This window comes from Chitinivibrionales bacterium, assembly GCA_014728215.1.
Lineage (GTDB): Bacteria > Fibrobacterota > Chitinivibrionia > Chitinivibrionales > WJKA01 > WJKA01.
The window spans coordinates 57,672-115,342 of record WJLZ01000215.1 but is presented as its reverse complement, the minus strand read 5'-3'; the positions used below and the strand labels follow the sequence as shown (position 1 = coordinate 115,342).

The 57,671-nt window shown below is 47.4% G+C and carries 50 protein-coding genes and 1 riboswitch (2 of these 51 cut by a window edge); of the genes, 29 read left to right on the top strand and 21 right to left on the bottom strand.

Features of this window, described 5'->3' with window-relative positions:
* On the top strand, positions 1-399 hold the end of the coding sequence (gene ptsP, locus GF401_20090; protein ID MBD3347364.1) for a phosphoenolpyruvate--protein phosphotransferase. 1,353 nt of this gene lie to the left of the window's left edge; only the last 399 of its 1,752 coding nucleotides appear in the window; the start codon falls outside the window, past its left edge; it ends in the stop codon at positions 397-399.
* A 142-nt stretch (positions 400-541) separates the two neighbouring features.
* Here ptsP and GF401_20085 read toward each other — a convergent pair whose 3' ends face one another.
* Both GF401_20085 and folE read right to left on the bottom strand, forming a co-directional pair.
* On the bottom strand, positions 542-1,360 hold the full coding sequence (locus GF401_20085) for an esterase family protein (protein ID MBD3347363.1): 819 nt from the start codon (positions 1,358-1,360) through the stop codon (positions 542-544).
* Positions 1,361-1,912 (bottom strand): GTP cyclohydrolase I FolE, encoded by a 552-nt coding sequence (gene folE / locus GF401_20080; GenBank protein MBD3347362.1) that lies wholly within the window; start codon positions 1,910-1,912, stop codon positions 1,361-1,363. It abuts the gene before it with no gap.
* 297 nt (positions 1,913-2,209) lie between these two features.
* On the opposite strand from folE, the gene GF401_20075 reads away from it, so the two are divergent.
* Together GF401_20075 and GF401_20070 are read left to right on the top strand one after the other, a co-directional pair.
* Entirely contained in the window at positions 2,210-3,202 is a 993-nt protein-coding gene (locus tag GF401_20075; GenBank protein ID MBD3347361.1) for a hypothetical protein, read from the top strand.
* A gap of 137 nt (positions 3,203-3,339) precedes the next feature.
* Positions 3,340-6,465 carry a PAS domain S-box protein gene (locus GF401_20070; GenBank protein MBD3347360.1) on the top strand — a complete coding sequence of 1,042 codons (3,126 nt, stop codon included), beginning with the start codon at positions 3,340-3,342 and terminating at the stop codon, positions 6,463-6,465.
* A 62-nt stretch (positions 6,466-6,527) separates the two neighbouring features.
* On the opposite strand, the gene GF401_20065 is transcribed toward GF401_20070, so the two are convergent.
* The gene (locus tag GF401_20065; GenBank protein MBD3347359.1) at positions 6,528-7,895 is read right to left on the bottom strand and encodes a TrpB-like pyridoxal phosphate-dependent enzyme; all 1,368 of its coding nucleotides are present in this window, start codon (positions 7,893-7,895) and stop codon (positions 6,528-6,530) included.
* 278 nt (positions 7,896-8,173) lie between these two features.
* Here GF401_20065 and GF401_20060 point away from each other — a divergent pair, with 278 nt between their 5' ends.
* The gene (locus GF401_20060) at positions 8,174-10,465 is read left to right on the top strand and encodes a hypothetical protein (protein MBD3347358.1); all 2,292 of its coding nucleotides are present in this window, start codon (positions 8,174-8,176) and stop codon (positions 10,463-10,465) included.
* Between the two features lie 113 nt (positions 10,466-10,578).
* Positions 10,579-12,399, top strand: a complete 1,821-nt coding sequence (locus GF401_20055) for an SUMF1/EgtB/PvdO family nonheme iron enzyme (GenBank protein ID MBD3347357.1) — start codon at positions 10,579-10,581, stop codon at positions 12,397-12,399.
* Positions 12,400-12,492: 93 nt separating this feature from the next.
* On the opposite strand, the gene GF401_20050 is transcribed toward GF401_20055, so the two are convergent.
* From GF401_20050 to rsxC, 9 genes are all read right to left on the bottom strand, one after another.
* Positions 12,493-14,733, bottom strand: coding sequence for a PAS domain S-box protein (locus tag GF401_20050; GenBank protein ID MBD3347356.1), 2,241 nt, complete (start codon positions 14,731-14,733; stop codon positions 12,493-12,495).
* 202 nt (positions 14,734-14,935) lie between these two features.
* A complete protein-coding gene (gene aroC / locus GF401_20045; GenBank protein MBD3347355.1) occupies positions 14,936-16,015 on the bottom strand; it encodes a chorismate synthase in 1,080 nt (359 codons plus the stop codon).
* A gap of 41 nt (positions 16,016-16,056) precedes the next feature.
* On the bottom strand, positions 16,057-16,662 hold the full coding sequence (locus GF401_20040; protein ID MBD3347354.1) for a hypothetical protein: 606 nt from the start codon (positions 16,660-16,662) through the stop codon (positions 16,057-16,059).
* A gap of 172 nt (positions 16,663-16,834) precedes the next feature.
* Positions 16,835-17,794, bottom strand: coding sequence for an RnfABCDGE type electron transport complex subunit B (locus GF401_20035; protein MBD3347353.1), 960 nt, complete (start codon positions 17,792-17,794; stop codon positions 16,835-16,837).
* A gap of 51 nt (positions 17,795-17,845) precedes the next feature.
* A complete protein-coding gene (gene rsxA, locus GF401_20030; protein MBD3347352.1) occupies positions 17,846-18,460 on the bottom strand; it encodes an electron transport complex subunit RsxA in 615 nt (204 codons plus the stop codon).
* Positions 18,457-19,056, bottom strand: a complete 600-nt coding sequence (locus GF401_20025; protein ID MBD3347351.1) for an RnfABCDGE type electron transport complex subunit E — start codon at positions 19,054-19,056, stop codon at positions 18,457-18,459. The genes rsxA and GF401_20025 overlap by 4 nt, the downstream gene beginning before the upstream one ends.
* The gene (locus GF401_20020; GenBank protein ID MBD3347350.1) at positions 19,053-19,715 is read right to left on the bottom strand and encodes an RnfABCDGE type electron transport complex subunit G; all 663 of its coding nucleotides are present in this window, start codon (positions 19,713-19,715) and stop codon (positions 19,053-19,055) included. Before GF401_20020 ends, GF401_20025 begins: the two co-directional genes overlap by 4 nt.
* Positions 19,708-20,790, bottom strand: coding sequence for an RnfABCDGE type electron transport complex subunit D (locus tag GF401_20015; protein MBD3347349.1), 1,083 nt, complete (start codon positions 20,788-20,790; stop codon positions 19,708-19,710). The genes GF401_20020 and GF401_20015 overlap by 8 nt, the downstream gene beginning before the upstream one ends.
* Positions 20,791-20,815: 25 nt before the next feature.
* Complete coding sequence (gene rsxC, locus GF401_20010; protein MBD3347348.1) at positions 20,816-22,153, bottom strand: electron transport complex subunit RsxC; 1,338 nt, start codon at positions 22,151-22,153, stop codon at positions 20,816-20,818.
* A 219-nt stretch (positions 22,154-22,372) separates the two neighbouring features.
* Here rsxC and GF401_20005 point away from each other — a divergent pair, with 219 nt between their 5' ends.
* The 8 genes from GF401_20005 (at position 22,373) to GF401_19970 (ending at position 29,330) form a co-directional block, all read left to right on the top strand.
* A complete protein-coding gene (locus GF401_20005; protein ID MBD3347347.1) occupies positions 22,373-22,957 on the top strand; it encodes a DUF4416 family protein in 585 nt (194 codons plus the stop codon).
* Positions 22,957-23,331 carry a hypothetical protein gene (locus tag GF401_20000; GenBank protein ID MBD3347346.1) on the top strand — a complete coding sequence of 125 codons (375 nt, stop codon included), beginning with the start codon at positions 22,957-22,959 and terminating at the stop codon, positions 23,329-23,331. Before GF401_20005 ends, GF401_20000 begins: the two co-directional genes overlap by 1 nt.
* An 85-nt stretch (positions 23,332-23,416) precedes the next feature.
* Positions 23,417-24,547, top strand: coding sequence for a PAS domain S-box protein (locus GF401_19995; protein ID MBD3347345.1), 1,131 nt, complete (start codon positions 23,417-23,419; stop codon positions 24,545-24,547).
* Positions 24,548-24,682: 135 nt separating this feature from the next.
* Complete coding sequence (locus GF401_19990) at positions 24,683-24,916, top strand: PspC domain-containing protein (GenBank protein ID MBD3347344.1); 234 nt, start codon at positions 24,683-24,685, stop codon at positions 24,914-24,916.
* A gap of 285 nt (positions 24,917-25,201) precedes the next feature.
* Positions 25,202-26,503, top strand: coding sequence for a PAS domain S-box protein (locus tag GF401_19985; GenBank protein ID MBD3347343.1), 1,302 nt, complete (start codon positions 25,202-25,204; stop codon positions 26,501-26,503).
* Positions 26,504-26,741: 238 nt separating this feature from the next.
* The gene (locus GF401_19980; protein MBD3347342.1) at positions 26,742-27,674 is read left to right on the top strand and encodes a peptidoglycan DD-metalloendopeptidase family protein; all 933 of its coding nucleotides are present in this window, start codon (positions 26,742-26,744) and stop codon (positions 27,672-27,674) included.
* 140 nt (positions 27,675-27,814) lie between these two features.
* Positions 27,815-28,219: a YjbQ family protein gene (locus tag GF401_19975; protein MBD3347341.1), complete on the top strand. Its 405-nt coding sequence runs from the start codon at positions 27,815-27,817 to the stop codon at positions 28,217-28,219.
* A 10-nt stretch (positions 28,220-28,229) separates the two neighbouring features.
* Positions 28,230-29,330, top strand: coding sequence for a hypothetical protein (locus tag GF401_19970; GenBank protein ID MBD3347340.1), 1,101 nt, complete (start codon positions 28,230-28,232; stop codon positions 29,328-29,330).
* Here GF401_19970 and GF401_19965 read toward each other — a convergent pair.
* The gene (locus tag GF401_19965) at positions 29,327-29,587 is read right to left on the bottom strand and encodes a hypothetical protein (protein ID MBD3347339.1); all 261 of its coding nucleotides are present in this window, start codon (positions 29,585-29,587) and stop codon (positions 29,327-29,329) included. The two genes, GF401_19970 and GF401_19965, sit on opposite strands and share 4 nt — an antisense overlap.
* Before the next feature lie 46 nt (positions 29,588-29,633).
* On the bottom strand, positions 29,634-30,395 hold the full coding sequence (locus tag GF401_19960) for a hypothetical protein (protein ID MBD3347338.1): 762 nt from the start codon (positions 30,393-30,395) through the stop codon (positions 29,634-29,636).
* Positions 30,396-30,604: 209 nt separating this feature from the next.
* On the opposite strand from GF401_19960, the gene rfaD reads away from it, so the two are divergent.
* The 8 genes from rfaD (at position 30,605) to GF401_19920 (ending at position 41,162) form a co-directional block, all read left to right on the top strand.
* On the top strand, positions 30,605-31,588 hold the full coding sequence (gene rfaD, locus GF401_19955; protein ID MBD3347337.1) for an ADP-glyceromanno-heptose 6-epimerase: 984 nt from the start codon (positions 30,605-30,607) through the stop codon (positions 31,586-31,588).
* Positions 31,589-31,600: 12 nt separating this feature from the next.
* Positions 31,601-32,965 carry a DUF342 domain-containing protein gene (locus GF401_19950; protein ID MBD3347336.1) on the top strand — a complete coding sequence of 455 codons (1,365 nt, stop codon included), beginning with the start codon at positions 31,601-31,603 and terminating at the stop codon, positions 32,963-32,965.
* 41 nt (positions 32,966-33,006) lie between these two features.
* Positions 33,007-35,007, top strand: a complete 2,001-nt coding sequence (locus GF401_19945; GenBank protein ID MBD3347335.1) for a tetratricopeptide repeat protein — start codon at positions 33,007-33,009, stop codon at positions 35,005-35,007.
* The gene (locus tag GF401_19940) at positions 34,953-35,396 is read left to right on the top strand and encodes a hypothetical protein (protein ID MBD3347334.1); all 444 of its coding nucleotides are present in this window, start codon (positions 34,953-34,955) and stop codon (positions 35,394-35,396) included. Before GF401_19945 ends, GF401_19940 begins: the two co-directional genes overlap by 55 nt.
* Entirely contained in the window at positions 35,396-36,667 is a 1,272-nt protein-coding gene (locus GF401_19935; protein MBD3347333.1) for a PAS domain S-box protein, read from the top strand. Before GF401_19940 ends, GF401_19935 begins: the two co-directional genes overlap by 1 nt.
* Positions 36,668-36,683: 16 nt before the next feature.
* On the top strand, positions 36,684-38,036 hold the full coding sequence (locus GF401_19930; GenBank protein MBD3347332.1) for a response regulator: 1,353 nt from the start codon (positions 36,684-36,686) through the stop codon (positions 38,034-38,036).
* 151 nt (positions 38,037-38,187) lie between these two features.
* Positions 38,188-39,570: a HAMP domain-containing protein gene (locus tag GF401_19925; protein ID MBD3347331.1), complete on the top strand. Its 1,383-nt coding sequence runs from the start codon at positions 38,188-38,190 to the stop codon at positions 39,568-39,570.
* 5 nt (positions 39,571-39,575) lie between these two features.
* Positions 39,576-41,162 (top strand): TonB family protein, encoded by a 1,587-nt coding sequence (locus GF401_19920; protein MBD3347330.1) that lies wholly within the window; start codon positions 39,576-39,578, stop codon positions 41,160-41,162.
* A gap of 54 nt (positions 41,163-41,216) precedes the next feature.
* Here GF401_19920 and GF401_19915 read toward each other — a convergent pair whose 3' ends face one another.
* Genes GF401_19915 through GF401_19900 form a run of 4 tightly spaced genes read right to left on the bottom strand, consistent with a single transcriptional unit; the run spans position 41,217 to position 44,498 of the window.
* Positions 41,217-42,215, bottom strand: a complete 999-nt coding sequence (locus tag GF401_19915; GenBank protein MBD3347329.1) for a hypothetical protein — start codon at positions 42,213-42,215, stop codon at positions 41,217-41,219.
* Positions 42,212-43,147, bottom strand: a complete 936-nt coding sequence (locus tag GF401_19910; protein ID MBD3347328.1) for a hypothetical protein — start codon at positions 43,145-43,147, stop codon at positions 42,212-42,214. Before GF401_19910 ends, GF401_19915 begins: the two co-directional genes overlap by 4 nt.
* A gap of 24 nt (positions 43,148-43,171) precedes the next feature.
* Positions 43,172-43,519 (bottom strand): hypothetical protein, encoded by a 348-nt coding sequence (locus tag GF401_19905; protein ID MBD3347327.1) that lies wholly within the window; start codon positions 43,517-43,519, stop codon positions 43,172-43,174.
* 31 nt (positions 43,520-43,550) lie between these two features.
* Positions 43,551-44,498, bottom strand: coding sequence for an ADP-ribosylglycohydrolase family protein (locus GF401_19900; GenBank protein MBD3347326.1), 948 nt, complete (start codon positions 44,496-44,498; stop codon positions 43,551-43,553).
* A 261-nt stretch (positions 44,499-44,759) separates the two neighbouring features.
* On the opposite strand from GF401_19900, the gene GF401_19895 reads away from it, so the two are divergent.
* The 4 genes from GF401_19895 to gnd all read left to right on the top strand — a co-directional run bounded on the left by GF401_19895 (position 44,760) and on the right by gnd (position 49,850).
* Positions 44,760-45,890 (top strand): DUF3410 domain-containing protein, encoded by a 1,131-nt coding sequence (locus GF401_19895; protein ID MBD3347325.1) that lies wholly within the window; start codon positions 44,760-44,762, stop codon positions 45,888-45,890.
* Positions 45,891-46,148: 258 nt separating this feature from the next.
* On the top strand, positions 46,149-47,033 hold the full coding sequence (locus tag GF401_19890; protein MBD3347324.1) for an HAD hydrolase-like protein: 885 nt from the start codon (positions 46,149-46,151) through the stop codon (positions 47,031-47,033).
* Positions 47,034-47,057: 24 nt separating this feature from the next.
* Positions 47,058-48,329 carry a DUF2088 domain-containing protein gene (locus GF401_19885; protein MBD3347323.1) on the top strand — a complete coding sequence of 424 codons (1,272 nt, stop codon included), beginning with the start codon at positions 47,058-47,060 and terminating at the stop codon, positions 48,327-48,329.
* Between the two features lie 63 nt (positions 48,330-48,392).
* Positions 48,393-49,850: a decarboxylating NADP(+)-dependent phosphogluconate dehydrogenase gene (gnd, locus tag GF401_19880; protein MBD3347322.1), complete on the top strand. Its 1,458-nt coding sequence runs from the start codon at positions 48,393-48,395 to the stop codon at positions 49,848-49,850.
* A gap of 84 nt (positions 49,851-49,934) precedes the next feature.
* On the opposite strand, the gene GF401_19875 is transcribed toward gnd, so the two are convergent.
* Entirely contained in the window at positions 49,935-51,587 is a 1,653-nt protein-coding gene (locus GF401_19875) for a glycosyltransferase (protein ID MBD3347321.1), read from the bottom strand.
* 238 nt (positions 51,588-51,825) lie between these two features.
* Between GF401_19875 and GF401_19870 the strand changes: the two genes are divergently transcribed.
* Positions 51,826-52,563 carry a hypothetical protein gene (locus tag GF401_19870; protein MBD3347320.1) on the top strand — a complete coding sequence of 246 codons (738 nt, stop codon included), beginning with the start codon at positions 51,826-51,828 and terminating at the stop codon, positions 52,561-52,563.
* A 98-nt stretch (positions 52,564-52,661) separates the two neighbouring features.
* Here GF401_19870 and GF401_19865 read toward each other — a convergent pair whose 3' ends face one another.
* Positions 52,662-53,612, bottom strand: coding sequence for an ABC transporter substrate-binding protein (locus GF401_19865; protein MBD3347319.1), 951 nt, complete (start codon positions 53,610-53,612; stop codon positions 52,662-52,664).
* Between the two features lie 264 nt (positions 53,613-53,876).
* Positions 53,877-54,100: riboswitch (cobalamin riboswitch) on the top strand.
* A gap of 11 nt (positions 54,101-54,111) precedes the next feature.
* On the opposite strand from GF401_19865, the gene GF401_19860 reads away from it, so the two are divergent.
* The 3 genes from GF401_19860 to GF401_19850 all read left to right on the top strand — a co-directional run bounded on the left by GF401_19860 (position 54,112) and on the right by GF401_19850 (position 57,558).
* Positions 54,112-56,145, top strand: a complete 2,034-nt coding sequence (locus GF401_19860) for a TonB-dependent receptor (GenBank protein ID MBD3347318.1) — start codon at positions 54,112-54,114, stop codon at positions 56,143-56,145.
* 32 nt (positions 56,146-56,177) lie between these two features.
* Positions 56,178-57,326: a hypothetical protein gene (locus GF401_19855; GenBank protein ID MBD3347317.1), complete on the top strand. Its 1,149-nt coding sequence runs from the start codon at positions 56,178-56,180 to the stop codon at positions 57,324-57,326.
* Between the two features lie 82 nt (positions 57,327-57,408).
* Positions 57,409-57,558 (top strand): hypothetical protein, encoded by a 150-nt coding sequence (locus GF401_19850; GenBank protein MBD3347316.1) that lies wholly within the window; start codon positions 57,409-57,411, stop codon positions 57,556-57,558.
* Positions 57,559-57,602: 44 nt separating this feature from the next.
* Here the strand turns inward: GF401_19850 and GF401_19845 are convergent, their stop codons facing one another.
* On the bottom strand, positions 57,603-57,671 hold the 3' portion of the coding sequence (locus GF401_19845; protein MBD3347315.1) for a hypothetical protein. 2,703 nt of this gene lie beyond the right edge of the window; only the last 69 of its 2,772 coding nucleotides appear in the window; its start codon lies beyond the right edge, outside the window; it ends in the stop codon at positions 57,603-57,605.

The following is a 57,671-nucleotide window of genomic DNA, read 5'->3' as shown; positions in this document are numbered from 1 at the left end:
GACCTTATTCAGTACCTCAGTGCAGCGGATCGAAATAATGCAAAGGTTAACTACCTGTACGATCCGATCGAGCCCGCATTTTTAAAGATAATCGAGACTGCGATTCAAACCGCCAACCGTCACGGTAAACCGCTCTCGATATGCGGAGAAATGGCGGGTAATCCTTTTCATACGATTCTGCTGCTCGGGCTTGGATTACGCCGGTTCAGTGTCATTCCCCGAAATATCCCTATTTTGAAAGAACTCATTTCGAGGGTAAGTTATGCCGAAGCCTCGGAGAGTGTTTCCCACGCCGACTCAATTACCTCGACTGCCGAAATGGCTCAATGGCTCAAAAGCCTTAATATGCGGATGCTCGGACCGGTTCTCCAGAATCTGCCGCTTACTGCGGATGTGTAGAATAAGAAAAGGTTACGTTTGAGGCTGAGGTTAGAGTTGCTGGAGCGACTTGTACTGGGCTTTCACCGCCTGAGCTAATTGAAATTTCCTAAATAATTATGATATGGCTTTATTCCCTCGTGCGCTCGTTCCCACTTTGCTCCTACCTCGGCTCCAGAAGCCTTCTGCTGAAATATAACAGATGGTACTCAAAGACTTTTTTTACATACTTCTGTGTGTGGTTACCCGGCCGTTCATAATAATCATGCTCGATTTCGAGCGAAAGCATTTTTTCATGAGCCTTGCGGTTGCCGGCCAGCACGGGATCATCGGTGCCGCATTCGATAACAAGGGCACGCTCTTTTTTTACCAACGAATCGATCATTCCGATAAAACTGAAGGAATCCCAGTTTTCTTTGCTGGTCTGCCAGGGGCCAAGAACGCGGTCGATCTCCCATTCATTCGGAAAATCGTTCAGATCTACTATACCACTAATGCTTCCCGCGCCGATAAAAAGATCGGGATTTTGTGCGGTTATGGTGAGTGCCCCATGCCCTCCCATGCTCGATCCGATAACTGCCCGTCCTTTGTCGGTGGCATGGGTTCGCCAGGTACTGTCGATAAAGTGTACTACTTCCCGGGTGATGTATGTGGCAAAAAGGAAGTTCTTTTTCACCGGGCTGTCGACATACCATGAATTGCGATTGCCGCTTGGGCAAACAAAGATCACCTGGTATTTATTCGAAAGTTTATCGAGCGGAACGAGTGTACCCCAGCTTTTGTGATCACGGCCGTAGCCATGCAGAAGATAGATAACGGAGTATGATTTCAGGGAAGAATCGTAGGAATCGGGTACAACAACACTGGCCTTGAATTTTCGGCTCATCAATTTACTCGGAATCGTAACGATCTGTTCCGATGCCTTGCAAATACAGAGCAATGCCGAAAACAGAATGCATGTAATCACCGAAGGGGAGCGCATTTACCGTCGCTCCATGGAAATCAGACGAAGGAATTCATTCCGGGTCAGGGAGTCGTCTCTGAAACTTCCGAGCATGGCCGAAGTGATCATATGTGAATTTTGCTTACTCACCCCTCGCATCATCATGCACAGATGCTGGGCCTCAATAACAACGCCAACACCTTCGGCATCGATCGGGTCCATAAGATGTGACGCGATCTGATGTGTAAGCCGTTCCTGTACCTGAAGACGGCGAGCGAAACAGTCGACCAGACGGGCGAGTTTACTGACTCCGAAAACCTTGTCTTTTGAGATATAACCGATATGGCATTTGCCGAAAAAGGGAAGCATATGATGTTCGCACATGCTGTATACTTCAATATCCCTTACAATAATCATATTATCGCATGGCTCATGAAATATGGCATTACCGATAATTTTATCCGGATCCTGTGAATAACCTTTCATCAGGTGCGCATAGGCGTTTTTAACCCGCTCAGGAGTCTTCAAAAGACCCTCGCGATTGGGATCTTCACCAATTTCTTCCAATATTTTTTTTACAGCCTCTTTCATCGCACACCTTTCATTTTTCTATTCAGGAATGCTCTCCTGAAAATCTGGGATAGAGCATGAACAGGGTAATCCCTGGAACGCCATTTTAATACATTACTCCCATACTCAACGAATATTGATCCCCCGGCGGCAGGATCTATATTATTAGGATAATAAGAATCAAAATAACTTTTGGGGCGAAAAACCGGTCACTTTTCCTTTCTTAGTGCATATACGGTCGGTTAATTTGCATTCGGCATTCCGTCAAATATAGTTTTATAGCACATAATTGCCGAAAGGCGGCAGGTAGCCTTATATATGAGAACACAAAAAGAACCTAAGCGAGCCCGCACCTTAATTAAAGCGGTCCCTCTTATTATTGTTCTTGTTGTCGTTGCAATAATTACCAACAGAATATCAAAAGAGGGGCTCCCAAGCCACTTTGCTTCCCTGCTGGAATCTCCCATGGAAGACTACACGGTGGTGGATAATTTTACTGAACAGGAGAAGGATTCGGCCAGAAAAATGTTTGCCGGATTCTGGGAGAAACGACAGGAGTATCCCGGTGGTGCCTTTGTCGAAAAGGACCGTCTGGAGTTGAAAGATAACGGTATTATCTGGCAGGTAAAAGAATACACCCTTCAGCTTCCTTCGAATAGAGAATTTGTGGTCTCCCATGTTATTCACGGAGCCCTGGTACCCTATGGCTATTCTAAAAATGATACCGGTGCGGTTGTCTGTGATGTGCTCATAATCCGTCAAAACGTTGTTGCTGAAAATGATACCTGTTATGGTGAAAGTAATGCCGCCGATTTGTGGAAAATGAAAAAAACCGAAAAATCACTCAGGATCAATGATGCCGACTATCTGCCCTACGGCACGGCATCGCTGGACACTTTTTTTCAGCAAGGCATACTCAATACGATCGATGATTTTACTGTTGAAGCCTGTCTCCACGGTGTGAATAAGTACGCTCTTTTACTGGATACCCTCATAGCCGACATGGCACAAATGAAAGTAAAGGATTTTTCCCGACAGAAGGCAAAAGAAATGATCGGGCGCTATTATGCTCATGTATTAGGCGGGATTATCTCCAGTTATGGGATGCCCGAATCGAGTGTGCCCGATTCAATTGAAATTGGATTATCAATTACAGCATCAGGAAAGGTCATCAATCCCAGAATAATCCGCGCCGATATCAAACGGGAACTTTTTGAAAAGTCACTTGTTGAAGATATTCGCGCCTGGCGGTTTCCGCGCAGGGAAGAACGCGCAGACACCATTGATGTTTCCTTCATGTTTGTTCCATAAACGCACCTTAAGGCGGTTTTGGTAATATTCTTCACAATTATAATTTTAAAAGTTATAATTTATTAGTACCATTCTCAGTGTCCAGGAAATTTTCTACTGAAACGCTTAGATAACTTCTCTCCGAAGAAATGGATTAAATGATGTCCGGTTCGGAAACGGAAAATTATAAAAAACATGTAGCCGATAAGCTCACTATTATTACCGAGTCATTGGCAAGAATTTCGGTAGGCGATTTTTCCCGGCAAATCGACGTTTTCAACCTTCCCGAAGATGAATTCACCAATGTGTTCTGCGGACTCGATCTCCTTATGGATGATCTGATTGAAGCCCGGAAGGAACTCGAAGAACAGACCAGGATTAATAACCTGCGGGCTGAGATGTGGAAACTGGCCGCAGCAAAGCCGCATTCGGAAAAGGATTTTATCAATCAGCTTCTGAAAATGGCCGGAGAAGCCTTTGGTATTGCCAGGGCAAGCTATTATAAATTCAATGAAAATTTCGATGCCCTGTGTGTTCAGCAGTGGTCGAAGGACGGCATAGATAACACTATCGGCTTGACAATCCCCAAAAAAATCTGTTCCAGTTTTGTGGGGAAAGAAAATGAGTGCATAAGCATCAGTCAAGAAACTCTCGATGGTGCCATAAAAGATGATGTGCTTGAACTCTTAGATGCAACCGGTATCGGTTCTTTTATTGCGATTTTTTATCCCGACAATCACAACCCCAACGGATTTGTCTCATTCAGCGATACTCAAAAGAAACGCAACTGGGATGAAATTGAAGTCGATTTTTTAAATGAAATAGTGAAATTACTTACAACGAAAATCGATCAGATTCGAGCCGAACAGGCCCTGGTAAAGGCAAATGAGATGCTGGAGCAGCAGGTAAAAGTTCGGACCGAAGAGCTCCGGGATGCAAATGAGGAACTACGGCAGGATATGGCTAAGCGGGAAGCTATCGAACGCCGGTGCAAAAGCTCGGAGCGAGAAAAACAACGAATTCTTGATTCCCTTTCGGAACTTGTCCTCTACCAGGACCGTTCTATGCGCATTAACTGGGCGAACCGTTATGCATGCGCTGATGCCGGGATGAGTCTCAATGAGATGATCGGCAAATATTGCTATACTATATGGCATAATCGCGATAAGCCCTGCGAAGGGTGTCCGGTCAAGGAAGCCATGGATAAGGGGCGGGCCTGTACCAATGAAATAATCAGTCCTGACGGCAGAATATGGCTGATCAAGGGGTATCCGGTTCGCGACCTCGACGGTACTGTGATCGGCGCAACTGAAATCACTGCCGAAATATCGGAAGCCAAGCGACTGCAAGAGATGCAGCGGGAGAGCGATGAAAAATTCAAGGCTGTTGCCCAGACCGCCCATGAAGCGATCTTTTCAGTTGATGAAAAGGGTGGAATCGTATTCTGGAACAATGGTGCCGAACTGATGTTCGGGTATAATCCCGATGAAATCTTGGGCAAGTGTTTCGAAATTCTGATGCCCGAAAAACATAAAGAACGCATCGATGAATTTATACAGCTGCAAATTGAGCAGGATAATTCGGCAGCAAAAAATATCGTGCGGGAAGGGACTGCAGTCCGGAAAAACGGGGAGTATTTTCCTGTGGAGCTGTCGACTTCATCGTGGGAGAGTCGTGGGGGACAGTATTTTACCGTGGTTATCCGTGATATTTCGGTGCGAAAAGCGGCCGAAAATGAGCTTGCAGAAGAAAAAGAACTTCTGGAAGTAACACTTCGTTCGATCAGTGACGGCGTTATTTCTACCGATACGAACGGGACAATAATGCTGGCCAACACGGTTGCCGCAACCCTTTTAGGTTGGAACAGAGATAAATTGATCGATAAATCATTTGATGATGTTTTTCATCTGTTGAATGAAAAGACCGACGAATCCTGTGAAAGTCCTGTTCGGGAAGCCATAACGACATCCCAGGTTGTTGACTGCTCCTTCGGACCTGTTCTCCAGGCAAAGGATGGGACCCGGCGCAATATCGCCTATGCAAGTTCACCTATGTGGAACAGGGAAGGCGAAATAATCGGGGTAGTTCTTGTTTTCCGTGATGTTACCGAGCAGCAGAAAATGGAAAATGAGCTATTCAAAGCACGCAAACTCGAATCGGTGGGACTACTCGCAGGAGGAATCGCCCACGATTTCAATAACATCCTTACCGGTATCGTTACCAATCTTTTTATGGCCAAAATGAACATTTGTCAGGATGATGAGGCCAAGCAGTTGATAATGGATGCCGAGAAGGCTGCATTCAGGGCCAGCAGACTGACTAAACAGCTCCTGACTTTCTCGAAGGGGGGGACACCGGTCAAAGAAAATGCCTCGATTAAGGAAATTATCGAAGATTCTGTCGGGTTTTGCCTGAGCGGATCAAATGTGGACTACTCACTTGATCTTCCTGAAGATCTCTGGTCTGTTGAGGTCGACCGGGGGCAGGTCGATCAGGTGCTGAATAACCTCGTTATCAATGCAAATCAGGCCATGCCCGAGGGCGGAACGATAACCGTAAAAGCCGCAAATTATACCATCGACGATACAATCAGGTCGGGAACCGCCGTCGCACTTCCCATGAAACCGGGAAAGTATGTCCGGATATCGGTCATTGATGAGGGCGTTGGGATATCGCCGAGAGATCTCGAAAGAATTTTTGATCCCTATTTCAGTACCAAGAAGGACGGCAACGGTCTTGGCCTCACCACCGCATTTTCGATTGTCAAAAAACACGGCGGGCACATGACCGCCCGGTCGGTTCCCGGTAAAGGATCGCAGTTTATCTTTTATCTTCCCGCACTGGCATCTTCTACAGAAGATGAGGCATCGAATGAAGAAAGCCTTATTCCAGGATCAAATCGCATCCTGGTTATGGATGATGATGAGGTTGTCAGAATGGTTGTCCGCCGTCTTCTCACCAACAGCGGCTATGATGTTGTTTGTACTTCCAATGGTTCGGAGGCGGTTGATGCCTATCGCAACTTTTTAGAAAAAGGAACGCCATTCGATGCTGTTATCATGGACCTTACCGTTCCTGGTGGTATGGGCGGCAAAGAAGCTGTCCGGAAAATCCTTGAAATCGATGACGATGCAAGCGTTATTGTTTTCAGCGGTTATTCTAACGATCCGGTTCTTGCCAATTACCGGGATTATGGTTTCAGCGGGGTAATCGCCAAACCTTTCAGCATCGAGGAATTTTCCAAAGTCCTTAATAAGATCATGAAGAGAGAAAAAGACGAGTAACCCAAAAAAAGGAGACAAACGCGGGGTTTGCCTCCTGATAACGTGTTATTTTCTTTTTTGCTCTACTGGCTTATCTGCGGCAAGTGATCGAGCGCCTCTTTCACTTTTCCTTCAGGATATTCATAGTTTTCGAGTTTGTTACCTAAATAGGCATCATATGCCGAGAGGTCGAAATGACCATGACCGCTGTGAGCAATCAGAATAGTTTTTGCTTCGCCGGTCTCCTTGCATTTCAGGGCCTCATCGATACCGACTCGTATGGCATGGGTTGTTTCCGGTGCGGAAAGTATGCCTTCAGTGCGGGCAAACAGAACCCCAGCTTCAAAGGTAGGAAGCTGAGGAACCGCAGTAGCTTCAACTAATCCGAGCTTGAGCAGATGGGAAATAATCGGTGCCATACCATGGTAACGGAGTCCTCCAGCATGGGTGGGCGGAGGGATAAAATTATGACCCAGGGTATTCATGAAAGTGATCGGCGCCATACCGGCCACATCACCAAAATCCCAGGTAAGGGGACCTTTGGTAAGGGTCGGACAGCTTGTGGGCTCGGCGCAGATAATCCGGAGATCGGGTTTGCTCCCGTCGATTTTGTCTTTAACGAAGGGGAGGAACATTCCTCCGGCATTGGAGCCACCGCCTACGCAGGCGACAATAATATCGGGATAAAGACCCACCTGTTCGGTCATAAGCTTCTTTGTTTCCAGACCGTTAACCGTATTATGGAGCAGAACATGATTGAGTACGCTTCCCAATGAATACCGGGTATCGTCGTGAGCAAAAGCATCTTCACACGCTTCACTGATAGCGATCCCCAGACTTCCGGGACAATCCGGATCTTCGGCAAGGATCTTTTTCCCGATTTCGGTATCCGGACTCGGGCTGGGTACACAGTTGGCGCCCCAGGTCTGCATAAGGATACGGCGATAGGGCTTCTGGTCGTAGCTGATCCTCACCATATATACTTTTACTTCAATTTTAAAAAAATTCGCGCCCAGTGAAAGTGCGCTTCCCCACTGACCGGCCCCGGTTTCGGTGGAAAGCCGTTTGATTCCGGCTTTTTTGTTGTAATAGGCCTGGGCAACCGCCGTATTGGGTTTATGACTTCCCGCCTGACTTGTGCCTTCGTACTTGAAGAAAATCTTTGCTGGTGTATCCAGTGCTTTTTCAAGACGTTTGGCCCGGTACAGAGTCGTAGGCCGCCAGGTCCTATAGACATCCATGATCTCTTCAGGGATTTCTATCCACCGGTCGGTGGTGTTGTGTTCCTGGTTATCGATCTCTTCGATAAAAAGAGGTGGTGGAAGACGAGTCGGTTCTTGGGTTGCCGGGTGACGGTAGGGCGGCAATGGTTCCGGAAGGTCGGGTTGAATATTATACCATGCCGTCGGCATATCCTTTTCTTCTAAGACAAACTTGATCTGATCTGCCATCAGGAAGCTCCCTTCTATACGGCTATTCAATGAGAGAAATGATAAAATCGTACTTTTTCATTAATTTCGGCAGTCTATACTGCGTATTAATATAATTATCTCGGGAATCGAAGCGTAAATGTTTATGCTAAAATGCCCTTTCTATATTTAAGTTTCGTACACCTGGAGAGTTTTTGAGATATGGTTCGTTGGTGAATGCACCGGTGTAATGTTATTTTACCACGAGCCGGGTGGAATTATATTTACCTTCATTTACAGTTTAAATACTTAAAATCATTATGCAAAAAATATCTGTTTTCTATCTGATAATCAGCTTTATTGTATCGGTTTGTATCGCGGCGGTGAGTGATAATGATCAGTTGATGATTATTGCCGGAGCCGAAACCCATGGAATGCTTTTCCCCTGCGATTGTCCCCATACTCCCGGCGGCGGTCTGGCGAAACGTGCGGCATTCCTATCCAGTCTCTATGCTCCCCAAAGCCGTCTTCTTCTCGATGCAGGAGGATTTGCCGGCGGTGGTATCTACGACTCCTATTCCGAAGGACGAGCCATGGATTCACTTCGTACCCTGGCAGCACTCAAAGCCATGGGACATATGGGCTATGATGCCGTTGCTGTGGGTGATGAAGAGCTACAGTATGGCGGTAAATGGATCGTCGATCAGGCCCGCCGGTTTTCGGTGCCCTTAATATCAGCCAACTGCTTTCAGGGCAATAACCGTCTTGCAAAACCCTTTGTGGTTGTTGAACGGGGAGGAAAAAAATACGGTATTACGGCACTCACTACCCGGGAGAAATTATTTGAAATCGACAGCAGCGTCACAATACACGATCCGATTGAATCACTCCGGAATATCCTGGAGGAGTTTGAGAATGCAACGGATTATCAGATTATCCTTTCCCACCTTGGAGAAGAAACAATCCCTTCCCTTACAAAAGCATTTCCTCAGGTCGATCTGATCGTTAACGGTCATCGGAAAAAAACCACTTCGGCGGCAACCGTTGTGAACAACATTCCGGTTATGCAGTTTGGCTTTCAGGGTAAAGCACTCTCATATGCGGCGATTGTGCCCAAAGTCGATTCGATAAGCATAATCGATAAGGGATGGCATGATATTCTGGAGGATATGCCCGATGACAGCACGGTTCTGGAACTGCTCGATATCCCATCACAGTTACACGTCTCACACCGGGAAGACCGTTATGATCTCTATATCATGAGTCAGTGCCCCTATGGTCTGAGTGCTTTGAAAGAATTTTTATCTTTTGAGGGGAAATTTTCGGGAGTTAATCGTCATATCTGGTTTATCGGCGCAGTGACCGGCGATACGGTATTTTCTTCGCTCCATGGTGAAGAGGAAATCGAGGATGAAAAGGCCTGGCTTGCCGTGAAGGCATTGTATCCCGAACGATGGACCGAATTTTTGCATCGCCGATCAAGCTCGAATCGGAACAATAAAGCGCTTTTTGTTGAAATGGGTTTAGATACCGCACAGATTGATCGATGGATTGCAGCGAAGGGTAACCGAGAACTGGCACTCCATTACAACCGGTCGACGCGCTTGAATATTTCGGCATCGCCCACCCTGTTTGTCAATAATGTTCCTTTCGATTACAACCTTCATGCGATGCGGCTGGCAAAACACCGGTGCGACCATCTGGAGGTTTCATCGTCTTTCTGTGATTCGGTTCCCGAATGTATCGATGATCGCGATTGCCGGAAACCGGGCAAAATAGGCGCATGTATCCAGGATGACGGTGAAGGCAGATGTGAATTCAGGGATGCGCAAAAATTTACGTTGACGGTCGTGCGGGAGCCTTCGAGCTATCAACATCCCGAAGGTGAAATTATCGCTACAACCTTGGAGCTTTTCCCCGGAGTACAAATCGATACTGTTGATTACCTTTCGGAACGGGGCAAAGAAATTCTGGACCGTTTTTCCGTAACGAGCCTTCCTTTCTACTTTTTCGGTGCCAACCTGAAAAAAACCGCGAATTTCGATAAGGTAGCGGAGCGTCTGGTAGAAAAAGACAAAGGTTTTGTGTTTGCCGACAATACGGTGCCTCAGAATTATTTCCCCAATCGCCCCCTCGAAAAAGGCAAAGTCGCCGTCCTTGTCGATCCGGTGTTTCCCGATGTGGAGGGAGTACTGGCTGTGGCAACCGCGGCTGTTCGCGATAATGAAAATTTTGTTATCGCTCCCTTGCTTTATGCCGATCCTGCAAATCCGCCTTCAGAAGGGCCACAGGCACGGATACGGAACGAGGAGGCTGATCGATGGCTGCTCATTGCCCGGGCCTATCCCGAAGAGTTTGCTGCCTATCTGGATGAATACGCAAAAAGCCCCGGTTCGACCTACTGGTTTCGTTTCCTCGACAAAGCAGGGATTCCTTCAAAAAAAATGATCGACAAGCTCACCCGTCCCGCAGACCGTCTCCACAAGCACTGGGAGAGTATCTCTCCGCTCAATATCCGGGAACCGGTCATTATCCTGAAAGATAACCGGGAATTAATCGGTGTCGGTAATGTTCAGGAGCTGAAACGCCTCTGCAGTGATCTGAGCCGGTAATCGGAATAAATCTCATTCCCCGCTCTTGCTAAAGGGCCGCCAAAAAGGTACAATACATAAGAAAACATTGTGGTCTTTTATAATCAACGTTGGAAGCGCCGGGAATTGCACACATGAAACTCTATCCTACTATTCTGATTTCAATCTTCCTTTTAGCTAATTTCTCCTTTGCATCAAAGAAAATCGTCGAACAGCATGCATTTGTTAACGACTTTACGGGCAATGCCCAAATGAAACCGGCCGGTTCCAATTCATTGGAAAATGTTTCAAAGGGTGTTCGTCTGAAAATGGGAACCGAATTGACAACGGCGGCCGGTGCGATGATTGAAATCAATTTTGAATCGGGTGTAACGGCTGTTGTGGGGGAGAAGAGCAATGTTATTCTTTCGAAACTGCTCGAGAACCAGGAACTCAAAGCCATGCGTACCCGGCTGAATCTGAAAAAAGGTCATCTGTGGATAGAAATGCCTTCCTATAAAGAGAGCAAGGGATGGTTCGATGTGGAGACCGATAACGCGCTGGTGTTTGTCCGGAAATGTGTGGTCAAAATTTTTATCGATGATGATGAGACTTGTGCCGATGTTTATCGGGGTGCAGCAAAGATCCGTGAAAAGGAAGGCGGCGCCGAACAGGTTGTCATTCCGGGAAAACGGGGAATTGCCCAGGCGGGAAAAGGAGGAGTGGAGCTTGTGCAGCAGAAAAAAAGTCTGGCGCAGATACCCTCGGGACTCTCGGAATTTTCCACCCAATACAAGTCTTCGATACAGCCCGATGAAATACCTATTTCCATTGCCATGCTCAGCATGCATTCAAACGTTGCATCGAAGCAGGACCTGGTATCGGTCTCCAACTATATTGCGACTGAGATTGATAAGGTGTCTGATATCGAGGTGGTGTTTCTCGATGATGTCAAGGCGATTCTTCGTGCTGAAGGACTTGCGGATATTGTTGAATGTCAAACCGATTCCTGCCTGTCGAAAATCGGGTCCATTCTCGGCGTGGATCTGGTCGTGGTCGGTGATATCGGTGGCCTGGGGAGCCGTTTTGTGTTTAATCTGACACTCATCGATGTTCTGCGGGATCAGGTAAAGAACAGAATAAGTGAAGTGGTTGTCGATGATGTCGGCTTGATTCTTGACAAAATACCCGGTGCGATTGAAGCTCTGGTACCCAAAGAACTGAGAAAAGATTTTAAAGCACCGGTAACCGACGCCGGTACGGACAATGGTGTCACACCGCCGGAAGGAACGACGATCCCTCAGGGCATGGCCTATATACCCGGCGGTTCCTTTGAAATGGGGTGCATGAGTGGCGCTGGTGATGTTGATGAGTATCCTGTGCATACCGTGAAAGTGAACAACTTTTTTATCGATAGATACGAAGTAACCAAGGCGGGATTCGAGCGGGTCATGGGCTACAGTACATCGACAGTCCGTGGATGCTCTATGTGTCCTGCCGATAATGTGTCGTGGCATGAAGCAAATGAATATTGCCGGAAATTAGACAAGCGACTTCCCACCGAAGCTGAATGGGAATATGCCTGCCGGGCCCGAACAAAGTCGGCTTTTAATTTTGCCAATACCATTACCAGCGAGATGGCCAACTTTGACGGCCGCAAACCCTTTGGTGGCGCAAAAGTCGGCGCATTCCGTAATAAGCTGCTTCCCACCGGAACATTCAAACCCAATGCCTGGGGCCTTTATGACATGCATGGCAATGTCTGGGAATGGTGCAGCGACTGGTACGACCGGAATTACTATAAAAAATCCCCCAAAGAAAATCCCACCGGCCCCAAAGAGGGTGAATTGAAAGTGATGCGCGGCGGTGGATGGATCAGTGACGGCGCCTCGTGCAGATCGGCCAATCGAATCGGCTATGATCCTTCAATACGGATGAATATCTTCGGGATACGATGTGTGAAGGATGCGGAGTAATTGAAAGAAAACGACCCAACGAGGGCGATGGATGAACTCCCGGATTCCCCAAATGGTAACATTATAAATAGCCTACGAAAAAAAAGGAATCTATTATACACGTTCATCATAAAGGTCATCCCGGAAATGGACAATCCACCGCAGGCCCTTATCCGTTTCGACTCGGAGTGAACCACGCAGCTGGCTTTTGACAATTTGTTGAACCACAGAGATACCAAGGGTTGAAGTATTCATAATGTCGAATCCGGGGGGTACTCCAACGCCATTGTCGGCAATGGTCAGTTCCAGCAAATGAGGCCCAAGCCTTCGCAGCGCGATATTAATTCGTCCCCGACGTCCCTCTGGAAATGCATACTTGAAACAGTTTGAGACCAGCTCGTTGAGAATTAAACCACAGGGCATAGCGATATCGATTAAACTATCAATCTCTTGAACATTGAATTCAATATTGATACGGGATTCAGAAATATCGAAACTTGCTGCAAGGAGGTGAACGACATCGGTAATGTAGGACTTCATATCAACTCGAGTAAGACTTTTACTCTTGTAGAGCTTTTCGTGCGCAAGAGCCATAGTGCGAATGCGATTTCCACTCTCCCGTATTATTCGTAATACTTCGGGATTATCCGATGATATGCCCTGGAGTTCCAGAAAAGCGGATATTACCTGCATGTTATTTTTTGTTCTGTGATATAATTCCTGGAGGAGTGTTTCCTTCTCTCTTAGTGATGCCTTCAGACGTTCAGTCGCTTCTTTACGTGCTGTGATATCAAGCACTGTAAAAGTGACACCGGCTGGAAGGTTATTTGGGTCTAATGGCGTGGAAGAGAGAAGTATTTCAATAATTTTGCCATCTTTTCGCCTGAATCGGGTCTCAACAGCACCAGTACCCTGTTGAGAGATTTTTCTATACTTAACTCTGCCGACTTCCTCATAGTCATCAATCGTAGGATAAAGCATTCTGCTGTTCTTTCCAATAAGTTCATCCCGGGAATAGCCGACCATATCACAAAATTTGTCATTTACCCTGGTGAACACGCGGTTGGAGACAACACCGATACCTATCGGTGCAGCTCGAAAGATGCTGTTTATCCTGGCTTCACTTTCACGCAGGGCCTTTTCGGCCCGTTTTCGTTCGGTGATCTCGAGGAACACAACAATGCCGGAAATAACTCGTCCACATTTATCCCTGACCGGAGCGGCATTGACCGACACCCAATGGTCTCGTCCATTATCATCACGGATTATGATTTCTTCATTATGAGTAGCCTTACCCTTGAGAACAGCGCGCGAGAGGGGCAATTTTTTTGATGGATAGGGGGTGCCGTCGGGGTGATACAATTGCCAGCTTGCCGAGTGTCTGGTGACATCGATTCCCTTAAGGGGCAATGTGGTTTTGCCACGAATAGCCATAGCTGCCTCATTGGCCCATCGAATAGTGACATCAGGAATATCGGCGATCAGTATGCCTGAGGGCGACTGAGCAAGCGAAGCCTCAAGTATCGCCAATGTCTGCTCTCTTTCATCCTCCGCCTGTTTCCGTTGGGTTATATCTCTTACAATGGCCTGTACAAGCGTTTTGCCTTGTATTTCTATTTTTGTCAGGCTGACTTCAGCCGGAAAAGATGTACCGTCATGTCTGGTATGAGTCCATTGGAAAAATTGCCGCCAGCCTTCAAGGGCTGCCACAATATGCTCAAGCGCAAGCTTGCGGGAATCCCGGCCGTCGGCCTGCAGGGGGGGAGAAAATTCATAGGGACTGTGTCCAATAATCTGGTCTCGAAACCGACAACCAAAGATTTTCAATGCATGTCCGTTGCAGTCAATGAAAGTATTGCTATCCATAAGAAAAATCCCGTCACCGGCATTTTCAAAAAGAGTACGGTATTTCGTTTCACTCTCTAGTAGTGCTTCTTCAGCCTTTTTCTGGGGCGTTTTGTCGTAGATGGTACCCTGGAGGAAAACTATTTTGTTGTCTTCATCACGGATGGCATGCGCAATGTCCTGCAGCCATCGTATTTCACCCGTTTGTGTATAGATTCTATATTCGCCGTTCGATACATGGCCTGGGATGGTCATCAGACGTTTTGCCTCACTGTCAAATCTTTCTCGGTCATCGGGATGAACAAGATCGATCCAGTGGATTCTCCCCTCAATAAAATCGGCAACCGCATAACCGGTGATTTCCTCGACAGTGCCGTGAAAAAATATCGGTTGTGGTATCTTTGGTTTGAGCTGATAGGCTATTCCAATGAAGTTTTCGATGAAAAAACGGGCATGCTCCTTGTTCCAGGTTTGTGCAATCTGGGCGGTGTTATTCTTTATGGCAGACATATTAAATTTTCCTGCCGTTTTATGGTTCTGGTGCCTTCTCCGACACTCGGCCTGAAATGGAGTGATCCCATTTTGTTGTGCAATTAATTTAATGAGCAATACTCATACCAAAACTGAATTCTTGAGTTAAACGAGAAGGGAGGAGGGCATTGACTTGTGGCGGGTGAGGACGGACTTTTATTGATTTTCTGGCGTTAGTGAGTTATCGCCTGCTCTGTTGTCGTAGCGCACAATCTGCGAGTACCAGTGCGGCCATGCTTTCTATGATTGGAACCGCGCGGTTGACAACACAGGGGTCATGCCGTCCCCGGGCTTCCAGGACTGTCGATTTACCGCTGAAATCGGCGGTTTTTTGGGCTTTTCCAATCGTAGCAGTCGGCTTGAATCCAACTCGAAACACGACCGGTTCACCATTTGAGATCCCGCCCAGAACGCCGCCGCTGTAGTTGGTTGCTGTACCAAGGCTGTCACCCTTTTTAACAAACATATCGTTATGGCTGGAGCCTTTCATTGTTGTGCCCTTGAATCCGGAGCCGATCTCAAAGGCCTTTGTTGCGGGCAATGACAGCATCGCATGGGCCAGCAGCGCTTCCAGCTTATCAAACACCGGCTCTCCCAGTCCCGGCGGAACATTGCGGCACACACACATGACACAGCCACCAATCGAATCCTTTTCTTCTTTGGTCCGGGCAATCAACTGTTCCATCCGGGTGGCGGTATCGGTGTCGGGACAGCGGGTCACCGTTGTGTCGACGATCTCGCGGGACAGGGTATCGATCTCGGGCATCGGGGCCTGGATGTCCCCCACCGAACTGACCCAGGCGACAATTTCTGTGCCGTACGTTTCGGAAAGGAACTTTTCGGCCACTGCGCCCGCGCATACCCGACCGATTGTTTCGCGGGCGGATGCACGCCCACCGCCGCTTGAAGCGCGAATGCCGAATTTCATCTGATAGGTATAATCGGCATGGGAGGGGCGCGGAACAGAGAGCATCTGCGAATAATCTCCCGGCCGCTGATCTTCATTGTGTACGACGAGCATAATCGGAGTCCCCAGCGTTTTGTCGCCTTCAACCCCGGAGTAGAGTATGACGCGGTCTTTTTCCGCACGTTCGGTCGAGATCGCACTCTGGCCCGGACGGCGCCGGTTGAGCTGCTTCCGGATATCGGAGGCATGTAAGGTCATTCCGGCTGGGCACCCGTCGATAATACAGCCGACTCCCTTACAATGTGATTCACCAAAGGTAGTAACACGATATGAATTTCCGAAACTGTTTCCCATGTGATTGCATTCTCCGGTTAGAGGGTATTATGGTTAGTCTGCTACAGCAGCATATTGTGTTTTAAGGCAGCGATGACCGCCTCGGCGGTTTCGCTGATCGACAGTAAGGAGTTCTCAATCGTACATTGTGCCAGCTGTTGGTAGACTCCGTGACGTTCCTGCCAGATCGTTTGTAGATGGTTGATGTCCGCCTGGCCATTAAGGAACAGAGGCAATCCCTTGCTTTGCATCCGTTCGAGTAATACATCGGGCTCGGTTTTCAGGTACACGATGGTTCCGAGGCGTGCCAGGACCGCACGGTTCTCTTCGTTCATCGGCGCACCGCCGCCCGGCGCAATTACGCAATCCCTGCATCGCAAGAATTCATCGAGCACCGTCTTTTCAAGATGCAAAAAACATTCGACCCCTTCCTGAAGGATAATCTGGCGATAGTGCAACTCTTTATTGTGCGACAAATAGTAGCGTACTTCAATTTCTTTGTCCAGATCGACAAATTTCAATCCTAACCTTTTGGCAATTTCATACGCTGTTGCGCTTTTTCCGCATGATGCGAATCCGATAAAAATTAGATTATTCACTCTCAAAAAATAATTGCTTCCCACCAAGGGCGAAAGATCAAAGGTGGCTCTATGAATTGGATGATACAGATAGGGCTAATTGTAAAGCGGGGTCGGACCTCAATTAAACTGTTTACTGATAACGGGTTAAATTAGAGTGAACACCCAATCCGAACCGCATAAACAAACGTACCTTCGACACTTCAGCACCACTTCAACCAGGCTCAGGGTACCAGTTCAGTACATCACTTTTGACTATTTTTTACTTCGATTTACTATACCCAAGTCCTCCCCAGAGCGATATCGCATGGACATGGCAATGGTGGAGGCAGATACCGCAGCCGATGCATTTTTCTTTGTTAACCACATGTCGCTGCCCCTTTTCGCCGGTGATGGCGTCTTTGACCGGGCAGACGGTAATGCATTCGCCGCAGCCGTCGCATTGAGGACTGATATTAACCTTGGGCCGCGCTTTTACCAGATCAATAAAGCATTTTTGTGGGCACTTGTAGGCGGCCGGAACAAAGTTTTCGTTCTGTTCATAGTCGAGTTTGGGCAGGTTATTTTCCATCTGGATCGCCCCTGAGGGAGTTGCTTTGACGCAGAGCGTACATGCGGTACAGCCGACTGAACAGTATTTTTTAACTTTTGCACCCCGGTCGTGGTTGTTGCATCCGAGGAATATTTTGTGAATTCGGGGAATGAGTTCGATAATATTCCGGGGGCATGCTTTCACGCATTTACCGCAACCGGTACATTTGTTGGGCTTGATGACAGCAACGCCGTTATCATTGATATAAATAGCGTCGAAAGGACAGGCAGCAACACAACTCCCCAGGCCCAGGCAACCGTCGGGACAGACTTTTGCACCATTGCCGGCCAGAACCGCTGCGTGACAATCCTGAATGCCGTCGTAGATCGCCCGCTCGGCGGCTTCTTTTTTTCCGCCTTTGCAGTGAACTACCGCCATCATCGGTTCGGTCTCGGAAGCCGACACGCCCATTATTTCGGCGATCTGATTGGCAATTTTGGAACCGCCGGGAATACAGCCGGTAGGATCGGCTTTGCCTTCTGCAACCGCTTTGGCAAAAGCCGAACAGCCGGGATATCCGCAGGCGCCGCAGTTAGCATTAGGAAGGACATCCTGAATCCGTGAAATTCGGGGATCGACCCGTACACCGAGCTTTTTGGAAGCTATGCCGAGGCCTATGCCGAAAAACATGCCTACGCCGCCAACAAGCAAAATAGATTCAATCACGCGATAGCTCCTTGTTTACTTGAAAAAATTGAGCCCGGAGAATCCCAGAAAAGCAATCGCCATCAATCCGGCTGTTACAAAGGCGATGGGAAGCCCTTGCAGTGGCTTTGGGATATTTGCCAGTTCGAGCTTTTCTCTGATACCGGCCATCAGAACCAATGCCAGGGTAAAACCAATACCCGATGTAATTCCGCTTACCAGGCTCTCAATAAATGTATACGGTTGACCGGTAAAATCATTTATACCTGCATTAAGAACAGCTACCCCCATGATGGCACAATTGGTCGTGATAAGGGGCAGGTAGATACCCAAAGATTCGTACAGTACCGGAGAAAACTTTTGAAGGGCCATTTCGACCAGCTGTACCAATGATGCTATGACCAGTATGAAAACTATCGTTCGCAGATAGCCGACATCGAGTGGAACAAGAAGATAATTGAAAATAATCCAGGTGATCATCGATGCCACGGTCATAACAAAGACCACCGCCATGCCCATGCCGATTGCACTCGACAGCTTTTTTGAAACCCCGAAAAAGGGGCAGAGGCCCAGAAAACGGGAGAGCACGAAATTGTTGATGAAAACAGCGGCTATGGCAATCTGGACAAGACTGATAATATTAACACTCATTTTTCAGCATCTTCCTTTTTCTGACGGAAATAATTCGTAAGTGCCATGACCAGGGCGATTGTGAAAAATCCACCGGGAGCCAGGATAAAAATAGTCGCGGGTTTGAATCCGGGAATGACTTTCAGACCCCAGAGCTTGTTGCTTCCAAGAATCTCCCGTATAATGGCTAAAATACAGAGAGCCACCGTAAAACCCAGCCCCATAACAAGGCCGTCGACAACTGATTTAATTAAATTATTCTTGGATGCAAAGGCTTCGGCACGGCCCAGTATTACGCAGTTGACCACGATTAGGGGAACAAATATTCCTAACTGAGCATTGAGCTCGGGAAGGTAGGCTTTCATGGTTAGTTCGACAATGGTCACGAAGGTGGCGATAATCACGATATATGAAGGGATCCTGACCTTTTCGGGGATCCATTTCTTGATCAGCGATACGATAATATTTGAACAGATCAGCACAAAGGTTGCCGCCGCGCCCATGCCGAGGCCGTTTTGCAGGGATGTGCTCACTGCAAGGGCCGGACAGAGACCCAGGGCGAGGATAAGAATCGGATTTTCGGTGATTATGCCTCGTTTGAGTTCTTCTTTGATCATTGCGCTTTCCCGTTTGATTTGAGATGGTTCAGGTATGACGGAATTTCCCGGGTAACGCCGGTTACTACTGCTCGGGTCGAGATTGTCGCACCGGTTATTGCCGTTACGTTGTTCGCTTCTTCCAGAGCTTCCTTCTTCTTTTCCGGCAAAGTATGATACTCGGCGGACTTACTGATCCCGATCTCTTTATACACATTCAGACTTTCGAACTGTTCGGTGAACCAGGGGTTGCTTTTTTCCGATTGCCCCGAAAATGCGGTCCAGAGATATTTTTTTGACGGCGTTTCTTTGACTCGGTCGCCCAGGCCGGGGGTCTCTTTATGAGAGAGGACTTTAAGTCCCAGGATTGTTCCCTGAAGATCGACGCCTACCATGATCTGAATATCGCCTGCATAACCTTTGCTGCTCTCTTTGAATGCATACCCGACAATCGAATCGTTAGCTTTTGCTACCCAGTATTGTTCGGGAAGAGGCTTGGAACCTTCTTTTTCTTCAATATTAATCCCCTCGGGGAATACCGCCTGAAGGGCTTCCAGCTGATTGCGCTGCTGTTGCGCCTGGATTTCTTCTTTGGTATTGGAATAGGTGAGCGCGACAACCAGGCCCGAGCCGACAGCCACCAGGGTTAAAACAACTGATAATTTGATTATGTCAAGCATTCGTATGTACCTTTCCGTAGATTTTCGGCCGGTTATACCGATCGAGCATGGGTACGGCAAGATTCATCAGGAGAATCGAATAGGACACTCCTTCGGGATAGCCCCCGAACTTACGGATAGTGAAAGCCAACAGACCGCATCCTATACCGAAGATCGCTTTGCCCATAGGGGTAATCGGTGAGGTGACCATGTCGGTAGCCATATACAGGGCGCCGAGCATCAGACCGCCAGCGAATATCTGGTATACGGGAATCAAGAGCGCTTCGGAAGTGAAAAACGAGCCGGTGCCGTTGAATATCCATGAGAGCAGGAACACTGTTCCGATGAAAAGAACCGGAACCCTGAGCCCGATGATATGTTTATACCAGAGGAATATTGCGCCCAGGATGAGAGCTGCGGCCGATGTTTCTCCGATACAGCCGCCCACGTTGCCGAAAAAAAGATGAGAAATTGTTTCCTGAAAATCGATTATGTGAAACTGCAGCTCGGATGCCTGTGTGCTTTCATTCCGCAGCAGTTCCATGATTTTATTGAAAGCCGGGAGCGGAGTCGCCCCTGAAATGCCATCGACTTTATTGGTTAACGACGCAAGGGTTGATTCCGAGAGGCCGCTCATTGTCCCGGTTCTCGGGGGACCGAAGATCGTCATTGGCGCGGCATAGGAAGCCATCAAAAAGGCTCGTCCGGCCAACGCGGGATTGATAAAGTTATGTCCCAGACCGCCGAATGCCCACTTGACCACCCCGATGGCAAAAATCGAACCTATCACCGCCATCCAGGGTGGAAGGTCGGGTGGTAGATTGAATGCAAGAAGCATGGCGGTGACCAGCGCACTGAAATCACCCAGTGTTGACGGCCGTTTGAGAAGCACCCGCACGATCACCCATTCCGTGGCCAGGCATGTGACAACGCAGACAACGGTCAAAACCAGCGCTCGTAGCCCGAAAAAGTAGATCGATGCCGCAAAAGCAGGAATGAGTGCCAGGCAGACACTCAGCATTATCGATGGAACGGTTTCCTGATATTTTGTGTGCGGTGATGTTGAAATATGAAGAAGCTTTTGCTCTGACGACATTATTTTTTTCTTTCCAGCTAAAACGTTACTTCTTCTCTTTTTCTTTTTTAATACCCATTGCGTGAAACTTGCCCACTTTCATATAGTGGACCAGATTTATCTTTGACGGACATGCATAGGCGCATGAACCGCATTCCATACAGTCGAGTATGTTCCAGGTCATGGCATCTTCGTACAGACCCTTTTGTACATATTTTGCCAGATACGAGGGTACCAGATGAATAGGACATGCTTTGACGCAATTGCCGCAACTGATACAATCGTACTCTCTTACGCCTGTAGTTAATGTTTTGTAGCCCAGAATTCCTGAGGTGGATTTGATGACCGGTGCAGTAAAGTCCGATTGCGCCAGGCCCATCATAGGACCGCCCATAATCACCTTTTGCGTTGAATCGTAATCGATATCACAGTGTTCCAGGAGCGTTTTGATCGGTGTGCCGATACGGACCAGAAGATTTGCCGGTTTTCTGATCGTGGAACCGGTGACCGTTACCACCCGTTGATAGAGTGGTTTGCCGTTGCAGACAGCATCCCAGATCGTATAGGCCGTCCCGATATTCTGAACAACGCAGCCGCAGTCCATCGGAAGGCCACCTGATGGTACTTGCCGTTTGGTTACAGCATTGATAAGCTGTTTTTCTCCACCCTGGGGATATTTTGCTTTCAGCTTTGCCAGGGAAATTTCCTTGAATTTATCCTGAGCAATCTTTTCGGATATTACCGCTATTGCATCGGGTTTGTTCTCTTCGATTCCGATCCATATTTTCGATGCGCCCAGAATCTTTTTAATGATCATGGCTCCACACAGCATTTCTTCGGTTTTTTCGAGCATAAGCCGGTGGTCTGCGGTCAGATAGGGCTCGCACTCGGCACCGTTGATAATAACCGTATCGATTGGCTTGTTGCTGGGCGGTGAAAGTTTTACATGAGTGGGAAAGGAAGCTCCTCCCATACCCACGATTCCGGCTGCTGAAATTTTCTGCACGATTTCCTGAGGTGCCGCCTCACGCCAGGGAGTGGGCAGAGGTGTGAATTCAACGGTATCATCATTACCGTCGTTTTCGATTTCCACCGCTGTCACCTGTTTGCCCAATGGATGAGCAAAGGGCCCCACAGATACGACTTTTCCGGAGACCGATGCATGCACCGGAGCGGACACAAAACCGCCGGCTTCCCCAAGCACCTGACCGATTTTAACCATATCATCGCGCTTAACCGCTATCTTTGCCGGTGCGCCGATATGCTGCGATAAAGGAATAATGACTTTTTCCGGGGCAGGAAGGGTTTCTATGTTGAGAGAGGCTGTTTGATCCTTGCAGTGTGAAGGGTGAACTCCGCCTTTAAAGCTAAATTTTCCGAACAATATGCATACCTCTTCTAATCAATCTATAAAAATAAAATTTGGGTACTTTGTGAGTGTATAAATGTGGTTAATTATGTTGAAAAATGACATAAAAAGTAGTTCTATCCCGGGGTCCAAGTCAAGATTGACCCCATTGAAAATAGGTGATTTAACAACTACCGTCAAACCACAAATAAAAATTTTCTCTTTTGGATTACGATTATAATTTAATATATTTAAATGAGTTATATATTGATATCCACCTTTGTCATGGAGCGGTATATGGGAGCTGCAGTCCGTCCTCAGCCGGTTAAACTTTTTCTGGCAATTACCTGTTCAAAAGACGCTGAGATTGATCGCTTATGGAAATACCTTAAAAAGAAATGGGGAGAAACCGATTTCAGTTATGGTCCGGTTTCCTTTGATAATTTTACCGATTATTACCGGAAAGAGATGGGAAGTAATCTTCAGAAACTCTATGTTACTTTTCCCGGAGTTATCGAAAGGGATTGTCTGGCAACAATAAAAACCTATACCAATTCACTTGAAAGCAAATTTCTTCGCTCCGATAAAAGATGCATCAATCTCGATCCTGGATTTCTGGCAAGAGACAAACTCGTTTTGGCATCGACCAAAGATTTTTTTCACAGGATATATCTGGCAAAGGGAATATATGCCGAAGTGACGCTCCATTTTCGGAAGGGAAAGTATCGATATTTTTCATGGACCTATCCGGACTATCGGGAACCGGAATTTCAGTCCTTTCTCGCCAAAGCCCGGGCCCGGCTTGTTAAAGAACTCAGAGAACCGCCGGCGGAGCAGTAATGAGCGGTCCTGTTTACAGCGTGTTTCTCCTTTGCTGTTCTGTTGCCGCGGCTGCCGCGGAAATTATCGGGCTTCTTATGCCCGACAGGATCCTTTCCCTGGTCGATCAGGATCCCGAAAAGGTTCAGGAGAGCAAATTCCCCCTTGCCATGGGAATCCTCTCATTATTCTATATAGCCGATATCCTTCTTCTTATTCTGGCAGATGATAAAGTCTTCAAAATGTATGGGTTTATTCTTATTGCTCTTTCATTAACCGTCTGGCTGTTCCGGAGCAGGCTGAAAAACCTGCGTTTCCTGATGATCGTCGAATCGACCCTCTGTCTGATCATACTCATCGATGTTATTCGGACTGTGGTCCGTAATTTTTTATAAAAAAGTAGACACGGCGGCTTAAACAGTATACAATCATACTGCCAAATATTGCCCGCCCAGGAAGTATACTTGATAATGAAGGTGTATGGTTATGTCAAAAGGAAAGACGGCTAAGACCCGGCAGAATGACTCACTCGATGAATTAAAACAGAAAGTCAAGCACCTTGAACAGGACAAATCCAAGCTTCAAAACGAGCTTCTGGGTACGGCCTCATTTTTAAGCAACATCCTCGAGACATCTTCAACAATTACTATCGTCGCAACAGATCTCGATCGGAATATCGTTTACTGGAACTCGGGGGCGGAAAATCTTCTCGGCTATACTGCCGAGGAAATGGTGGGTAAAAAGAAAGTGGATATTTTATACGAGAGCGACGATGTCCTGACCAGGCGAGCTATTGATGAAACCCGCAAGCATATTATGACTCATGGAGAAGCATGTTCCTGTGATGTTGTCGAACGCACAAAAGACGGTCGTCCGATATGGATCAAGCTGACCATGACCCCGCGATTCAACGGCAACGGTAAGGTTATCGGAATTCTGGGAATAGGCCAGGATATTACCGGACATAAACAGACCGAAAAGAAACTCAATTACAGTCTTCGAAAGCTCCGTCGTGCAGTAGGAGGGACTATCCATGCGATGGCCTTAACAGTCGAAAAACGTGACCCCTACACGGCCGGACATCAGCAGCGAACGACCGATCTGGCGCGGGCTATTGCTGCTGAAATGAACCTGCCCAAGGATACTATCGATGCGATCCGCATGGCAGGGGTGATTCACGATCTCGGGAAAGTTTATGTTCCTGCCGAAATACTCAATAAACCCGGCGCCCTGTCACACCATGAGTTTTCACTTATCAGATGCCATCCGGAGGCAGGGTATGATGTAATCAAATACATCGATTTCCCCTGGCCGATCGGACAGATCGTGCTCCAGCATCACGAACGTCTCGATGGCTCCGGGTATCCCCACGGATTAAAGGGCGATGAAATCTGTATGGAGGCGAAAATCATTTCGGTTGCGGATGTTGTCGAAAGCATGTCATCTCACCGTCCGTACCGTCCGGCTTGCGGTCTGGAAAAAGCTGTTACTGAAATTGAGAAAAATCGGGGTATCCTCTATGATCCCACGGTAGTTGATGCCTGTATAAAACTCATCTCCAAAAACGAATTCCAGTTCAAGGTCAACGAAGCGGCGGCTCGTACCTGGTAGTTAGGCTCTTTTCCTGGAGATTCCTGCGCTTTTCCTTACTAATATTGTATATTATTAACTCTTAAGTCATCCGATAAGTCATCCGAGTCTCTCAAAAACAACAGGCGTAATTTAAATAGTCTTTAAGGAGGAAGCATGAAAAGGATCTATCGCCTTGAAAGTGATAAAATGATTGCGGGTATCTGCGCAGGATTAGGGGATTATTTTTCGATTGATCCCACGATTATCCGTCTTGTTGCTGTATTTGTCTGTATTGCAACCGGTATCTGGCCTCTGGTTATTGCTTATATTGTTGGATGGATCATTATACCCGATAAATCGGAATTACCTGCCGGCGAAGAAACCAAAGAAGAGAATAAGACAGCCTGAGCGTTAAGATATTCCGGCTTCCGGCCATCCTCCCGACTTCCATGAGTCATTGTTCTACTTCATTGTGGCGCCTTTTTAATATGCCTTACCCAGGGCGATAAGTCTGCTTTATCTCGTACCTTGATTCACCCTCTGTGCTCATTCTGTGGGCATTCATATGCACAGAGCCGTGAACAGCCGCTTCCAATTATTACTGATCACAGTGGGAAAAATTGACATTCCTTTCCGGTATGTGTACAATATAATAATGGCGCCTATTGCATTAAAGGGAGATTTACAGCTCTGATGGATGTTGAATATGTAAATAAGGACATGCAGGATCTGATTGCCGATTATCGCAGTCTGAAAAGTGAGCGGGACCGGTTGAAATGTGATATGGACCGGATAATGAACATAACGTCCGGGATAATCTATATAATCGATCCGGACGGTTTCTTTACTTTTGTTAATAGAGGGGTAGAGGAGATCCTCCATTATTCACCCGATGAGCTTATCGGCAGGCATTTTTCCATGATCATGCCTCCCCGTGAGTATAAACGGGTGGGGCGGGGGAATGTCCTTCCTCTGCTGAAGGGTGTTGCTACCGGCAGTGAAGGAGCACCCGGTCTTTTCGATGAGCGCCGCACAAAAGAAAGGCGGACCAGGAACCTCGAAATACAGCTTTTAACAAAAGAAAAACGCAAAATTGAAGTTCTTGTGGGCGATGTTACCGGAATCATGTCGGCCGAGGGGGCATATGATATCGAGTGTGTGCATGGTAAAAGTTTCAAGGAAAAGTCATTTGCAGGAAGCCAGGGGATAATTTACGATATTACCCATTATAAACAGATCGAGAAAGAGAAGCGGGAACTTCAAAACCATTTGTTCGATGTTCAGAAGATGGATGCAATCGGGCGCTTTGCCGGAGGAATGGCACACGATTTAAATAACAAGCTGGGAGTCATTGTCGGATTTGCCGATATGCTCCAGAAGCGCAGGGGTGACGAGGATCCCGCTTTGCGGCGATATCTCGATACGATTATTGCTTCATCACAGAGTGCCGCCGAGTTGACCTCCCAGTTGCTTGCTTTTGCCGAAGAAGGAACGCAATTGATAACAAAAGTCGATTTTAACGATATGGTACAGGCCATGTCCCGATTGTTAAAGCCGACGGTAAAAAATCGGATCCGGATCAAACAGTTTTATCATGCCGAAGAGCCGTTCATATCGGGCGACCCAATGGAGCTTAAAAACAGTATGCTCGCTCTGGCCATGAGAATGACATCCATGATGAAGGACAAGGGAGACATCGTCTTGGCCACCAAAGATGTTACCGTGGATGACTCGTTTACAAAAGGGCATTCTGTTATCAGCAATTCAGGCGCCTATGTTCTTCTGACAATGATATTTACGGGAGTTGTGGGAGACGAATTCGCCAAAATGAAAAATCTGGATCAGAAGTATCTCCAGGGAACACTTAATGAAGACGGCGATACCGGAATACTGCGTATCTATCGATGTATCAGAAAACATAAAGGATTTATTGAAGTTACAAATGAGTCGGGAGTTGGAATAAAGTTTGATATCTATTTCCCCCTGGCGGATTAACGGCGCGGCTGCAACAGCAGTCGGTGCGCAAAATAACGTATGCCGGTAGTAGCACGAAAAGGGAATTATGGGCAATGACAGGTTTTCTTGATTCAAAAAGGGGTTGTATCCTATTTTTACAGTGCTGTTTTGATTGTTGTTTCCGCAAAAGTGCGCTTTTGTCAAGGTTTCAATTCAAAATCCATTGCCTCCACGTTCCGCAGTACAGTGCCGACAGGTGATTTTCGAGAAGGTCTGAATGAAAAAAAAGGGCTGGTCAGTTCTCCTAATCGACTCTACATCGTTGGTTCAGAGTCGTCGTATATATATTCCTCATATAGTCGCCATACTCCTGTTTCTTCTGTGTATTGGAGGACTTGCCGGTTTTGGTCGATGTATCTATGTTGTCGGTCATTATGCCTATTCAAAACTTGGCGTTGCCGGTGAGCAGAAAAAAAACAGTGATCTTATAAAGATTGTAAAATTTCTTCAGCGGCGCACCAAAGAAAGCTCCAGCGAAATAGAGCATCTGATTGCCTTCGAGGATAAGACCCGGCTTGAGTACGGCATGAACACGATCGGAGAAGATATTCATAAAGCCGGTGTTGGCGGACCGCCGAAAATCGAAGATATGATCATGGCATCGTTGATTGATCCGAAATTGGTGGAAGCTAATAACATCGAGAATGAAATATCACAGCTCTTTAATCAGATAGGCCTTCAGAAAAAGACTTTTTCCCGGATGGAGCATTACATATTCCGGCAGCATGACCGATGGTCCCAGCATCCATCGATCTGGCCCTGCGTCGGAAGGATTACATCCGGGTATGGATACCGAATACATCCTCTCTTCGGCTACCGGGCATTTCATGAAGGCGTTGATATAGCTAATAAAACCTGGACTCCTATATTTGCTACCGGTGATGGAATCATCAGTTTTTCGGGTACAAAACGCGATTTTGGCAATGTCGTCAAAATCACTCATAGCGGCAGCGGGTATGAGACGATCTACGCTCACCTGAAACAGGCTTCCGTTGTTGAAGGACATCCGGTTAAGCGCGGAGAGCTTATCGGCTATATGGGTAACACCGGCCGAAGCACCGGTCCTCATCTTCACTACGAAGTCAGAAATATGGGACGACATGTCAATCCCATGCACTATATTCTCCCTGTCGAAACTATCGTGAATTAATTACAGAATCACTAAGGCCTGGAGTTGTTGGCTGCTGGATTCCGGTCTCCGGGATCTTGACTTACAACACTTCGGCAGGCTCAGTATACCAGCTCAGTGCATCGCCTTCGACTTTTAACTTTCTTTAAAAGGAGTTATCTATGGTTACTCACACGGAAGTATCGGTAAAAACTCAGCAAAGAAATCAGATGAAAGATATTACCAGCCATGTTCAGGATGCTGTGGGGAATTCAAAGATATCGGATGGTATCTGTACGGTTTCCAGCATGCATACCACCGCTGGTGTAACAATCAACGAAAATGCCGATCCTGATGTTGTACGGGATATCTTATGGAAACTCGGCAGCCTTGTACCGGTGGAACGGGAATTTCATCATCGTGAAGGTAATTCCGACAGTCACATAAAAACATCACTTACAGGTCTGAGCGTGCAAGTTCCGGTGAAAAATGGTAAGCTTATACTGGGCACTTGGCAAAGCATCTATTTTTGTGAATTTGACGGTGCCCGTTCTCGAAGGGTAATGGTAACCTGTATGGGTGAATAGGAGTCTGGTTTTGAAACCCTTGCCGCTTTTCTTCTATGCAGTTAGTTTTCTTCTTTTATTTCGTGCAGCGGCTGCAACCGGGAGTGATACAATACTCTACACTGCCGAGTTGAATCAGCTTCCTGTAGGTGCCCGGGTTGCAGGAATGGGTGATGCGGGTGTGGCGGCATCACTGGATGCAGCATCGGCCTACTGGAACCCGGCATCGATCGCCTTTGTCAAAAAAATTCAGATACGGACCGAAGGAGCATTGCTCTATGGGGGATTATCAAAACACGGCGCGGTGGCCTTGCAGGTGCCGGTACAGCAGGATATTCACGTAGGTGCATCCTATATCCCCTTTTTCAGTGATCATATTCCGCAATACGATACGCTTCAAGGCGCCTATGATGAGCGTTTGGAAAATCCCGCGCTCAGATCTTCCGGACAACCGACACAGTATTTCCGAAATAATCAGCATATCGTCACGTTGACTGTGGCAAAACTTTTTGCTCTTGGTATCAATCGGTCATCGGGGATCGGGCGCTTTCCGTTGCCCCTGGATATCGGCGTAGGATGCAATTTCAAATCGTTCTGGCAGACCATCAGTCCCGGGGACAAGGTTCGGATGGGGATCAATATCAACTGCGATGCGGGGATCCTGGTGCGTCTGGGACTCGACTACGATTTAAAACAGAAAGCGGTCAACAGAGAAATCAGGCTCGGAGTCAGTATTCGTAATGCGTTACCGACAAAAATTGTATGGGTCCATTCGCCTTATAATTACGAAGAACCGGTTTACAACACCCAGCATTACGGGATTTCTTATCGCGATTTGTCAGGATTTTTATGGGGAAACTGGATCGTATCTCTGGCAATGCACCGGTCGTTAATTGAAGGGGGCAATCGCCATGATAATGATGGAGAGGGTATGGCGGAATATACTCAGACCTGGCATGCCGGAATTGAGGGTGAGTTCTGGGATCTGGTCGCTTTCCGGGGCGGTATATCGAATCGCATACCGACACTCGGCGCGGGCGTTCGTTACAAACGATATTCGCTGGATTATTCTTTCAGATTCGATAGAATTGAGTATTCACCGATCCGGGTGGCGTTGGCCATTTCGTTTTAGAGATGTTTGAATTTTTCCCGCTCGCCGTATAATTGTCCGATACGAACCGACAGTTTGTCTTCGACAACCGTTATTTCTCCTTTGGCAAGAAGTTTGCTCCCGATGAAGACATCAACCGGCTCACCGGCCATCCGGTTGAGCTGGACCAGACCTCCCTTTTTCAGGGCCAGAAGTTCCCGGACATTCATTTTGGTTTGTCCCAGCTGAACCGATATCGGCATATTGACATCAAGAAGCATTTTTATGGTATTTGCCATTTCTGTTCCCCTGATAAATCTATCGATAAACCATATTCTATTAAAACTATCGGTATAAACCTGAAATTTCTTTAAGAAGATCTCCGAAAACAATACCGAACAGGGCCATAAAGGCGATAAAAACAGCTGCCGTAATGATCATTATAATAAAAGGCACGAAAATAATTGCAAATGCACGAAGTCTGGAGATAGAATACACTTTATGGAATCCTGAAATACACAGGATGATAAACCAGATTCCTCCGATCAGTTCGCCGGCCAGAGGAATAATAACTGCAAGTGAACTTACTTGACTGTAGCAGAGAATGGCAAACGTCTTATGGAGTGCTCGTTCTTTGGCCCGGAAAATGAAAAAGAGGAAATGAAAGTAGAGGCTGAGTATTCCTACCTCGAGGGTAACAAGGAGAGGGGTCAGCAAAAGATAGACTCCCGATGTGTTCGATTGGGCCAGTAATTCGGGAGGAAACCAGGTGTAAAGAAATGATTGTCCGATCGGAAAATATTCCCAGATGAGCGCAATCACGCCGGCCAGAGACCCGGTAATCAGAGCAAAGAGCCATGCTGTTTTAGTCTGAGATGACAGGGCGAGTTTTGAAAAGAACGTGTCGGGACTAAGCAGAAGTTCTTTGCAGGTAAGGTAGAGTGCTTTAAATATACCGAAATTTCCGGCATCTTCCCAGGGGATCGAATCGAGACGGCGGAGTGGTCGTGTCGACTCGTCGACAGACATATCGCTGTATCCACAGGAAGAACAAAAAGTAAAATCGGGGCCCGAATGGAACGGCTGGCCACATCGAGGACATTTCATTGTTCGGTACTTTATCGGGAAAAATGTTGAAAATGTTACTTTACAAATTTAAAATACTATTTAACTGGAACTCACTTTGATATATCGTGGTTGCAATGGTTCGAAATATATTTTACCTTTTCAGGTATTGTTCTGTTTAATATAATGATTGTAGCACAAATGAGGAAATTATGCATCCTTTTTTAAAAATTCATGGGGGAGACAGGTAAATGATTGTTGTTACCGGGGGAGCTGGATTTATTGGAAGTGCATGTGTATGGAGCCTTAATAACAAAGGAAGAGACGATATTCTTGTCGTCGATCATCTGAATACATCCGAAAAGTGGAAAAATCTTGTCGGCCTCCGCTATCTGGATTATTATGACAAGGACGATTTTATTGTCAGTCTCCAAAAGGGGGATTTCGGAGATTCGATTGAGGCGATCATCCATCTGGGCGCCTGTTCATCGACTACCGAAAAGGACGCCGGTTTTTTAATGGAGAATAATTATCGGTATACTCTGCGTATCGCACTCTGGCGGGAGCAGCACCCGAGAGTTCGACTGATCTACGCATCATCGGCAGCAACGTACGGTGATGGAAGCAGGGGGTATTCCGACGATCACGACACGTTGGCGACATTGAAGCCGCTTAATATGTATGGGTATTCAAAACACCTTTTTGATCTTCAGGCCTTACGGCGAGGCTGGCTTTCCCGGATTGTCGGTTTGAAATATTTCAATGTTTTTGGACCCAATGAGTCGCATAAAGGTGATATGCGGAGCGTTATCAACAAAGCTTTTCCCCGTGTTCGGGATGAAGGGGTTATGTCCCTGTTCAAATCGTATGATAAGCGGTACAAGGATGGTCAGCAGCAGCGGGATTTTATCTATATCAAAGATGCGGTTGAGATGACCCTTTATTTCCTTTATAACCCTGATATTAACGGCATTTTTAACATTGGAACCGACAAGGCACGCACCTGGAACGATGTTGCCGGGGCACTGTTTGGTGCGCTGGATAAAAAGACTGTTATTGAATACATACCCATGCCGGACACTTTGCAGAAAAAATATCAATATTTTACTCAGGCTGATCTGACGAAGCTTCGTGATGCCGGATGTGATTATGAGTGCAGATGCCTGGAGGATTCGATCCACGATTACGTCGTTAATTTTCTGTGTCGTGATGCATATCTTTCAACATTTGAGTAATCAGGACTTTTCATGATGAATTCGATCTCTGTTTCCCATTCTTCCGACAGCCTTCAAGCATTCGTATTTGTTCCTGATATTCTGGAGAATGATTATCCCTCGGTGGAGGCGATAAAAAAGCGTCTTGCCGACTATTCGGTTGTTTACGGCATTAACGAGGAAATTATTCGGAAGATGGTTGCCGGTAAGGTATGCAATAGGAAGATTGAGATTGCGAGGGGAGTTCACCCGCAGCCCGGTAAAGACGGCCGGTGCGAAATACTGTTTGAAAGCACAGCGAAGAGAAAACCTAAAGTGTTGGAGAACGGTCGGGTTGATCACAAAGATCTCCAAATTATCATTAACGTCAGCAAAGGTACCCCTCTTGCCAGGCGGATACCTCCGGAGTCGGGTAAACCAGGACGATCGGTGACCGGAAAACCGATTCCCGCACCTGCGCCGAAGGATGCTTATCTCCATCCCGGAAAGGGGACCGAATTTTCACCCGAAAATCATGACCTTCTGGTAGCCTCTATTGATGGGGCGGTGTCGCTGCAGAAGGGGAATGTAATCGAGGTGAAAAATGAAAAGACGATTACTTCCAATATCGACTATTCAACCGGCAATATTGTTTTTGCCGGAGACCTGATTATCAGGGGAACGGTGAGGGCAGGATTTACTGTCGAAGCTGAAGGAGATATAATCATCGATCGGAGTGTCGAAGATACTGTTGTCACCTGTAAGGGCGACATGGAAATAAAGGGTGGAGCGGTCGGCTCCGACAAAGGGCTTCTGAAATGCAATGGATCCCTAAAAACCCGCCATATCGAACATTTTACCGTCGAAGCGGGAAATGATATCATTATTGCCGAAGATGCTATTCATTCGAACCTGCGGGCAGAAAACGTTGTAACGGCAAAAACACTGTTTGGCGGAATGATTCAAGCCGGGGTTGGCATTGAAGCCGTTATGATCGGTGCATCGGCCGAAACAAAAACAGTAGTTCATATCGGCGGGGTTTATGAACTGATCCAACAGAAACATTCGCTCTTGCGCCAGTTGATTCAGGTTTCCGAAAAAACCGGATTGGCCAAAGAAATGATGTATAAACTCGTAAAAGAAAACATGGATACCGAAGGTGAATTACCGCAAAATGTGCTGGACCGCTTTAACACCTTGAAGAATAAGCGAAAAGAATGTATGATAAAGTGTAACAAGCTGCAACATCAGCTGGATACACTGGATACCCGGATTGAGGCATTCCCCCGTCCGTATATAAAAGCCAGAAAAATTTATCCGGGAACGGTAATACAGTTCGGCACTTACGAGAAAGTGATTAAAAAAGAGGCTGTTAATATACACATTACAGTTGAAGATGAAAAAATAGTATTTATGTAGCGGTATAATCTGATTGCAGAATACCTTCTTCGAAAAGTAAGATGGTCCATATCAGGACATTTGTCGGTAAAGGAGCGGTGGTTGTGGTAATGGAGAAACGGAAAAATTTTTACTCGCTGCTGTCAGCATGCGTGCTGCTGTGTTTCGCTTTGGGCAGTGTTACTGCCGAAGAGGCTTCGGATTATATTCACTATCGATTGGGTATTAAATACAAGAGGGAAAATGATCATGGGCGGGCTATTGAAGAGTTCCGGAAAGTGCTGGCTGCCTATCCCGATAATTACAACGCCTATATGCATCTTGCCGAAATTCGCAAAATGCAAAACAGACCTCGCCTGGTTATTTATAATTTAAAGAAATCCCTTGCCTATAACCCGGGGTGGGGCAAAGCCCATAAGCTTTTGGCCGACGCTTATGAAGCCGACCGTCAGTATCAGAAAGCCATTATGGAGCTGCAGTTATACCAGCAGGCGTGCGATCCTGCCGAACGGGACAGTGTGCAGAATAAGATTGATAATTTAATTCAACGGGTAACAGGAAAGAGCATGTCCGGAACATCCGGTGAAACCGGGCAAACGGTTTCGGAATCAAAGGCTTCGGGGGCTCCTGTCAAAAGCAGCTCCGGTTCCCGGGCGCCGCGACGGTCAAAATCATCAGGTGTCTCGCAGAAAGCTGAGGAGGCATTTGAGCAGGGTGTCCTTTTATACAGCGAGAAAAAATATGACGAGTCACTTCAACATTTAAAGCAGTGTCTGCGCTATCATCCGGGCCATCCAGGCGCCTATTACTATGCCGCACTTATTCGCCGTCGCCAGGGAAAAAATCAAATGGCGAAAATCAATTTTCTGAAATCCCTTTCTTATCCTGAGCTTGGCTATAACGCCCATTTTTATTTGGGCAAAATTCTCGGTGAAGAAAAAAATTATGCCGAAGCAATTAAACATTTAACCAAATATACCAACAGTACCGATTATGGCGCCGGCAAAGAGGAATCCCGGGCGCTTATTGCCCTCTATAAAAAGGCGATGAAAGATCCCTCCGCCGAAGTTCCTGTTGTTGATGTCAAGGGTATCGGTGAAGAGCATCTTCGGGATGAAATCGAAAAGATCGGTCCTGAGGTTCCTTACAACCTTATTGAAGTCCGTATCGATGCGTTGCTGTCCATGACGATTGTGGATACCCTGACCGATCCCGGACAGGCCATGCTGAAGGGGGTCCGAGAATTTAACAAGGGGAATTTTGACAAGGCGATCAAGGAATTTAGAGAGGTTCAGGTCTCCTATCCTACCGCTGATGTTGCCGCTCATTGTATTTACGATGTGGGGGTGTGTTACCTGAAAATGGGACTCTTTACGAATGCCGATAATCAGTTCCAGCAGATTATCGATCGATATCCGTCCCATCCCCTGACAAGCCGGAGTTTATTCCTGAAAGGGCTCTGTTTTCTGGAAAAGGGTGAGTCGGCGGTGGCCGAAAAAATACTGCGCAGTTTTATCAGAAAATATCGGAGTCATGAGTGGGCGGGTAAGGCCTATGAAAATCTTGGCGACGCCTATGTCGATCTGGAACAGCATAAAAAAGCTATCGATGCCTATTCCCAGGCGGCTGTGCTTGCAGCCAACGGCGCAGACAAAGTTTATGCCCATCACAAAGCCGGAACCTGCTATCTGGAAGTTAATAATGCTTCACGAGCAGTTGCCAATTTCAAGAAAGCCATCGAGGAAGGTGAATCGGAAAAGGTTTATGAACGGGTTCCCGATTCTTATTACAAAATTGCCGATTATTATTATCAACAGAAAAAATATGAAGAAGCGATGAAATATTATAAACAGGTAACGAGGAAATATTCCAAATTTCAGGAAACTCCCTGGGGGCTTTTTCAAATCGGCAATATATATAAAAGCACCCGGGATTATCAAAAGGCGATTGAAACATACCGGAATCTTCTCGGAAAGTACCCCGATGATTACTGGGCCCGCCAGGCAAAATGGAAAATGGAAGATACGATCTGGGAGCACGAATACCAGGCGATTTTGCAATAAAAATACACATTATGAATAATACCGCGCTCATACATGAATTGAAAGATTCCTTTGCCCGGCAGCTTACATGGTACCGTCAACTTGACGGCCTGGTAAGTAAAGCATTGAGTTCGATAATTTTATCCCGTGGTGATCTTTCGCAGGTAATGAGCGGTATGGGTGAAAAACAGGAACTTTTAGATGCCATTACTCAGGAGCGGGAACGGATACAACCCACAATCGGAGAATGGCAGGAACGCAAAACTGAATTGAGCAGGGCGCCTGAAGCTGCTGAGCTTACATCGCTTTTCGATCAGACCGAAGAGACCATAAAGAGCTTTTTAAAAAATGAAGAGCAGCTAAAGACCTATCTGGAACATCTCATTGCCAGGGAGGGTTCGAACACCTGATGTCATCACAAGGAGATCCCCGGAATTCGATTTCGGATATGTCACCCGAAACTATTTCCATTCTTCAAAATGCATTTACCGAATTTCAGGAGCGGGCTGAAAAACTGAGCGCAGCTTATGCAGCCATGCAGGAAGATTTTCGCAAGGTAAACCTTGAACTCGACAAGAAGAATGATGAGCTTGCGGTCAGCCTGGCCCGCCAGGAAGAAATACAGACCTACCTGAGCAGTATCCTTGAGAGCATGAATAATGGAGTGATCGGTGTCGATATAATGGGCAAGATCACCCACTTTAACCAGGCCGCTTCGGATATAACCGGTTATAGTCCCGATGAGGTCGTGGGGAAATCCTATGCGGATTTTTTCCAGACCAGAGATGATGGTGGGCCGACGCTTCTTGATACTTTGTCGAGCGGCAAGGAATTGGCCCTGGATGAGAAGGTTATCTGGGCTAACGACGGCAATCCCATACCGGTTTCCTATCAGACCTCTATTCTGAAAGAGAAAAAAGCCGGACTCCTGGGTGCGGTCGAGATATTCAGTGATATTTCACGGATTAAGGCGCTGGAAGAAGAAATGCAGCAGGCCCGAACCATGGCTGCAGTTGGTGAAATGGCGGCAACCGTTGCCCACGAAATCCGGAACCCTCTCGGCGCCATGGGGGTATGGGCGGGGCTTCTTGAGCGGGATCTGAAACCGGAGGACCCCCAACGAAAAACAGTGAGTAAAATTATCGAGGGTCTGGCCCGTCTGAATCGTATCGTATCCAACCTTCTGGTATACTGCCGCCCTGTGAAGGCTGAATTGCGCAGGATAAACATGAAAGAGCTTTTAAATGAAATAATTGATTTTGTGGAAATCGAAATAGAACGCCGGGGGCAGGACGTTGCCATACAAAAAGAGTGGCCTTCCAGGGGGGAATTGCTTGTTGGTGCCGATCCCGAGAAACTGCAGCAAGTTGTCATGAACCTCTGTTTAAATGCAGTGCAGGCTATGCCGGAAGGAGGAACCCTGACGGTTACGGTCGATCAGTCTTCGGAGAGCCAGGGGGGGTACATTTCATTCGCCGTCACCGATACCGGTATGGGAATAGAAGAAGAACGGATGAACAAGATATTCGATCCTTTTCATACAACCAAGGAGAACGGAACAGGTCTCGGTCTTGCAATAGTAAAGAAGATGGTCGAATACCATTCCGGGCATATCAGTGTTTCCAGCACGCCGGACAAGGGAACCACATTCAAAGTCTTTTTGCCACGAGCCGAAGCGTAATACGAGGAGAGAATTCATGGCCAGAGAGCACATTCTTGTTGTTGATGACGATTCTTTATTCAGGGAATCGATTATAGAAATACTGTGCCGTCAGGGATACGATCCCGAACCTGCGGCAAATGGTGAGGAAGCGATCAGAAGTTTTCGCAGTGGTGTTTTCGATCTTGTGATCTCGGATATGAAAATGCCTGGAATGTCGGGTATCGAACTTCTTGAAAAGATCAAGCAGATGAACGGCGATATTCCTTTTCTCATGGTAACTGCCTTTGGTGATGTTAATACTGCGGTTGATGCAATGAAAAAGGGCGCAAATGATTATATCCAGAAAACGAATAATCTTATCGATGAACTGGAATTTTCGGTCAAGCGGTTACTGGAGTACCGGCTGCTGGTAAGGGAGAACAAGCAGCTCAAGACCGCACTCAGAAAGCAGTATATGTATGTGGGAAGGAATGAATCTGTTGAAAAGATCAGAACACTTACCGACAAGGTGGCGCCGAGCCGTTCGACGGTTCTGATATCCGGTGAATCGGGTACGGGTAAAGAGCTTGTCGCCCGGTCGATTCACTGTCTCAGCAATCGATGTCGGAATCCTTTTATCAAAGTTAATTGTGCGGCACTTCCCGAGGGGCTTATCGAATCCGAATTATTTGGCCATGAAAAGGGAGCCTTTACCGGGGCCATGAAACAGAAAACCGGGAAATTTGAGCTGGCTTCGGGCGGCACGATTCTTCTTGATGAAATCGGGGAAATGCCGGCAACAGTGCAGGCAAAACTGCTTCGAGTGCTTCAGGAGCGGGAGATCAACCGGGTCGGCGGCGAGGAGTCGATAGAGGTCGATGTGCGGGTTGTTGCGACAACAAATCGCGACCTGGACAACGATGTTGCCAAGGGACGGTTCCGGGAAGATCTTTTTTACCGGCTCAATGTATTTCATATCCTGCTCCCGCCGCTGCGGGAACGAAAAGACGACATCCCTGAGCTGGTCGAACACTTTGTCAAAAAATATAACGATGAAAACGGATTCAGTGTTGAGGGCCTGGGAGAGGGTGCTCTGGAGAAACTCAGAGACCATGGTTGGCCCGGCAATATCCGTGAACTCGAAAATACCATCGAACGTGCCGTTGTTTTGACCAGGTCGGGGCTGATCGATGACGGTCTTCTGGAATTCAAAGGAAATGCGCGGGAAAAACAGTCCAATGCATTTAATATTAAACCCGGACTGACTGTCGCGCTGGCAGAAAAAGAATTGATACTCAGAACACTCGAACATTGCAGCCAGAACCGTACGAAAGCGGCCCGGATGCTGGATATTTCCATTCGGACCCTCAGGAACAAACTCAAAGAATATGCCCTGTCTCCCGGCTGACTCGGTTAAATGCATTATCCTTATATATCTTCATATATCTTCTTGACTTACCTTACGATAAACCATATCATTATAGGTGAAATGTTTCCGTCTTTTACCATGATGAAGACCGGAAGAGCAATCTTTTGCTGCGCCTGAAAAGGACGACCATATGCTCGGTATCAGTACAAAATCCATTATATATAAAACCATAATCCTTTACATTTTTGTAACGATTCTCAATATCACCATTTTCAATATCATGGTATATGAGAATCAGACCGATCTTATCAGAGACAATGCCATTTTGAGCAGCCAGCATATGGCATCGAGTCTCAAGTATCGTATCGATAATATAATCAGTAATAATGGTGATTTGACAACTGTTACTGTGAACAAGATTCTGAGAGAAGCCGCCGCCCTCGGAATCAGAGATATGACCATTTTTACCGAGGGCGGGAAAGTTATTGTCGATATACGGAATAATCAGTCTACCGGCAAAAAGGAGGCTGATGTTACCGATCTAAAAATGATCAATATGGCAATAACCAAACGGGGATTCGAAGACAAACTTTTTTACAATCGGATCCATAAGAGCTCAAAAACGATCGACCTCTATATTCCCTTTACCTACGAAGTCGATAAGATCGGTGTGGCATACATAACCCTGGCCATGCGTGATATCGATGAAGCTATGGGTAATCTGCTATGGCAATGTGTTCTGATTGCCATTCTGATTATTGCCATTCATCTTGTATTTGCCTGGCTTCTTTCGAAAATGATTCTCATACCACTGCGGAACCTGAATGAGGCGACTCATTCTATTGCACAGGGTAATCTGGATATCCGTGTGCCGATTGTGCGGGATGATGAAATCGGTCACCTGGCATCGTCGTTCAACGAAATGAGTGTGGCTTTGCAGCGAATGCGTGATGAAGCCAAGGGCGCCAACCCACTCACGGGTCTGCCCGGAAATATCACTATCGCTCAGTATATCGATGATTGTTTGAGTGCAGGCAAGATTATATGCGTTCTCTATTGCGATCTTGACAATTTCAAGGCTTATAACGACAAATATGGATTTACAAAGGGTGATGAGGCCATTTTGTATACCCGTGATTGTCTTGTTGCGGTTTCGAAACGGAAAGACATGCGCAATGTTTTTATCGGTCATGAAGGTGGCGATGATTTTGTCGTGGTTACCGAATATGAATACTGGGAAGCCTTTGCCAAAGCCTTTATAACCACGTTCGACCGTGGTATCTATCAGTTTTATAACAGTGTCGATGCCCGGAACGGATTTATCGAATCCATCAACCGGAAAGGGGAGCGGCAGCGTTTTCCGCTCATGAGTGTATCGATCGCTATTGTTACCAACAAAACACGGCCTTTCAGACGGCATGCAGAGATGATTCAGGTTGCGGCTGAAGTGAAAAAACATGTGAAAAACATGGATGGCTCCTGTTATGCTATCGACCGGAGAACAGGATCGATCAGTCCGACCCAGAGAATCGCTACCCCGCCCGGGAGAAACACAATCTCTACCAATGGTTGATTATTATGAGTGCTGCAATGAAAATAGTCTCTATGGTCCTCATCATTGTCGCCTCTGTCGGCTTCAATATGGGCCTGGTCGATATCCGTTTTGAAGAACTCCGGTATCTCCTCGATAAAATTGTTGTTGATGAAAAAGCCGGCCAGACTTTCGGTATTGTGGCCAAATACGAACTCATCAAGCAGAGAATACTGTATGGTGAAGAAAACATTAAGAGCTTCGAACTCGAAGCCAAAGTCGCCGCTCTTACCTCGAGTGGGCAGGCCGAAAAACTGCAGGAAAACAAACAGCAAAAATTCTATCTTATCCCAATTCGAATAATGCTCAACGGTATCCGGTTTGTGCTGGGAAAAGAACCAATCAAACCAAAAGAAGAAAATCAGATATTAAAAGTGCTGGAAATCGGCTATTTCTGGGAACGAAACAAGAAATATCCCGAAGCCATCAAGATTTATGATCAGGTAATGGAAAATCCCGGACTTACGCCGGAAATAAAATCGGCCGTTATGGCCCATAAGGCATTTTGCCATTCGATGCTCAGTGAGTATTCGGTCGCAAAGGATATTTACGAAAGAATAATCAACGTCTATCCAGAAACGGAGGCCGGAATACTCTCCTGGAAACTACTGGACTTTATCGAATCGATGGAAGAGGAGCGGACATCGGTTAAGGCCCAGAAAGATCTTTCGGATTTTGAGAAGGCAAAACAGTTTTATATGCTGATGGATTATCGTAATGCAATTAGATATTTTTCGATCTTCTTTCAGAAAAATCCTTCATCACGACTGGAGTGGGAGGCACGGTATTTCAAGGGACGGGCTCATGAAGAGATGGGGGAGACCCAGGAGGCGACTACCGAATATTACCGGGTCATGCGCAATGATAAGAGCCGTGTCTGGGCAAAACAGGCCAACCGGCGGATGATTATGCTTGGTGAATTTTACGAACACAAGCAGCAGATGGCTGAAGAGGCGCGGAAACAACTGGCCAAGTATCAGGACCAGGCATTTATGGACCGGCTTGAACAATTTGCCGATCTGGTGGAAGAAAGCTCTTTACGAAAAGAACTTCTTGGAAGCAAGTCCCAAAAAGAGATAACCGCCTATGCGGTTGATGACAGTCTGCTGAAGCTTATCAATAAAATCGGGAGTCTGGACCTGACCGGTGAGAAAGAAAAGAAAAAACACCGAGAACTCGAAAAGATGAAACGGGAGCTGATGGCAAAAGGTTCACTTCCAAAGGGAGAAATAAAGGAACTCGAGCGGCTCACGGCACTCAAAGGCAATCCCTACCGCCGTCCGACAGCAATTAAGCGGATTATCGATGAAAATTCATCACAGTTAAGATATCTCTACAACAAACGCCTTCGTACAGGAAACAAACTTTCGGGGAGAATGGAAGTTGAGATACGGATTGCTGCAGCGGGTAATGTAAAAAGCGCAAAAGTTCTCCGTTCGGATATCGGTGATGGAAGCTTTGAGAAATCCATTACCCACAGAATACTCACCTGGCGGTTTCGACCGGTCCCCGATAGTCTGGGAGAGCTGAAAGTAAACTATCCCTTCGAGTTTTACGAAGAAAACAGTTATTGATTGTAAGGATAAACTGCCGGAGAACAGAGCACCCGATTTTACAAACAAAGGGTTTTATTCGGTTATCTCACCTATGCGCCCAGCCCGGTTGAGATAGGTGTCGTGGTCTGCTACTTTCTGCTTGTTGCTCCTGAGAATTCTGTCAAAGCTGCTCCACTCCTTTTTCGTGATCTCCTGTATCCGTGCAACGGCATCATCGGAACTAAAGAAAGTATAATAATCATATTTTTCCAGAACATCCGCAGCAAGTGGAACATCTTCGGTAAGAAGAACCGCTCCTGCTGTCATTATATCAAATACCCTCGGACTGATATGAGCATCCAGGGGGGCTTGTTCCGGCGATGATATCGAGAGATTGAGCCCGATTTTGGCAGAGCATATAATGCTGCGGTGCTCTTCTGCATCAACCCAGCTTCCCTTCACAACACATCGGCTCAGAGGGCCGGAATAGGAAGACCATCCTTTACCACCGATAACACAGTCGATGCCTTTTTCGGCACAGTGTTCCAGGAAACGGATACGGTATTCGGAAGGAAAACCGACAAAGGCAATGTCATGGATTTTGTCGGTTTGGGGGAGCGGAGCACCCAGAGGTCCTGTTGCGGCAGTGGGAAGGAATTCATAGTGAACATTATACCTGGAACAGGCGTCTTTGATTTCACCTTTTTGTATGGCAAGGAAGTAATCATATCCCTCGATAATGTTTTTCCAGTAGTCGGCGACTCGGTAATCTTCATAAAACCAGTGAATCGTGGTTATGCCCTGTTTTTTCAGAAGTGTTGCAGCGAACAGGGTAACGGGACTGAATGCAGGCACGAGAAGATGAGTCGCTTCGAAATCGAGGCACTGCACGATGAGGAGCTGATTGACAAGATCGACCGAAAGGTTTTCATCAGGATTTTTCAGAATTCCCTTGAAGGCATTACTGTACTGTTTTGTATCGAAAATTTTTACCCTGTTTTCACCTAAAAGGGTTGTGAATGCTGTGGCAGTTTCGCGGCCGGCCGACCGTGCCGCGCCATCGGGGGGAATGGTAATAATCCATCGTGTCATAGGAGATCATCATGCAGCGTCACCGAGCAGATCCCTCCACTTTTTTGCGCCTTTGCCAGGGCAACTTTGTTTGCAAATTCGGCGGCAATAAAGGGATCGTCACCTCGAGCGATACGATGGAGAAATCCACCGTTGAAAAAGCTTCCGATAAGAGTCAGGTCTTTGATTGAACTTCCCGCATCGGGCTGCGGATACTCTTCGACTTTACCGTCATACCCGATCATGCATCCCTGGGGACCGTTTTTTACCACGACAATGGAAACCCCGCGATCCCAGAGAAACCCGATAACATCGAGAGGACGTTCGTATCCGAAAAGCGCCTTGGTTTCATCGGGGGCCGAAGGAAAGATGACATCAATTAAGGGGAGGACACTCCATAACCCTTCCTTGGCATCATCGAGCGACCATCGCTGCAGCCGAAGGTTGGGATCATAGGCGACCATGATATCGTTACGGTGGGCATAGTGAAATGCCTTGAATACCGTATGGCGGGCCGCTTTGGATATCGACTGAAGTTCGCTGGATGCATACACAATTTTAGAATTATCCACCAGGTCGTCATAGACCATCGCCGGGGAAAGATGTTCAGAGGCATTTCCCGGCCGGTGGTACAGATATTCCCGTTGATCCTGGCTCCGGGAGTTACAGAAGTAAATCCCGTTATAACCGTTGCAGGTAATGACATGATCGATATTAACTCCCTGGGAGAGAATGCGGTCTCTCAGGAAGCTGTGAAACGGGTCCCGTCCAACCGCAGAAATCAAGGAGACGGTCGAGCCGAGTTTGGCTGCAGTTGAGGCAACGTAAATATCGGCTCCCCCAATATCTTTCTGAAATTCGGTGCTATGGATAATCTCCCGCTCGCTGCGGAATTCGACAAATGCTTCGCCGATAACCAGAAGGTCGATGTCACGAAACGGCATTGCTTTCATATAAGAGTGTCCCTTATCCGATTTTTAAAACGGAGAAATAATATACGATCGGAGCGGGTCCTGTTCATCCTGTGAAAGTTCGGTAAACTGCATGCCCCATATATACGAATCATCTTCTTCCCGGGACCAGACAATCTTACCTTTGCACTGAGATTCACCATAGGGTGTACGAACTGCAAAGGCTACTTCGGATCCCGGTTCAAGCTCCAGACCTTCATGGGGACCGTCAAGCTTGAATCCCGCTCCCAACTCAGAAACATCCCGCATGAGAGCCCGATACTCTTTTCCGTTGATCGAAAATGTTGATGGACTGAACGTTACCAGCTTTCTTCGCTGGACACGCCTGCGCTCATTTCCTTGGTATGATGACATGGGCACGACTCCTTAAAATAACAGCAAACATTTATTCGGCGGCAACTTTTGTGGAAAATTGCCGTATCATTTTTTCAATTTTTTCTTTTCGGGCCAAACAATCGATCCATTCCTCGGGAATACTCTCGAGTCCGTATTCGGCGCCCGCCAATCCTCCTGCCAGGATACCGGATGTGTCGGTGTCAAGGCCTGAATTTACAGAGGCCAGAACAATATCCCGTGTGGTCGTATGATTCATAAAAGACCATAAAGCAGCCTCCAGAGTATCGACAACATAGCCGGTCGTATTGATCTGCGCTGCTTTGCAGGAAACAATATCCCCCGAAAGGATACGGTCAAAATGCTCAATCTCATTTTTGAACGGTTTTTGCGATTTATAATAGCGGCCGGCTTTTTCGACGGTTTGAGCAAAGGCTTTCTCTTTCGGGTTTTCCGAAAAGAGATTTTTTATTAATAACGAATAGATTCCGCAAGCCATCATCGAACGGGGATGGGCATGAGTAATTGCGGATATTTCGTGGACAGCCGCAAGGAACTCATCGATGTCTTTTTTCATAAAATAGAGTGCCGCAGGCAATATGCGCATCAGGGAACCATTGCCGTTATCTTCTTCACCCGCACAACCGGATTTGCGGGCATCTTTGCCCGATCGGAAATTTTCAAGTGCCACGTAGGTTACAATCCCGCAATCAAAAACATGGCCGTTAGCGGTCAGGTGAGAACTGAAAAGCCACCGGCAGAATGTCCGGGCAATATCTTCGAGATCATACCCCTTACATAAACTCTCGATTGTACAAAGTGAGAGAGCGGTGTCGTCGGACCATGTTCCTTCAGGCTGGTCGTAACGGCCGTATCCCAGCATGTTCTTAACCGAACAAAGGGATAATTCTCGGCTGGTAGAGTATTCGACTGGCACACCAAGAGCATCGCCGATTATTCCTGCAATTATTGAAGATCTGATTTTCGCTTTAAAATCCATTGAATTCGGTCAGACAGTATTCTGTATCTTGTGTTCGCTTTTGCACCAGGGAAAATCGCTTAAATGCGCCTGTATCGCTTATGTACGGCTCGATAAACCTGGCAGTGAGTATGAAAATAGTATGCAGAACCGCTATTTATCTAATATATATAAGGACTATAAACAAAAGACTTATATTAATTATACATTACTTGTTTTATTTTATGACTCTTAAAAAATATTTTTTACCTATTTATATCTTAGCACAGGGAAAAAATTTACATGATTGTTCTTGCAGATACAAATATCCGCATGGCTGAAAGCGCCTTTTCTCAGTTTGGTACCGTGAATTGTATGCCGGGGCGGGAGATAACAAAGGAGCATCTGAACAATGTCGGGATGCTGATTGTCCGCTCGGTGACCAGGGTTGGTGAAGAGCTTCTCAGAGAAACACCGGTGAAATTTGTCGGCACGACCACTATCGGAATCGATCATATCGATACCGGATATCTCAGAGATGATAATATCGGATTTGCATCCGCACCGGGATCCAATGCCGATTCTGTAGCCGAATATGTGGTTTCGGCATTATTCCATCTTAACAAGGGAAGCGATTTTAAAGGGAAAACCATTGGAATAATCGGTGTGGGAAATGTCGGCAGCCGGGTGTGCGCCCGAGCCCGGACTCTGGGGTTCCAATGCCTGCTGAACGATCCGCCAAAAAAGAAGAGGACCGGATGTGATATCTTCCGGGAGCTTCCGGAGGTCCTGGGGCAGGCCGACATAGTGACTGTTCACGTTCCTTTGGAAAATGAGGGCGAATATGCTACTCGTCATATGATAAACGACAGCTTTTTATCAATGATGAAAGAGGGAGCGATCCTGGTGAATACCAGCAGGGGGAATGTCTCGGATGAAGATGCGATTGTAAAAAACCGCTCAAAGCTGGGGGGATGTGTTCTTGATGTGTGGCAAAACGAGCCGGATCTTAGCGAGAAGACCCTTTCTGTTGCCGATATCGCTACTCCCCATATCGCCGGATACTCGATAGACGGCAAGATTCGCGGAACCAAAATGGTCTATGATGCTGCATGTGCTTTCCTTTTCAAAGAAAATAAATGGGACGCTGGAGATTACCGGAAAGAGGGAACGCAGTACTCCATCGATCTTAAAGAGAGCAGTGATCCTGTTTTTGATGCAATGCGTTTCGTTTATCCTATCATGGAAGATGACGCTGCTTTGCGGGAAATTACCTCGAAAAAAGCAGAGGAACGGGCTTCGTATTTTGACTCACTCAGAGCGAATTACGGCGACCGGTATGAATGTCTAAAATATTCGGTCGTATGCTCAAAGGGGCAGGAGAGAGAAGCCGGTATTCTGAAAGGACTTGGTTTTTCGGTCGTTATCGATTGATTTATCAGTGTCTAAATGATGATCAGGGTAAAAATGAAGGAGGAGTGGACAAAGGATTTGGTTGTCTGCAAAGCCCTGTAAACTTGAAAACAACCGCTTTTTCTACCTATTTTGTAGGAGCATTACATCAGAATTTGTTATTCTGAGCCATCCTTAATGCGACAGCACACAGATACATGAAATTGATAACGCTTTGATGGAAGCGTTTCGGATATCAGTTCGTGCGAAATTGCATATCAGTTTTTCAGAAAGGTTATTATGGCTGATCCTGCGGATAAGCTGAGGAATTTCATCCCCCGCAACAAATATGTGGTTTGTATCGATTCCGATGGGTGTGTTTTCGATTCGATGGAAATCAAGCATAAAGAGTGCTTTTGCCCCCAGTTTATAAATCATTACGATTTGCAACCGGTCTCCAAGTATGCCCGTGAAGTTTGGGAATTTGTTAATTTGTATTCTGTAGGCCGTGGGTTGAACCGGTTCAAGGCCCTGATTAAGGCACTGGATCTCTGTGCTGACCGCCGGGAAATAAAAGACCGGAATATTTCCATTACCCGGGCACAGGGGGTCAGGGACTGGATTCGCCACGAAAGCAGGCTCGGAAATCCTGCATTAAAAGCCGAAATTGAAAAGAATCCCGATCCCGATCTGAAGAGAGCGCTTGAGTGGTCGCTCGATGTTAATGAAGTGGTTGGAAAAATTGTTCGTAATGTCCCTCCCTTTCCATTGGTGCGGGAGTCTCTTGAAAAGATTACGCAGCAGGCGGATGTTATCGTTGTTTCCCAGACACCGCTTGCGAACTTGGAAAAGGAATGGAATGAACATGACCTTGCCGGATTTGTAAACATTATCGCCGGTCAGGAGATGGGCACAAAGAAAGAGCATATAGATTATGTAGTGCGCGATAAATACGAGTCTGGCAAAGTAATTATGCTTGGTGATGCTCCGGGAGATTTTCATGCGGCAAAAGCCAATGGGGTGCTCTATTATCCTGTAAACCCGGGACATGAGGAGGCATCATGGAAGCGTTTTCATGATGAAACGCTCGATAAATTTTTCGGCGGCACCTATGCAGGAGAGTACGAAGAAAAATGCATCAATGAATTCAACAATTATTTACCGGAGAATCCGCCGTGGCAATAGCCGGTAATCGAGGGAGTATATACTATGTTATATAGCAGGGGAGGTTCAACAGGCGCACTTTCGGGCGAAGACATGAAAAAGGGGCTTTTCGAGGCATTCGATAAGCTGGGACCGAAAAAGAAGGTGCTTGTTATTCCGCCGGATATTACCCGCTACCATTCAAAAGCCGGTGTGTTGACAGAATACGCCTGGCAATATTATGGAGACGCCCTTACCGATATCCTTCCTGCTATCGGAACGCATTATCCCATGACCGACGATGAAATTTCTGCGATGTTCGGGAGTGTTCCTCATTCGTTGTTCCGGGTACACGACTGGCGGGGCGGCATTGCCACGCTGGGTGAAGTACCGGGTGATTTTGTTGCGGAGGCCAGTGAAGGCAAGCTCGATTACCCCTGGCCCGCCCAGGTCGACAAGTTGCTGGTTGAAGGGGGCTTCGATCTGATACTCTCGATTGGTCAGGTGGTGCCGCACGAAGTTATCGGTATGGCAAATTACAATAAAAATATCTTTGTAGGTACCGGCGGAGTCGAGGGTATCAACAAAAGCCACTATCTTGGAGCGGTTTACGGCATGGAACGGATTATGGGACGGGCCGATAATCCGGTGCGAAGTGTGCTGAATTATGCATCGGAGCATTTTGCCGACCATTTACCGATTGTCTATGTCCATACGGTCGTGGCGCGCAATGCCCGGGGAGAAATGGAAACCCGCGGCCTTTTTATTGGTACCGACCACGATTGTTTTGTGCAGGCGGCCGAACTCAGTGTGCAGGTTAATTTTGAAATGCTGGATAAACCGCTGAAAAAAGTCGTTGTTTATCTCGATCCACAGGAATTTAAAAGCACCTGGCTGGGCAACAAGAGTATCTACCGTACCCGGATGGCCCTTGATGACGAGGGTGAATTGATTGTTCTTGCACCGGGAGTAAAAGAATTTGGTGAAGATGCTGCTATTGATGGTCTTATTCGTAAATATGGTTATGTGGGCACGCCGAAGGTGCTTGAGCTGGTGGATACCAACGATGACCTTCGGTCGAACCTCGGCGCCGCCGCGCATCTGATTCACGGTTCTTCGGAGGGGCGGTTCTCCATAACCTACTGCCCCGGGGGATTGACCAGGGAAGAGATCGAAGGAGTTAACTTTGGCTGGGCCGATCTTGAGGAAATGCAAAGACGGTATAATCCGGCAAAATTAAAAGATGGATTCAATACCATGCCCGATGGTGAGGAAATTTATTTTATCTCCAATCCGGCGGTAGGATTGTGGGCATATAAAGAACGATTTACAGCATAAGATATTCCCGGCAGAAAATGGAAATCTATACTATTCATTCAATAAACAGAAGGAGTTTATCACATGGAACCCAGAGGTGACATTGCATTAATAGGTCTTGCAGTGATGGGCCAGAACCTTATCCTTAACATGAATGACAAAGGATATACGGTCGTTGCATTCAACAGGACCGTTTCGAAAGTGGATGATTTCCTTAAGGGGGCGGCCAATGGACGGGACACCATTCTCGGTGCTCATTCGGTTGAAGAAATGGTCGCAATGCTGAAACGGCCGAGAAAAGTCATGCTCATGGTAAAAGCCGGTAAGGCAGTTGATGATTTCATCGAAATGGTCCTTCCCCATCTTGAACCCGGCGATCTGATTATCGATGGTGGAAACTCTCATTTCCCCGATACCATTCGCAGAACAAAATATCTGGAAGAAAAAGGATTACTCTATATCGGAACCGGTGTATCGGGTGGAGAAGAAGGCGCCCGATTCGGTCCATCGATTATGCCCGGCGGCAGTCCTGACGCCTGGCCGCTGGTAAAAGATGTCTTTCAGGCGGTTGCCGCTAAAACCGATGATGGTGCACCCTGCTGCGACTGGGTGGGCGAAAATGGTGCCGGTCATTATGTAAAAATGACCCATAACGGGATCGAATACGGTGACATGCAGCTTATCTGTGAAGCCTATATGCTCATGAAAGAGGCCCTGGGCATGAACAATGATGAAATGCATAAGGTTTTTGCCGAATGGAATAAAGGCGAACTTGATTCATATCTTATCGAGATCACCAGAGATATTTTGGGTTATAAAGATGAAAAGGGCGAGTATGTTGTCGATACGATCCTCGATACCGCAGGACAGAAAGGTACCGGCAAGTGGACCGGAGTCAGCTCCCTTGACCTCGGCGTTCCGGTAACACTTATTGGTGAAGCTGTATTTGCCCGGTGTCTCTCAGCCATGAAAGATGAGCGCGTAAAGGCCTCGAAAATGCTTGCGGGTCCCTCGAAAAAATTTAGCGGTGATAAAAAATCTTTTGCTGAAGATATCCGCAAAGCGCTCCTGGCTTCTAAAATAATCTCCTACGCCCAGGGTTACATGCTTATGCGTGAAGCCGCCAAGGAATATAACTGGAATCTCAATTACGGTGAAATCGCTCTCATGTGGCGCGGTGGATGCATTATCAGAAGCGCCTTTTTAGGTAAAATCAAAGAGGCCTTTGATAAGAATCCCGATTTGACCAATCTCCTTATGGATGATTATTTCAAGGGAGTTATTCTTGATTGTCAGGAATCGTGGCGACGGGTCGTATGCAAAGCCGTTGAAATGGGTGTGCCCGCTCCGGCATTCACCACCGCTCTGGCTTTCTATGATGGATACCGTCATGAACGGCTCCCCGCCAACCTGCTCCAGGCCCAGCGGGACTATTTCGGCGCCCATACCTATGAGCGGATCGACAAACCGCGCGGCGAATTTTTCCACACCAATTGGACCGGTACCGGTGGTGATGTTTCTGCATCAACTTATGTTGTTTGAGATGTAAAGACAGAGCAAGGGACAGGGCTTGATTGTTCTTGTCCCTTGCTGTCGAAAAAGAGATAAAAGCTCCTTATAATTCCTTCAACTTTTAACCCTCTTCACAATCTCCCCGACCCTCTTTTCATACGTGTGCTCTGCAAGAATTCTTTTCCGGGCGGCTGCACTGATCGCTTTACGCTGGTCGGAAGCGGTTTTGTAATGATTGATCTTTTCCTTTAAATCTTCGATAGATTCATACCAGATCGCTTCGGTGCCGATTTCGAACAATTCGGCGAGCTGTTCCTGTTTGTCGGAGAGCACAAAACTTCCGGACAGAGGGATGTCAAACACCCGTTGATTCACTGCTGTGGGCATCTGACAACTGGTGATATTGGTATTGACGGCAATTTCCCGATAGGTTTGGCAGAGCTGGGTCGTGTAATCGATATCCGGATGGGTTTTCAGTGATGGACCGAGAAGTTCTCGCCACCCATGGGGATCGCCGAAAGTTTCGATACCCCTGTCTTGCAGGGAACCGATTATGGCTTTTCGTTTTTTCATGCTTGCAGTATGGATAATACAGGAGCTGAGCCAGGTTAGATTCCGTTCATCGGAGAACGGTAATGTAACAACCTTATTTTCTGTCAATTCATCGATAACATGACGCACCGGAAGGCCCGGTTGTTCGAGCAGTTTGTTCGAGAGCATGTCGACAAGCGGTGAAAGTGCATCGTTCCACATGAACCTGCTCTTGATCGTATCCAGAAACTCCCTTCCCATGGCGCTTCCGACAAAGCCGAGGTCCACCCTGGGCTCAGCCGGGGAATGTTCCGAAAACAGTGATGGGTCTGCTGCCAGAGGGAGACAGTGGACCGAATCGAATCCGCAGGATTTCAAATAGGGAAGGTATGCTTTTTCCCAGCAGAAAGCGATCATGGATTTGTTGACAAACTGTTTCTGGTGAAGAAGGATGGGGTGGGGATCGTCGACAAACCAGACAACAATGGGCATACCCAGCGTTTGTGCGTACCACGGAAGAACTCCGCTGCCGTCAAAGCCTTTCATATTGACCGAAAGAATGTAATCGGGCCGCTGCTCCTGAATCTGTTTCTGGAGTGCCGATTCATAAGTTATACCGCCGGAGAGCTGTTCGTAAAGAAACAATGCGGGGGGGGGGCCATTTACCTGCTCCTGTGCCCGGCGAAGTTCTTCCTGAAGAAAAAACTTGCCGTATAAAAGCATTCCCTCTGATTTTCGTTGTGGAGCAGGGGAGGAGCGCTTTTCGAAAGAGAAAACATTGCTGAGAACACGTTCGTAGAACTCCCGGTGTACTGCATAAGAAGCCGGATGCTTGATTACCTGAATTTTTTTGCCGGCCCAGTGGACAGAAGCAGACTGGAGCGATGATACGCTGTCGTGCTCCGAGGTTTCTGATACCGTTACAATGCTGTCCTGCCGTTCCGAAAAGAGTGCTTTCCGGCAGTGCTCGATACAGGTCTCATAATAATCGATGATAATGATTTTTGTAGATGATGGCAGACGATCGATTTTATCGGTAATATGGTATCCCAGGCCGATCCCTGCAAAGATAATGATATCACCCCAGAATTCTATATCACCAAAATGCACATGCTCATCCTCGGGTTTTACCAGAGAATGGAGGTGACGATAGGACGTTTCATCCGTTTTGACTTTTGCAGACAACTGCCCCGATTGAGCGGTGAATAGTTCCAGATTTTCCTGCATTGATAGCATGCTCCGATAGTGGAATTATACATTATGCTGTTTAATAACAAAATAGTAAATGTAATCCCCGTGAATAGTGCGTATCATCTGTGATCATAACCGTCTCCTGCAGCGTATCACTTTTGATACCGGGGTGGGCGCTATTCAGCAAAAATCGACCTAAAATCGCTTTTTGGGGCATTTCTGGCGCTGGCATGGCATTTGAATTAGTGTATGGCACAACAGAACATTTCACAAAGGAGGCGATATGAATTTTTTTGGGCAAACACCAAAACAGATACTGGCGGTAGCGGGAAGTGTTGCACTGGTTTCTTTGACCGGATGCATTTTATCTCCACGTAGCCCTGTGTCGACTGATGCGGCAAAATTTTTTGCCGAGGAAGTTGCCGGTGCGAGTGCGGCATCTGATGAAATCCTGGGAGCCGGTCTTTCGAAAAGTAAAGCAGTGCTTGCCGATACAATCAAAGCTGATTGGACCGTGGCGCCCTATGTCTATAACGGTGCTGTAGGCGGCTATGTCCGCGAGGCTGTGTTTACGACATCGGAGGGCTATGAACGTTCCCGCCGTGATACGGTTGTTTTCAAGGATGCTTCGGGAGCTTCATTACAGTCTCCCACGCTCGCAACGCTGAGCACTATAGAACATGCCCGGCGGATCGTTCATACAAAGGGAGGTACTCAGGCCGATATCAGGGTCAATACCACCATGGAGCTGAGTAAAGGAACCGATACGATCGGTGTCTGGAACGGTACTATCACCGGAACCTATGATAATGAACAGGTTGCCACCGGGACAATCGATAATGTGGCCCGCACCTATACCGGCGATCACTGGCTCTTTCCCGTGTCGGGAACAGTCGAGGCCGATTTTCCTTATCGTGCCTATAAAATCGAGTACCAGGGTGACAATACAGCAATGGCCTATATAACCAATAAACGGAGAGACCGGGTTACGCAGGTTTCGATCAATGTGAATTATCAGTAATCGATGGCACCGATACAATAAGAATCTCTGATAAAACGGTTGCATGTCTGATTGATGAGTGGCATGGCTTTTCGGGGCCATGCCTTTTTCGCTATCCCTCATTCCAGCGCCGCGTTTATTTTCTCACCCATCTCCCGCATTTCTTTGAGATAATCCTCCGGCAGAGGATTGATCGGCACGACCGCGCATTCCACCTGCTCGGCGATTGCCCGTGCGCTTTTCTGCGAAAACTGAGGCTGGACAAAGATAACTTTGGGCTGATGCTCCCGGGCTTGGTCGATAAGATGGGCCAGCGTTTTTGCACTCGGCTCTTTTCCTGCGATTTCAATGGCTTGCTGATGAAATCCGTATTCATCGGCAAAATACCCGAAGGAGGGGTGGAACACGAACAGCTCGGTACCGCTTATGGGATCGAGGGTTTCATGAAGAAAACTGTTGAGTGAATCCAGGTCGGCATGAAGGGCTTTGAGATTGGTTTCGTATACCCCTTTGCCTTCAGGATCGGCTTCGACAAACACATCCTTGATCGTTGCCGCCTGTGTTTTCATCAGTACCGGTGAGAGCCAGATATGGGGATCGGTTCCGCCGTTGTGGTGATGTACTTCCGAATCGTTGTGCCCGTGCTCATCATGATCGTGGTGGTGCCGGCCATGGTCGCATTCCATCTCCCGTAACGGTATATCCTTACGTAAATCGACAACAGTCAGATCGGGCATGGTCTTGTTGATTTTTGGAAGGATTCCTTCTTCAAATTCGACGCCGGCCCGGAAAAACAACCGTGACTCGGACAATTTTACAATCTGCCCGGGGGTTGGCGTATAGCTGTGGGGGCTCTGGCCGGGACCGACTAAAACATGAATTGCGAACCGGTCTCCCGCTACCCGTTGGGCGATGGATCGATGGGGAAGGATACTGACAAAGGCATGGCGGGTACCTGTCTCCTCTTGTGGCGAACAGCCGGAATGAAGTACCATGAGTCCGGTATTGATAAGAGCAAGCAACAATAGCCGGTAGAACGTTTTCATACAACTTCCTTTCGAGCCTCTCATAAAATTTCTGCTGCACTCGCCCGGGGGCAAGCCCCCCTGCCGGCGTCAGGCCGCATCGGTATATCGCCGAGGATATGCCTGCTTCGCCGTCCGGGGAGTGACCCTTTGGTTCGGGCCCGGTGCGACCCGGGGGTTCAGGATTGGCCCCTGGTTTAATTGGTCATATTATTTCAGTTGTATCAAAAATAGAACACGGATAACTTCAGAGGAGCGAAATTTTCCACATTCTTCTTCCCTCTTGCTTCCACCATGAACAGCAGATTATATTTTTTGTCGTTATTTGGTAATTCAGGCGTCAGGGAATTCCGGTGAAAATCCGGAGCGGACCTGCCACTGTAATCCCATTACTGTTCTTTCATTTGCTTCGAGTTATCTCAGTGAGTGGATGAGCGGGGGCTGTCATTCCAGGTCACTGTCCCGCCGTGCGGGATGGGAAGGCCGACAGTACCGGGAAAGCCAGGAGACCTGCCTGAATGCGTATCGTTCTTTTTGGGCCTTCATGGAAAGGGGCTCAGGAGGTTTTTTGTGTGTGAATAATTCCGGTTTTGCACCCCCCTGGTATGCCTGGGCGGTCATTTTTCTGGTATCCCGAATAGTTACAGCAGCGATTCCGGCGGTTGATACTGCCGATACTGCAGTGCGGGAGCTTGAAACGATCGTGGTCTCTGCGCGCCGTGCATCGCGGGAGCGCAGCGCGGTTACCGAAATAAAGGCCGACGAATTTCAGGGCAAATTTGCCGATTTGTCGGCAGTACTCGAACAGGTCTCCGGCGTGATTGTCCGCCGAACAGGCGGAATTGGTGAATATTCGGACGCCTCCATTCGCGGAAGGTCCCCGAAACAGGTCCAGGTGTACCTCGATGGTATCCCACTCAACTCCGCGGCCGGGGGGGCTGTCGATCTGAGCAAGATATCGCTGAACGCTCTTCGATCGATAACCGTTTATAAAGGTTCGGCCCCGATGGATTTGATGGGGAATACCGCCGGCGGGGTTATCTCTCTCAGCAGTGTGGCGGATTCCGATATGGTAAGCGGCGTCGCCGAATACGGCAGCTATGGATACTGTAAAGGCGGTATGCTCGCCCGGAAAAAAAACGAACGGCTTATCAACCATTTTGCGATCGATTATTCGGCCGCGCAAAACAATTATGAATTCGATTACGATAATAATACCAAGCATAATCCCGATGATGATTCCCGTCGGGAAAAAGACAACAATGCCTACATGTTGTTTAATGCCTCCTATTCCGGTATTTTAGAAATTGCACCGGGGAACCGGTTTTTGTCGCAGGTCGTATTCATGCGGGACCGCAAGGAATATTTCCATAAATTTCTTGCAGATTCGATCCAGCAAACAGAGAGAACATCGGAAAATGTCAGGGGCTTTCTCAGTTGGGAGAATGAGTTTGCAGAGCTTGGATATTGGGGAGTCCGGCTGGAGGGACGCTTTGAACATCGTTTGTTCCACGATCCTCTGGGTAACTATTATCTCTCCGGTCAACGAAAAGAGAAAGAGAATCTTCCATACCTGTCGCTGCATACCGACGGTCTCCTTTTGCTCAGCGATATTTTTTCGGTGCGAGGGCGTATCGGTGGATCGTACGAAGGCTATAATTCCGAAAACCTTCTGGCCCCTTCCCGGGTGGAGCCGCCAAGGGCTCACCGGGTCAGCGGGACCGGCGCTGCAGAGCTTGAAGCATCCTGGGATTCGCTGACGGTTTCATTTCGGTACAACCATATCTATTCAGTCGACTCGGCGAATTTCACGCCGAATCACGGAAACGGTGCGCCGTTGCCGCAACAATTCAGCACCCATTACCCGAATGCAAACCTTGATATCCTGTTTCATGTAACGCGCCGGCTTGTACTTGACGCTGCCGCACGATACGAGCACCTGCCGGTGACTCTCTCCGATCGCTATGGATGGGGCAATAATTACCACGGTAATCCCCGTCTCCGGCCGGAAAAAAGCTCGGAAGCCTGTTTCGGCGCAACGCTGACGACAAAAAACAGCGAATCAGCACTGGCCGGTTTTATCGGCTATACACACGACATGATCGAAATCCGCGCCCAGTCACAGCGGATAATCATGGCTCAGAACACTGGCGATATGCGGTTTGCCGGTATGGAATGGGATACCCGTCTTCGGCTTCTGCAATGGCTGCTTCTCGATAACCGGTTCACCTTTATTTACAAATCAATGCGAGACAGCGGGCAGAGCCGGGATTCGGCACAAACGCTTCTCTATTACTCACCGATTGAAAATGACTTTCGCATAACCACCATTTTCGGTCCAATACGCGCCAGCCACTCTATCCATTACCGGAGCCCCTATTTGAAAGGCCATACAATCCCGGATGATATCGTGGTTCCCTTTCCGGTGATGAGCGCCTATGCAACGCTTACGATCAAAGAAATGATACACCTGACCTACCGAATGGAAAATTACCTTGATGAAATATATGTTCCCATGGGCAATTATGCGCCGTTACCGGGGCGAATGCACTTTTTCAGTACCAGGATACTTTTTTGAATTAACTTTTCTTAACCCCAAAAGGAGATTTCATGAGACGCTTACTTGTTTTCGTGACGCCAACGATTAGTTTTTTGATTGGTGGCTGCATTCTGGATAATGATGTCAAGACTGATAATGGCCCGGTGACACAGTCAACGACCTATATCATTGCATCCACGGCAGCATCGGATTATTCCAGCGGCAATGTATCGGTAATATCTACGGCCGATTATACCGCCGCCACCGACCTGCTCACTATCAATGGCGACAACACCGTTACAGCAGGAGGTGGTTCCGTTTACGTCCTGGAACGCCTGGGGGCCGATAACCTCATTCGTATCGATGATGAAAATATTTCCTCGGAAAGCTTAACTTATCAGAAGAGTCTCGGGGCTGCGGTCAATATTCAGAATATTGCCGTTGTGAAAGACACAAAAGCTTATGTTACCCAGTATGGCTCTCCCAATTGTGCGATTATTAATCCGACCACCGGTGATGTCGTCGGGGCTATTGCGATCAATGATCCGTTATATCTCAGTGAGGGAGAAACCGTGCCCTATATGAGCGAAATAATGGTTGCTGGCGGCAATGCATATCTCCTCATTCAACGGTTGAAAACCGTGCAGGGGGCCTATGGGCCCTATCCCGATTTTGTTGATTCCACCGGAATGGTTGTGGTCGTTTCGACCTCGACCGACCAGATTGTCGCATCGATAAAACTCAGCAAAGGGAATCCGGCTTCACTTGACACCTGCGGGGGGTATCTCTACGTATCATCAACCGGTTCGTGGATGGACCAGGCCGACGGCGGAATCGAAAAAATCAACCTGAGTACCAACACCAATGAGGGTATTGTTGTTTCCGAATCACTGTTCACCGGCGATATTACCACACTTAAAATTATCAGCCAGGAGAAGGCTTATGTGTGTAACGGGACAACCGACGAGAACTTCAATTTTTCAACATCACTGGTCGAATGCAATCTTACTGCCGGAACCGTCGGGAATGCCGTTGCCGGCATTGACGATGCTTTTGGAGGGATTGCCTATGACGGAACATATCTTTATGTAGGCGATCGCAGTGCAACCGCTCCCGGTGTGATAGTCATTGATCCGTCGGATAACAGCACCGTCGCCGGTCCGATTGACGTCGGCGCATTGCCGCCCAATTCCCTTGCTCTTCTGACTCTTTCCAGATAAACCCTGGCGGTGAAAAAGTTAGAGATGCGAAGGGGCTGTCGCCAGCCGGCTCCAAAGATGCAGCGAAAGCATCGAACGAATCATGGCGGCTGTCGATGATTCGGCTACCCCGGCGGTAGAAAATCTGGGATACCCCTGGCGTTTCCACCGGGATCTGGTGAAACGGTGGGGCCTTTCGATGTGCTGCGATGTGGGCCGTCTCTGGTTGTATGAGGGAGAGCGGTGGTGTTGATTTCACTGCCATGCTTCCCTGCATCCGGGGCAATACGGTGATGCTTACTGCGGACCGGACGGGGAATTCCCAAGCGGGTCGGTTTTAATCAGGTAGATGTCGGCATTTCCGGC

Excerpts from the sequence above, each read along its gene's own strand:
- GF401_20085 (MBD3347363.1), bottom strand. The coding sequence starts at position 1,360 with ATGCGCTCCCCTTCGGTGATTACATGCATTCTGTTTTCGGCATTGCTC.
- folE (MBD3347362.1), bottom strand. The coding sequence starts at position 1,912 with ATGAAAGAGGCTGTAAAAAAAATATTGGAAGAAATTGGTGAAGATCCC.
- GF401_20075 (MBD3347361.1), top strand. The coding sequence starts at position 2,210 with ATGAGAACACAAAAAGAACCTAAGCGAGCCCGCACCTTAATTAAAGCG.
- GF401_20070 (MBD3347360.1), top strand. The coding sequence starts at position 3,340 with ATGATGTCCGGTTCGGAAACGGAAAATTATAAAAAACATGTAGCCGAT.
- GF401_20065 (MBD3347359.1), bottom strand. The coding sequence starts at position 7,895 with ATGGCAGATCAGATCAAGTTTGTCTTAGAAGAAAAGGATATGCCGACG.
- GF401_20060 (MBD3347358.1), top strand. The coding sequence starts at position 8,174 with ATGCAAAAAATATCTGTTTTCTATCTGATAATCAGCTTTATTGTATCG.
- GF401_20055 (MBD3347357.1), top strand. The coding sequence starts at position 10,579 with ATGAAACTCTATCCTACTATTCTGATTTCAATCTTCCTTTTAGCTAAT.
- GF401_20050 (MBD3347356.1), bottom strand. The coding sequence starts at position 14,733 with ATGTCTGCCATAAAGAATAACACCGCCCAGATTGCACAAACCTGGAAC.
- aroC (MBD3347355.1), bottom strand. The coding sequence starts at position 16,015 with ATGGGAAACAGTTTCGGAAATTCATATCGTGTTACTACCTTTGGTGAA.
- GF401_20035 (MBD3347353.1), bottom strand. The coding sequence starts at position 17,794 with ATGTTTTTCGGCATAGGCCTCGGCATAGCTTCCAAAAAGCTCGGTGTA.
- rsxA (MBD3347352.1), bottom strand. The coding sequence starts at position 18,460 with ATGAGTGTTAATATTATCAGTCTTGTCCAGATTGCCATAGCCGCTGTT.
- GF401_20025 (MBD3347351.1), bottom strand. The coding sequence starts at position 19,056 with ATGATCAAAGAAGAACTCAAACGAGGCATAATCACCGAAAATCCGATT.
- GF401_20020 (MBD3347350.1), bottom strand. The coding sequence starts at position 19,715 with ATGCTTGACATAATCAAATTATCAGTTGTTTTAACCCTGGTGGCTGTC.
- GF401_20015 (MBD3347349.1), bottom strand. The coding sequence starts at position 20,790 with ATGTCGTCAGAGCAAAAGCTTCTTCATATTTCAACATCACCGCACACA.
- GF401_20005 (MBD3347347.1), top strand. The coding sequence starts at position 22,373 with ATGAGTTATATATTGATATCCACCTTTGTCATGGAGCGGTATATGGGA.
- GF401_20000 (MBD3347346.1), top strand. The coding sequence starts at position 22,957 with ATGAGCGGTCCTGTTTACAGCGTGTTTCTCCTTTGCTGTTCTGTTGCC.
- GF401_19995 (MBD3347345.1), top strand. The coding sequence starts at position 23,417 with ATGGTTATGTCAAAAGGAAAGACGGCTAAGACCCGGCAGAATGACTCA.
- GF401_19990 (MBD3347344.1), top strand. The coding sequence starts at position 24,683 with ATGAAAAGGATCTATCGCCTTGAAAGTGATAAAATGATTGCGGGTATC.
- GF401_19985 (MBD3347343.1), top strand. The coding sequence starts at position 25,202 with ATGGATGTTGAATATGTAAATAAGGACATGCAGGATCTGATTGCCGAT.
- GF401_19980 (MBD3347342.1), top strand. The coding sequence starts at position 26,742 with ATGAAAAAAAAGGGCTGGTCAGTTCTCCTAATCGACTCTACATCGTTG.
- GF401_19975 (MBD3347341.1), top strand. The coding sequence starts at position 27,815 with ATGGTTACTCACACGGAAGTATCGGTAAAAACTCAGCAAAGAAATCAG.
- GF401_19965 (MBD3347339.1), bottom strand. The coding sequence starts at position 29,587 with ATGGCAAATACCATAAAAATGCTTCTTGATGTCAATATGCCGATATCG.
- GF401_19960 (MBD3347338.1), bottom strand. The coding sequence starts at position 30,395 with ATGAAATGTCCTCGATGTGGCCAGCCGTTCCATTCGGGCCCCGATTTT.
- rfaD (MBD3347337.1), top strand. The coding sequence starts at position 30,605 with ATGATTGTTGTTACCGGGGGAGCTGGATTTATTGGAAGTGCATGTGTA.
- GF401_19950 (MBD3347336.1), top strand. The coding sequence starts at position 31,601 with ATGATGAATTCGATCTCTGTTTCCCATTCTTCCGACAGCCTTCAAGCA.
- GF401_19945 (MBD3347335.1), top strand. The coding sequence starts at position 33,007 with ATGGTCCATATCAGGACATTTGTCGGTAAAGGAGCGGTGGTTGTGGTA.
- GF401_19940 (MBD3347334.1), top strand. The coding sequence starts at position 34,953 with ATGGAAAATGGAAGATACGATCTGGGAGCACGAATACCAGGCGATTTT.
- GF401_19935 (MBD3347333.1), top strand. The coding sequence starts at position 35,396 with ATGTCATCACAAGGAGATCCCCGGAATTCGATTTCGGATATGTCACCC.
- GF401_19930 (MBD3347332.1), top strand. The coding sequence starts at position 36,684 with ATGGCCAGAGAGCACATTCTTGTTGTTGATGACGATTCTTTATTCAGG.
- GF401_19925 (MBD3347331.1), top strand. The coding sequence starts at position 38,188 with ATGCTCGGTATCAGTACAAAATCCATTATATATAAAACCATAATCCTT.
- GF401_19920 (MBD3347330.1), top strand. The coding sequence starts at position 39,576 with ATGAGTGCTGCAATGAAAATAGTCTCTATGGTCCTCATCATTGTCGCC.
- GF401_19915 (MBD3347329.1), bottom strand. The coding sequence starts at position 42,215 with ATGACACGATGGATTATTACCATTCCCCCCGATGGCGCGGCACGGTCG.
- GF401_19910 (MBD3347328.1), bottom strand. The coding sequence starts at position 43,147 with ATGAAAGCAATGCCGTTTCGTGACATCGACCTTCTGGTTATCGGCGAA.
- GF401_19905 (MBD3347327.1), bottom strand. The coding sequence starts at position 43,519 with ATGTCATCATACCAAGGAAATGAGCGCAGGCGTGTCCAGCGAAGAAAG.
- GF401_19900 (MBD3347326.1), bottom strand. The coding sequence starts at position 44,498 with ATGGATTTTAAAGCGAAAATCAGATCTTCAATAATTGCAGGAATAATC.
- GF401_19895 (MBD3347325.1), top strand. The coding sequence starts at position 44,760 with ATGATTGTTCTTGCAGATACAAATATCCGCATGGCTGAAAGCGCCTTT.
- GF401_19890 (MBD3347324.1), top strand. The coding sequence starts at position 46,149 with ATGGCTGATCCTGCGGATAAGCTGAGGAATTTCATCCCCCGCAACAAA.
- GF401_19885 (MBD3347323.1), top strand. The coding sequence starts at position 47,058 with ATGTTATATAGCAGGGGAGGTTCAACAGGCGCACTTTCGGGCGAAGAC.
- gnd (MBD3347322.1), top strand. The coding sequence starts at position 48,393 with ATGGAACCCAGAGGTGACATTGCATTAATAGGTCTTGCAGTGATGGGC.
- GF401_19875 (MBD3347321.1), bottom strand. The coding sequence starts at position 51,587 with ATGCTATCAATGCAGGAAAATCTGGAACTATTCACCGCTCAATCGGGG.
- GF401_19870 (MBD3347320.1), top strand. The coding sequence starts at position 51,826 with ATGAATTTTTTTGGGCAAACACCAAAACAGATACTGGCGGTAGCGGGA.
- GF401_19865 (MBD3347319.1), bottom strand. The coding sequence starts at position 53,612 with ATGAGAGGCTCGAAAGGAAGTTGTATGAAAACGTTCTACCGGCTATTG.
- GF401_19860 (MBD3347318.1), top strand. The coding sequence starts at position 54,112 with ATGGAAAGGGGCTCAGGAGGTTTTTTGTGTGTGAATAATTCCGGTTTT.
- GF401_19855 (MBD3347317.1), top strand. The coding sequence starts at position 56,178 with ATGAGACGCTTACTTGTTTTCGTGACGCCAACGATTAGTTTTTTGATT.
- GF401_19850 (MBD3347316.1), top strand. The coding sequence starts at position 57,409 with ATGGCGGCTGTCGATGATTCGGCTACCCCGGCGGTAGAAAATCTGGGA.